Source organism: Bacteroides sp., assembly GCF_028690125.1.
Classification (GTDB): Bacteria; Bacteroidota; Bacteroidia; order Bacteroidales; family Bacteroidaceae; genus Bacteroides.
On sequence record NZ_JAQVBV010000014.1, the window covers coordinates 1 to 57,671 of the forward strand.

Below are 57,671 nucleotides of genomic sequence, written 5' to 3' on the forward strand. Positions count from 1 at the left end.
CTAAGATAACCAAAGAAGCCGCTCTGCTATATCATTCACAAGGCAAGCCCGGCAAGATTGAGGTAGTTCCTACCAAACCTTATAGTACACAGACAGACTTATCACTCGCTTATTCTCCCGGTGTGGCGGAACCATGCCTCGAAATAGAGAAAAATCCACAAGATGCTTATAAATATACAGCCAAAGGAAATCTAGTAGCTGTTATTTCTAACGGTACGGCAGTGCTTGGTTTAGGTGATATAGGTGCTCTTAGCGGTAAGCCCGTAATGGAAGGTAAAGGTCTGCTTTTCAAAATCTATGCAGGAATCGATGTATTCGATATTGAGGTAGACGAAAAGGATCCGGACAAATTTATCGAAGCAGTAAAGGCTATTGCTCCTACCTTCGGTGGTATCAATCTGGAAGATATCAAAGCGCCGGAATGTTTTGAAATCGAACGTCGTCTGAAAGAAGAACTTGACATTCCTGTTATGCACGATGACCAGCACGGAACTGCTATTATCTCCAGCGCAGGATTGGTAAATGCCCTACAAGTAGCTAACAAAAAGATTGAAGACGTAAAAATCGTTGTGAATGGTGCCGGAGCATCCGCTGTCTCTTGTACTAAATTATATGTATCACTGGGTGCACGTCTCGAAAATATCGTCATGTTGGATAGCAAAGGAGTTATCAGCAAAGCACGTACAGACCTGAACGAACAAAAGAGATACTTTGCAACAGACCGCACTGACATTCATACATTGGAAGAGGCTATCAAAGGCGCTGACGTATTCCTTGGCTTATCAAAAGGAAATGTATTAAATCAGGATATGGTACGTAGCATGGCCTCCATGCCAATCGTATTCGCATTAGCCAATCCAACACCGGAAATCTCCTACGAAGATGCAATGGCTGCTCGTCCTGACGTATTGATGGCAACCGGACGTTCTGACTATCCGAACCAGATAAATAATGTAATCGGTTTCCCATACATTTTCCGCGGTGCATTGGATACACAAGCTAGAGCGATCAACGAAGAAATGAAGATTGCAGCAGTACACGCCATCGCAGATCTGGCTAAACAGCCTGTACCCGATGTAGTAAATGCCGCTTACCACGTCAATAACTTTTCTTTCGGTCCCGAATACTTCATCCCGAAACCGGTAGACCCACGTCTTATTACGGAAGTGTCTTGTGCAGTTGCTAAAGCAGCAATGGCAAGTGGCGTTGCCCGTAAACAAATTGAAGATTGGGATGCTTATTGTGTACATCTGCGAGAATTGATGGGATACGAATCGAAACTAACCCGTCAGCTTTACGATACTGCCCGTCACAACCCACAACGCGTTGTTTTTGCCGAAGGTATTCACCCTAATATGCTTAAAGCAGCTGTTGAAGCCAAATCCGAAGGTATCTGCCACCCTATCTTATTAGGAAACGACGAAGCTATCAATAAGCTGGCACAAGAACTTGACCTTAGCCTGGAAGGAATTGAAATCGTCAATTTACGTCATCCGGACGAATCAGAACGCCGCGAACGTTATTCACACATTCTAGCTGAGAAGCGGGCACGTGAAGGATTCACTTTTGAAGAAGCTAACGATAAGATGTTTGAACGCAACTACTTCGGTATGATGATGGTAGAAACAGGAGATGCCGATGCTTTTATTACAGGTCTTTATACAAGATACAGCAATACTATCAAAGTAGCTAAAGAAGTGATCGGTATACAACCGGAATTCAAACATTTCGGAACCATGCATATACTGAACTCCAAAAAGGGAACTTATTTCTTGGCGGATACATTGATCAATCGTCACCCGGATGCTAATACCCTGATTGATATAGCTAAACTTTCCGCTAAAACAGTCCGTTTCTTCAATCACACACCAGTGATGGCTATGTTGTCTTACTCTAATTTCGGTGCAGACACCTCAGGCAGTCCGGTAAAAGTACATGAAGCAGTGAAGTATATGCAACAGGAATATCCGGAACTGGCTATCGATGGTGAAATGCAGGTAAATTTTGCAATGAACCGGGAGGTACGCGATGCTAAATATCCGTTTAACTGCCTAAAAGGGAAAGACGTCAATACACTGATCTTCCCCAACCTAAGTTCTGCCAACGCGGGATACCAGTTGCTTCAAGCAATGGATCCTGATACAGAATTTATCGGCCCTATCCAAATGGGACTGAATAAACCAATCCATTTCACTGACTTCGAAAGCTCTGTTCGTGACATTGTTAATATTACAGCTGTAGCAGTGATCGATGCCATTGTTGAAAAGAAAAAAAGAGGAGATCAATGAAAAGGCCATTATCAAAATCTCAAATAGTTTGCGTCAGCCTGCTTTGGCTGGCGCTTTGCTATTTAGTGCTAACAAAAGCCGAACGTATTGACGGAATGACTACCATAATGCTTGTCATTTCGGCAGCATTGGTTTTTATTCCTATCTATAAGTCTACTAAAAAGAACAAATAATATCTTTTTTCCTAAATTCGATGCGATAAAATATCAAATTTGATATTTTATCGCATTTTTCTTTATAAAATGTTTGATAGTTTAATTTTTATCTTTACTTTTGCAACCGCATTAGTGAAATAGATAATCGAATTTACAACAACCAATAAAAGAAAAAAAGATTATGAATGCAGCAAAGGTATTAGACGATTTGAAAAGAAGGTTCCCGAATGAACCGGAGTATCATCAAGCAGTAGAAGAAGTTCTTGCTACTATTGAAGAAGAATACAACAAACATCCTGAGTTCGACAAAGCAAATTTGATTGAACGTCTGTGTATTCCTGATAGAGTATATCAGTTCCGTGTAACTTGGGTAGATGATAAAGGCAATGTGCAGACTAACATGGGTTACCGTGTACAGCACAACAACGCAATCGGTCCTTACAAAGGCGGTATCCGTTTCCACTCATCGGTAAATCTTTCAATTCTGAAATTCCTTGCTTTTGAACAGACATTCAAAAACTCACTGACTACATTGCCGATGGGTGGTGGTAAAGGTGGTGCAGACTTCTCTCCACGTGGAAAGTCAAACGCTGAAGTAATGCGTTTTGTACAGTCATTCATGCTGGAGTTGTGGCGTCACATCGGTCCTGAGACTGACGTTCCTGCCGGTGATATCGGTGTTGGTGGTCGTGAAGTAGGTTTCATGTTCGGTATGTACAAGAAATTAGCTCACGAATTTACCGGAACATTTACAGGTAAAGGCCGCGAATTCGGTGGTTCACTGATTCGTCCGGAAGCTACCGGTTACGGTAACATCTATTTCTTAATGGAAATGCTGGCAGCTAAAGGTATGGACCTGAAAGGTAAAACCTGTCTGGTATCCGGTTCAGGTAACGTAGCTCAGTATACAGCAGAAAAAGTAATCGAACTGGGTGGTAAAGTTGTTACTATGTCCGACTCTGACGGTTATATCTACGATCCGGAAGGTATCGACCGCGAAAAGCTGGATTACATCATGGAACTGAAAAACCTGTATCGTGGACGTATCCGCGAATACGCAGACAAATATGGTTGCAAGTATGTAGAAGGAGCTCGTCCTTGGGGAGAAAAAGCAGATATCGCTCTTCCTTCTGCAACCCAAAACGAAATCAATGGTGACGATGCCAAGAAATTAATCGCTAATGGTGTGATGGCAGTTTCTGAAGGTGCTAATATGCCTTCTACTCCAGAAGCTGTACGCGTATTCCAGGAAGCTAAGATTCTGTATGCTCCGGGTAAAGCTGCTAATGCCGGTGGTGTATCTGTTTCCGGTTTGGAAATGACTCAAAACTCTATCAAATTGAGCTGGAGCTCTGAAGAAGTAGACGAAAAACTGAAAAGCATCATGAAGAATATTCACGCAGCTTGCGTTCAGTACGGTACTGAAGCCGACGGATACGTAAACTATGTGAAGGGTGCTAATGTAGCCGGATTCATGAAGGTTGCAAAAGCAATGATGGCACAAGGTATCTTATAATCAGCCAAGATATAAAGTAAGCTATAGTTTAAGATAAAAGCTCCCGCTTTTCCTTTTGGAAGGCGGGAGTTTTTTTGTACGATTTTCTGTAGAGCAATCATACAGAAGTCTGAAACGGAAAGAAGCACTCCCTTTTCTATGAACAATGCCAGAAGATAGTGGCAAGTGAAGTGCTTTAGTTAGATAAAAGATGTACTTAATATAAAAAGAAACGGAGAATCGAAATTATATTCATAATAATTATCTATCTTTAGATAGAAATTTTCTGTTTGACAAGCAAACAAAATAAGTCTACTTTTGTCATATAAATATAACTCCGGGATAGAAACACTTTTATTCCCCAATAAAATCTTTTTTATGGATGAAAAAAAACTAACCGCTGCGAACGGTCGTCCTATTGCAGACAACCAGAATTCGCAAACTGCAGGACCTCGTGGTCCCATCATGTTACAAGATCCGTGGCTCATCGAAAAGCTTGCTCATTTTGACCGTGAAGTTATTCCCGAAAGACGTATGCACGCCAAAGGATCGGGTGCTTACGGTACATTCACTGTTACCCATGACATTACAAAGTACACACGTGCTGCCATCTTTAGCGAAGTCGGAAAACAGACAGAATGTTTTGTCCGTTTCTCTACCGTAGCCGGAGAACGTGGTGCAGCCGATGCGGAACGTGATATCCGAGGGTTTGCAATGAAATTCTACACCGAAGAAGGAAACTGGGACTTAGTGGGCAATAACACTCCTGTATTCTTTTTACGTGATCCACTCAAGTTTCCCGATTTAAATCACGCCATTAAACGTGACCCTAAGACCAATATGCGAAGTGCAAGCAATAACTGGGATTTCTGGACGCTATTACCCGAAGCCTTGCATCAGGTCACTATCACTATGAGTCCGCGCGGTATTCCTTATTCCTATCGCCATATGCATGGTTTCGGTAGCCATACTTATAGTTTTATCAATGCAGAGAATAAACGGATCTGGGTAAAATTCCATTTCCGCACACTGCAAGGTATCAAGAATCTAACAGATCAGGAAGCAGAAGCTATTGTAGCCAAAGACCGCGAATCACACCAACGTGATCTTTTCGAAACTATCGAAAAAGGCGATTTTCCTAAATGGAAACTCCAAATCCAGTTAATGACAGAAGAAGAAGCAGATAATTATCGTATCAATCCATTCGACCTGACAAAGGTATGGTCTCATAAAGACTTCCCACTACAAGATGTCGGAATGTTAGAACTGAACCGTAATCCGGAAAACTACTTTGCCGAAGTAGAACAAGCTGCTTTCAACCCAATGAACATTGTAGACGGAATCGGTTTTTCACCCGACAAGATGTTGCAAGGACGTCTGTTCTCTTACGGCGACGCACAACGTTATCGTCTAGGAGTCAATTCCGAACAAATTCCTGTAAACAAACCCCGCTGTCCTTTCCATGCTTACCACAGGGATGGTGCAATGAGAGTAGACGGAAATTATGGTGCTACGAAAGGTTACGAACCTAATAGTTATGGTGAATGGAAAGACTCGCCTCACATGAAAGAACCTCCTTTAAAAATCACAGGAGAAGTTTACAACTACAATGAACGGGAATACGATGATGATTATTACAGCCAACCAGGTGATTTATTCCGACTAATGCCGGCAGACGAACAGCAGCTATTATTTGAAAATACTGCACGCGCTATGGGTGATGCAGAATTGTTCATCAAACAGCGTCATGTCCGTAACTGTTACAAAGCAGATCCTGCATATGGAACCGGAGTAGCGAAAGCACTTGGCATAGACTTACAAGAGGCTCTGAAAGAATAAAAAAAGAGAAATTATCCAAGAGGCCATCTAAAAATAGAAATTGAAAATTAGTTTACTATCTTGAGAACCTTGAAGATTGAAAACCTCTTTAAAGTAAAGTCCCCTTATTTTATCCACTATTCCATGACTGAAAAGGATAAAGTAAGGGGATTATTATTATTTGAAGCTATAAATTATTAAGTAAAGTCACCTCACTTTTCTATCTTGAAACGGACTATGTTTATAAAACATCTACAATCGACGATCAATAACCAAAGTTTAACATTCAAAATACGTTTTTAAAATTCATGGTTTCTTCATCTAATCTGCCAAGTCCAATCGAATAGAATAATTCCTTGCCACATCAATATCTGTTATTTCTTTTGTTAATGTCATTTGCTCTTCATCGGCATTATAGGCGGTGAACACATACTGCAATTTCCCATTGGCTGGAACCTTAAAATAATAAAAATCAGAAGAGCCTGATAAATCAGAAATCGTAACCGAGCGTCCACTAATCGAAGTAATGGCCACAGATACAGAATGAAAACTGGCCGAAAAGCTCTCGGAAACATCTACATTCACCCCTACATTAATTTGAGGGACTACCAGTGAAATACTAGTAATATCTCCTTCTTTTACTTCAAACGAAGAAGTAAGTGCATAAACAGGAATACCACTTTCGTTATCAATTGCCTCCGTTTGATCAGGGGTAAAAGCTTTCAATGTATAGTCTCCCACTGGAAGTACAATACGTTTAGACAAATCATCACCCGGAGCATAGTCTTTTACAATTATCTCACCTTGAGAGATTTGCAGTTGGAGTGAAGCATTTACCGAACGAGTTAGAGGAAAAACTTCTTCATTGGAACTCAGTGAGAGACCAGATATGGTAAAATAGCCGGTAGTATTGTCAGTCGGAGATTGTTCTTCACTATTACAAGAAGCAAAAAACATAATTACCAATAAAGTCAATATAATAATGTTGGTTTGTTTCATATTTATTTATCGTAATGCAATTCAAAAGAATCGAGCCAGAATTGGCTACCTCTGATATAGTAGTTAGAATAAGCACTTCCACTTCCTTCCTTAGCAAACTTATCTTCCAAATGATCCCTATCTTCTTTCGTTCCTGCTTTAAATATTATTCTCAAATGAGAGATAGGTAAACGTTCCTGAGTCTGATCATAATCAAAAGACAGAGTTTCTGTTTGATAAGAAGAATAAGCAGTGCCGGATTCCAGAAAGGCTTTTCCTATCACTACAACCTTACCATCAGTTATATTCTCCAAATAAGCCTCTATCTGATATTCATCTCCATTATAAGGAGAAGCTTTATACACAAAAGAAAGAGAAGTGGGACGAACATAGGCCGTTTTAGCATGAACAGAATCTTCAGAAGCATTGTAATCGCCTACACAAACAATACCAGCTGAAATATTTTTAATTACACTTCCACTTTTGTTCCCAAAACTACAAGAGTTTCCGGCTCCCCACCCTATTGTCATCATGTGTGCTACCGTACTTCCATTATCAGAAATAGGAAGAGTACTCGATTTTGAGACATAAAAAGCATTCACACCGTTAGTATGACAAGTCAATGGATTTCTGGTTCCAATCCATCCACCCTGAAATGTATAAAGCGGATTTTTATTTTTAGGATAGGTAGTATCATACCCATCATTCAAAGAAGCATTGGGTATAGTAAGAGCCTCATATGTCCTTACCTCTGTAACACCACTAGTTAATTCATCACGATACAAAGCCCGTACATAATATGTTGTTCCGGAAGCAAGTCCCTCTTTACGCAAATCTGAAAGCAAAGGAATCCATGAATTACCATCTGTGCTAAATTGATATTGAACGTCAGTTACAATTTTATCAATATTTCCTGTTTTTATATCGGTTGCCATAAGTGGATTAGCCGTTAATTCTTTAGTCCAGATATTGCCCGGATAGACTGATACTGCAAACTCAGGTTTTAAAGTCCTTATTGTGTACGTTTTTTCTTCACTCCATCTTCCGTTGGCCTTTACCTTTACACCAATTAGGTTATTTACATCGCCTTCATTCTTTGCCAGTAAGTTAGCAGTCATTGCTGATAAATCCAATACACCCTCTACCACATTCAAAGTTGGCAAAATAATATTCACAGCTTCCAATGAAGTACGTTCGTCTATTGTAAGCGTAGACAATAAGTACGTTTTATTCAGTGAAGAAAGCTTCTCATCTTCAAAATTCAAAGTAAACTCAACATCTTCTACCGGACGCACAGCTTTATAGGCAATTTTAGCTGTAGTTGCATCAGCCGTTTCTACATATGTCAATGTATTAGAATCATCAAATCCGATTGCTTCTACTTTAGGCTTTGGTAACCACTCTTGGGGGACAGTTTCATTCACCGTAACCGTTTCAACAGAGGTTTCAATCTGTAAATCAAAAATCACACCTGTCATATTGGATGTATCTATATTGAGTGTATATACATAGTTTTTACCTTTCTGCGCCGGCATGATTACAGCAAAATTTTTGCTATACCCTTTATTATTCTCTATCCACGTTCCTTTCAAATAAAGTTCAACCGTGGAACCTGCCCTGAAATAAGGATTCTCTATATCACCCGGATGCCAAACCACAGATTGGTCACCTACCACTAATTCTATATAATAATCCTTCAAAACCTTCTCAAGTTTATCCTGATTTCCAAATTTGAAAGAAGCCAAAGAATTGCCAACAAAACAAGGAATCGTCAATTCCTTCGTCTTACCGGATTCTATATCAAACGCAATCGTTTTCGACGTATAATAAGGAGCATCCAATGCAAGTTCCGGATTTGTCCCATACGAAGCCACGACTTCATACTGCCCCGCCACAAACAAATGAGGTGCAGAAACGTTAAAAGCAGAAAGAGTATTATCAAAAACAACTTTATCTTTCTCGAGATTTTGCATCTTAAGAATAAATTGCCCTGCCGTCTCAACTGATAAATCCGGTAAAGAACGAACTTTTAGAGCTGCTTCTCCATCCGTTAGAGTAATAGACAGATTTCCGCTTTCAGAAATCAATTCCTCCCTCTGACATGAAATCATGAAAAACAAAATGACTAAACAACTTATATGTAAAGCTTTGATCCTCATTCTTATTCTTCTATTCATATAACAATTCAAATTCATCTACATAAAGAGTACTGCCGTGCCCAACTTGCCCAACGACTTTAGCTCCTTCAAATTCTCCACCGTAACGACTGGATGTAGCTACAATAGTCATGGCAGCAGGACGAGCATTCAAATTCTTATAATCAATATCAATTGTAAATTTAGTATATGATGTTACTTCTACCGAACCAACAAACTCGCCATAAGCAAATTCATTGCCCGCAGTATCCCATAATTTTATATATATATGGCATTGGTCTTTGGTCAAAGTACCCGGAATGCTTCCTCCATTATTTATCGATTCAGGCTTATACTTATAATATCCCGTCATCTTTGTGGGACGCGCACCCGTATAAGGCCGTCCAAAAGTGACACTGGCAGAAGGTTTCATCATATTCGTTTTATACTTCCCAATAAATAAATTACCTGCCGCAGCACCAACTAACGTAACTCCGGTAATACTACGTAAACGGGCCGCTTTTCCTTTGTAAGCGTCACTTCCTTCTACCGGAACAGTAATAGGATCATTGCCACCAGCCAAAGAAGAAGTAACACCCTCATTTCCCGTAGCCCAATAGGCTCCGGCAGCTTCATAATCGTCAGCAATCGAATTTGCAAACCAGTTTTTTCCACTCTGTATCCAAGTATCGAAGTTTAGATTGGGAACCACCATTATCTTCTCTGTAGTAAAAGATGCCACACTGCCGGCAGCACCATCTACTAAAATGCGCCACTGATAAACCGTACCGTCCTCTAAACCTGCAATCGTTGCTTTAAAGGAAGTAGCACTTAACATATTTACAGCAGATGCGTCTAACTGGCTCCAACTGCTATCCAACGCTTTCTTATATTCAATGGTAGGCGTACTCCCAGCTTTCACCCCACCGCTCACAATTGCTTTTTTCGCCCAGATCTCCACCTCTCCAACAGAAGAAGTAGCCTGAGTTTGGACAACATCTACAGTCCACAGACCAAGATATTTTTCTCCGCGATAAACAGCAAACTGTTGCGGACGTCTGAAATCCTTCACACCGCTTGGGTCAGGCACTAATCTCCCATTGCGTCCTCCTAATTCCAATGCGTTAATCTTCACATCTTTCAGCGATTGAGAAGCTGACACATAGATCAAGACAATATGGTTCAGTTCATCTATAACTGGCTGTCCTACCTGATTTTCTACATTTATAGTACGGTTAATCACTTGATTGACCGTAACAGTCCACGGATAATCCTGATAAGTACGTAATAGAATCTTAACCGGATTTGTGAAGTTTATCTTTGTATTGGCATTACCGGGCAAATCACTCAAAGAGGTAAAACTAAAATCAGGAAACTGCTTGGCAGAAGCGCAAACAGCTTCATCCGGAAGAATTTTTGCTTCAGAATTAGCCACCAACTTTGTGACTTTCAATTCTTCCAGTTCCACCAACTCGTCCACAGTAAGTACAACGGTACGTTTGGTTGCATCAATCTTTGTATCCTCGGTCTGCCCTTCTATTTCAAACTCTTGAATTTCACCCGGAATATAGGGATAAGGAATATCATTTTCAATACAAGCTCCCAATAGAAAAGCTAGTAAACCGATGCCCAAAATATGTATTCTCATTTTTTTCCTCATTTGAATTAAAGATAAAAACACATTCCGATATTCAGCGAAAATATATCAATCTTAAAATTCGCAGAACTATTCCTGCGATATCCACTCTCTACCTGATTGGTTTTCTGGTTTATCCATTTAAAATCAAGTCCAACAAGACCGATGGAAACTTCTACTGCTATATTATTTGTTACAAAAGCTGTTAATCCGGGGGCAGAACCCAACTGCAAGCGATGTATATACTGATATGTACCTGTCAGATCATTTTCTACTCCGGAAGTGTTTTTTCCTTGTCCGTAACCATATGACAAACGAAGTTCATTGAAGAAGCCGAAAATTTTGCTATTTCCCAACCCCATATAGGTACGCAGAAATCCGGAAGCATAGACAGTATGTTCCAAATATTTATAATCTTTTATATCAAAGGTAAGATCGTCTCCTAGATCTAAATCGAGATTGCCGATGTCAGTGTAAGAGCGTGAATAATTGAGTCGTGCTCCTGCCGCCATATTATCAGCAAAGAAATAGCCGGCATACGGACTGACTTTGAAATTATATCCGCTTGCTTTGACATTATCCAGAACTAAGAACTTGTAATTGTCATTTGTTTGCTCAGAATAGGAAAAGGAGCAGCCACCCATCCAAGTGCCTTTAGGAACAAAAAGAGAGGATTTTATTTTACGGTCAAATCCCCGTTGTGCGCAGACAGTTGCCACGCACAATAGGGAAATGAAAAAGATGACATATCTTTTCTTCATTCAGTTAATTATTTATAGTATGACAACTCAAACTCATCTATCCAGAGTGTACTACCATTTCCAACCTGCCCTACAACAGCAGAGCCACTAAAATCTCCACCATAATGACTTGACGTTGCAACAATTGTAATCGTCGCCGGTTTTGCCGTCATATCCGTATAGGTAATATCGAAAGAAAATCTCGCATAAGATGTAACTGTCTCTGTTCCGACAAACTCTCCAAAACCAATCTGGTTACCGGAAGCATCCCATAGTTTTACATAAATATTACATTCATCGGTAGTCAATGTACCCGGCTTAGAACCTTCGTTAATAGGCTGCGGACTATACTTATAATATCCTGAAAGTGAAACAGGACGAGCTCCAGTATAAGGACGGCCGAACGTAACACTAGCAGAAGGATTAGACATATTCGTTTTATAACTTCCGATAAATAAATTACCAGCAGCAGATTTTACTAAAGTAACCCCTGTTATCGTTCTCAATTTGGCGGCTTTACCCGAATAAGCATCATCTCCTTCTACAGAAACAGTGATTGGATCTTTAGAACCTGCCAAGAAAGAAGTAACACCGGTATTGCCCGTAGCCCAATATGAGTCACTGGCATCTGCGTTTGCAAAATAGTTCTTTCCACTTTGCGACCAGGTATCAAAGTTCAAATTCGGAATTTCCTGATACACCTCGGTAGTGAACATATCGGTAGCTCCTACCTTTGTACCACAAGCAAGGCGATAAACATAGCTCGTTCCGAATTCCAATTCTTCAGTTTTCGCACTATATACTCCGTTCTCTACTGTTGTACTTACACTTTTCCAAACTCCTTCTGATGATTTTTTATACTGAAAAACAATAGGTTCAGTTTCTCCGGTCAAAGTGGAAGCCCCATACATATAAGCAAACTTACCAAATGCGTTTGAGCCTGTCACTATTAAATTCGGATCGGCATCAGATGTCATAGGAACAGTTATATTTACCTCATACTCATGAGTCGTTTCATCTACTGTAAAATTAAAGCTACCATTACCTTCATTAGTAACATCGTACTTAACCTTATAATAGTAGCGTTTTTCAGCCTTTTCTGTTATTACTTTATTAAAAGTAAAGGACTTTCCATCGGTATTTGTCACTTTCAAAACAGCATTCAAAGATTTCCCAGTACGGCAATAAGCAGGACGTGTTTCCTGAGATGTAAAATCTATGGTTCCATATTCATTGGAAACCACACAGTCATACGAAGAGAAAGCATTTTTAAAGTTTTGTGAATAGCTGACAGCTACCATGCTTTGAACCATAGAACAAACAATTTCCACCGAGCGAGAAATGTCTTTCTCTATCTTCACAAGTGTTTCACCGAGATAATAGGGCGCAACCTCAAATCCTTGCTGCGTGGAATCCTTATCCATTGAATATGCCCGCAAAAAATAATTGCCTACAGGAAGCAACAGACTTTCACTTTGCAATAGCGTCCAGTCATCTACGTGCTTCACTACTGTTCCTCCTTGCAAAATGTCCAGTCCCATCTTCTCTACAGCCCTTGCCTGTGGTATTACATTTTTATCTAATCCCACAGAAGAAACCTGAAGATAACCGTAACCATCACTCGAAGAAGTCTCATCCTGACAAGCTATCATAATAGCTAACAAGCACAAAGTAAATGTGCTAAAAATAAATTGTCTCATTATGATTATAGTTTAGGTTATTCTTGCGCTGTTACATTCACTTTCAAATCACCTTGGATATCCGAATTGATACCATCAGATACAGTAATAGTAAAAGTATTCTCACTTGCACCGTACAATCCCAATAAGGACATAAAAGAAGTAACATCAAAGGAATAACTTGTTTTATCCTTGATAGGGTCATTAGCATCAATTAATCCTATTCCTTCCTGTGTCTCCAAAGACCCTGACAATACTCCCAGTAAATCACCCGGATTGGCCAAATCGAATTCACCACCTAAGCCAAAACCTTCTAAAGTCCCCATAAAGCCCTCGTTATTAGAATTAATCTTTACCAACAGCTTTTTAATTCCATTAGGAACCGAGAAATCAACTTTTACAGTAGGAACATCTCCTGACAAAGCTACAAATGAATAAGTTTTATTTAAGCCGACAACATTCATTTCTCCTTTATTAGTATCTCCTCCTTCTGAACCACCTCCTCCGGGATTGAATACAATATTTTCCGTTGGAATCTCCACAGTCGTTCCGGTCTCAGTCCAAGTTAAATCAACGGTAATCCCCAGATTTATCTTCGTCACAGGATCAATGACCGGATTATCTCCCGGATTGATTGTCACTTTAAACGAGTCCCCGTTTTCTAACTTGCTACTATTTTCAGAGTTCTCCGGTTTAGTAATTGTATAAGACTGTGCAATATCCGTACCATCTGTAGAAGTAGTCGCTTTCACACTCATCAATATGCTAGATGCATTTTCCGGTACATTAAAATAGATTTTCTTACCCACGTTCTCTTTCTTAAAAACGTAGTTGCCCGTACCACCGTTGGTAATGGTGATCGTATAATCATCTTTAAAGTTTTCTCCGAAACTCTTATCCAGACTCAGATTCACCTCCATACAACTTAAACGACAGGTAGTATTAACCGTTGTTGTCTTTCCCGGCAATATCTGGAAATCAGTCTGTCCTTTAAAATACGGACGTTCCGAAGCACCTACATTTTCACCATTATAATTGTAAGCCCTCACACGATACTTCCCGGCAGTCAGCTTCACTGAACCTCCCTCTGCTCTTAAATCGCTATACGAAGTTTCTTTTACCACACCGTCAGTAGATGCATTAACAATTTGAACCGTATAATTTTCTACATTCACTTCCTCGTCAGGAAAAGCTCCACGAGAAGTTACGATATTAGAATAGTCCTGAGCCAATAAATCCAGACTTACTAATCCTTCATTATCATTCAATACATTTTTCCCTTTCAATTCATCGCGCATTTCACAAGCGCTCAATCCAATCACGAGACTAATTCCCGTCAATATATAGGTAATTTGTTTCATGCTGCAATCTTTTAATTATTAACAGTGGTATCCTCTCCCGGCATAAACTCATCCGGTAAAGTAACATCTATATTCTCCTCTTGCACTCCATTATCTATTGTTACAGTGATACCACTAATTTTTCCACCTTCGATATCTATCAATTTAGGTTTTACTGTAATAGTCAGAAAATCACGTGGTTTGATGGTCACAGTCTGAGCACCGAAATTAGTAGGCGTAACGGTAATACCATTTTTATCCTTCAAAGCAAAAGTCAAAGAAAGATTTTCGTTACCGACTGCCTTCAAAAACAAATCTTTATCTACATCAGCCTGCGACATCTCAAAAGCTTCCGTCAGATATTGGGTTTTCAATCCCACCGTACAATCAGAATAGAATGTGTAGAAGTCATCAGAATATTTCAGATTCACTTTAACATTTGCCGGAGTACAAGCAAAAGAAACAGTCTTATTATCTCCTTTCACTACCGTAATGGTTTGTGCACCTTCCATATACAGCTTATCATATCCGGCATTTACGTTTTCACCATAATACGCACGTACTGTATAAGTACCGGGAGTCACTTCCTGAGTCAATTCCATTTCGGAATAAAGTTTTGACTGAAGAACATTTCCCAAAGCGTCTTTCAACTCCACCGTATAATTCGCTACATTTTTATACGGGGTCAGATCCATAGCTCGTGCCTTACTCCCTTTTGAAGCATATGACACGTCAGAATTTAAGTCAATCATCATTTTTCCCTTTGCTACTGAAGCATCGTTCCCCTCACTACTTTCACAAGCGATAAAGAACAAAGATGAGAAAAACGTGAAGCATAAAATAAAACTTTTCTTCATAATAATCTCTCATTATTTAATATAAAGTTATACACTATATAACTTAATCACCAATACTTTATATAAAACTCGGACAAATATAATAGTTTTCAATATTTAATAAATAAGCCTTCACCTTTTATTCCTCAAAATCTGAAAATAAGGCCATAAATAGTTTTTAAGATATTAAAAATAGACCATCCACGATAGTAATAACAAAAAAGTCCTGCCTTTCATATGAAAAACAGAACTTATTTGTTATTACTGGTATTAAAATTAGAATCTACTTATCCTCTCCCGGCATCAATACCATTCCCAATTTTTTCTTGCCATCCATCTTGACGACAATAGGTTTTTCGAAGCGTACATGACGGAGAAACTTCGTCTCTTCCACAGCAGGAAGTCCGTTGAGGAAGTCCTGATTATAGACCCCATCATTCATAAAAGCATTAATTGTGAAATAACCGACTCCAAAAGAAGTAAGATTCTGGAAAAAGTGTGTTCCCTGACTCGGATCTACCCGGTAATTCGTCAATCCTGCCTCCACAATTACACGTGCGGCAGAGATATGAGGCCACTTCACCGGAATACCCAACCATGTATCACTACTTCCCCAGCGTCCCGGGCCGACAAGCACATAATTCCTTCCTTCATTCAGAAATTGCTGGTTGATCTTTTCTATTTCCCAAGCAATGGTTTGATTATTTGAGGCACTATACCCATCCGTCTTCACATAAACAATATCATAAATATCATTCATGATGCCATGTCCTAACGAATTCTCGGAACGCAGAAGTAAATCATCATCCGGTATCAAAGACAAATCCTCATCCAACATCTCTTTACTATCTACTATCGGACGAATCTGCAACAGATAGAAAGTTCCTGTCTTATCCTGATCACGGCTCAATGTAGCCGCAAACTCTATTTCGACCGGACGACGCATTTCCTGTTCACCATATCTTAACACAAGTTGTAGAATACGCGCTAACGGGAAAACATCATGTTGCAGAATATTAGCAAATGTTATCACTTTGCGACCACCCGGATACAACCCGTCACGAATCACCTGATCATACGGATCGTATGTAGAAGCAATATAACGCAAAGCTCCGTCAGCCTCCGCTTCTTTCACATGAAGTTTCAACAAGTTAAAACCGTCGTCTATAGAGAACTCTTGAGCTACATTCTTTAAATCCAATGCATAAAAACGAGTCTGAGTCTCTTTCAATGCAATCTCCATCTCACTGGTTTGAAGCACCTGATTGGGATGATAAGGAGAAAAACGAAGAGTCATACCGCCATCTACAATATATTTGCCTAATCCTAAAGCCAGATTTACAGTACCTTCCTCTGCTTTTTCATCACCCAACGGATAATAATTCAACGAACGTGCCACACCGGACATGGATGGATAATAACGGTCACCATACTGATTTCCCACTACCTCTTGCAAAATGACCGCCATTTTCTCCTGATCAATCACATTCGATGTAGCTTGCATATATGCTTTACTATCCCTGAAATAAACCGAAGCATACACCCCCTTAATAGCGTCGGACAACATACGAAGCATTTCATACTTATCGTCCAGATATGGAATCATATAAGTATTATAAATTCCCGCAAAAGGCTGATAGTGCGAATCTTCCAACAAAGACGAAGAGCGAATAGCAATGGGAGATTTTACCACATCGAAGAAAGTAAAAAAATCTTCTACCAAACCATCCGGCAGTTTTGCCTTTAGAAAATACTTCAAGATCATATCATCGTCCGCATCCGACAAAGCTATCTGATACAGATTATTCGTATCCATAAATTCATCAAATACATCCGTACACAAAACTACCGTTTTGGGAATAGCAACGGAGGCATTCTCAAACTCTTCAAACTCCGGATAACGTTTCACCATATTATCAATGAAAGCCAGTCCACGTCCTTTTCCTCCCAACGAACCGTCACCGATACGGGCAAAGTTTGAATAACGGTCGAAGCGGTCGCGTTTAAACACCGCTACCACTCCTTGGTTCTTCATCTTCCGGTATTTCACAATAGCCTCAAATATAATCTTACGATGTGCATCCACGTCCTGAAGGCTACTCCACGTAATCGGTTTAAGAAACTCCGCAACGGGAAACATGGCACGTGAATAAAGCCAACGAGAAACATGATTACGACTGATATGATATAAAAATGACTCCGCAGGCACAGCAAACAGAATGTTTTGTAGTTCCTTCAGATTCCGTACCCGGGCAATCTCCTCTCCTGTCTCAGGATTACGAAATACAAAATCACCGAAACCGAAGTTATCAGAAACGATACGACGCAGATCGACATCCATCTTTTTAGAATTCTTGTCGATAAAGCTGGCACCATATTTTGCTGCATACGATGAATTTTCCGACTCGGAAGACTGAATTATCAAAGGGACAAACGGATCATTCTTCCGAATCTCAGCACAAAGTTTGATACCTGCCAGCCCGTCCTTTTCTCCACGTTCCACTTTTGGAAAACGAACGTCCGTAATGACTCCCAATATATTATTCTGATATTTCCGGTAAATAGTCATTGCCTCCTGATAAGTACGTGCTAACACAATCTTAGGACGTCCACGCATCCGAAGCGTACGCTGGTGAGCATTCAATGCCTCCGTAGAAAATTCCTGACTCTGCTTCAATACAAACTTATAAAGATTGGGCAGAATAGAAGAATAAAATCGAATACCATCCTCTACCAGAAGAATCAACTGTACACCAACTTCCTGCACATCATGCTCTAAGTTCAATTTATCTTCCATCAGTTTAATGATGGAAACCAGCAAATCGGTATTACCCAACCAACAAAACACATATTCGAAAGCACTCAGATCCTCGTTAATAATCCGTCTCGTAATACCGTGACTGAAAGGGGTAAGAATAACAATAGGAATATTCTCATATTTCTCCTTAATATGTCGTCCGATGTCAAAACTGTCATTATCTCCCGTACTCGGCATACAAATCACCAGGTCGAAAGACATACTTTCCAACTGCGACAATGCTTCCTCTTCGGTAGACACCTGCGAAAAACGAGGTGGATAGCGGAGAGACAAAGAGGTATATTCATTAAAAATCTTCTCGTCGATACGCCCGTCATCTTCCAGCATAAAAGCATCATACGGATTAGCTATTAACAATACATTAAAAATTCGCCGGGTCATCAGGTTGGCAAATTGCGTATCTTTGAAGTAAAGTTGATTTAATTTATATTTGCTAAGCATAAGAGGTCCACTCATTTTGTTCATAAAAACCATTCACAAAAATAGCGAAATTAATTAATAGTGTAGCAGTTATTAATAAGAAATCACATACAAAGTTGTGAAACAAGTACTTCTATCACTCCATTCATGCGTTGATGGTTCAGTCAAGTCAAATACTACTTATTTTGCTTGTATTGTCTTATTTCGTAGATTTGTAACCTAATGTTATATTTCGAACAGACTTTATTCACATGAAAAAATCAATCTTATTAATGAGTGGAATCATGGTAATGTCATGCACCCCCCAACAGAAAAAGTTAGTTTACCCCGAAACGGCTAAGGTAGACACAGTAGATACATATTTTGGTACACAAGTTCCCGACCCTTATCGTTGGCTGGAGAACGACACCAGTACTGCCACTACGGCTTGGGTAGAAGCCCAAAACAAAGTTACCAACGAATACCTAAACGAAATTCCTTTCCGTGAGAACTTACTGAAACGTCTCACAGCACTGGCCGACTACGAAAAGATCAGTGCCCCTATGAAGAAACACGGAAAATATTATTTCAGCAAAAACAACGGTTTGCAGAACCAAAGCGTGTTCTTTGTACAAGATTCGCTAAATAGTGAACCCCGCATATTCCTCGATCCGAACAAGCTTTCGGAAGACGGAACAGTTGCTCTGACAGGTCTGTACTTTTCTCACGATGGGAAATACACAGCCTACAGCATCTCACGCAGTGGTTCAGACTGGTCGGAAATCTACGTGATGAACACAGAAACCGGCAAATCGCTTGATGACCATATCGAATGGGCTAAATTCTCCGGTGCTTCTTGGCAGGGAGACGGTTTTTATTATAGTGCATACGACGCTCCGACCAAAGACAAAGAATTCTCCAACGTTAATGAGAATCACAAAATTTATTATCACAAGATCGGTGAACCACAATCAAAGGATCAACTCATCTATCAAAACCCGACTTATCCCAAACGCTTCTACAGTGCCAGTGTAAGCGAGGATGAACAAGCACTTTTCCTATATGAGTCCGGTGCCGGCAGAGGAAACAACTTATTCATGCGTGATCTAAGGAAACCGAATTCTCCTTTCGTACAATTAACAACAGATTTCGACTATCAATATTCCCCGATCGAAGTAATCGGTGACAAGATGTATATCTTCACCAACTACGGTGCACCCAAAAATAGAATTATGGTAGCCGATATCAATCAACCGAAGTTAGAAAACTGGAAAGAACTTATCCCCGAATCCGAAGCTGTACTATCAGGAGCAGAAGTTATTGGTGGTAAACTGTTTCTTACTTATGATAAAGATGCCTCCAACCATGCTTATGTTTACAATCTTGACGGCAAGCAATTGCAAGAAATGAAATTGCCCTCGCTCGGTTCGGTAGGATTCAGCGGAAATAAAGACGATAAAGAATGCTTTTTCGGCTTTACCTCCTTCACCATCCCCGGAGCTACCTATAAATACGATATGGATACAAATACTTACGAGCTTTACCGTGCCCCCAAAGTACAGTTCAACTCGGAGGACTTCGTAACCGAACAGATCTTCTTCCCCAGCAAAGACGGAGTAAAAATCCCGATGTTTCTTACTTATAAGAAAGGTTTGAAGAAAGATGGCAATAGCCCTGTATTCCTCTACGGATACGGAGGCTTTGGCATCAGCCTCAACCCAAGTTTCAGTGCCATGCGTATCCCATTCCTCGAGAACGGGGGTATCTACGCGCAAGTCAATCTGCGAGGTGGAAGTGAATACGGAGAAGACTGGCATATAGCAGGAACCAAAATGCAGAAACAGAATGTATTCGACGATTTCATTTCTGCTGCCGAATATCTTATTGCTCAAAAGTATACGAACAAAGATAAAATTGCCATCGTGGGAGGTTCCAACGGCGGACTATTGGTAGGAGCCTGTATGACTCAACGTCCTGACCTGTTCCGTGTAGCAATACCGCAAGTAGGCGTTATGGATATGCTTCGCTACCATAAATTCACCATCGGCTGGAACTGGGCAAGCGATTACGGCACGAGTGAAGACGACAAAGAGATGTTCGAATACCTGAAAGGTTACTCTCCGTTGCACAATCTGAAACCGGGAACAAAGTATCCCGCTACCCTGATTACTACTGCCGATCATGATGACCGCGTAGTTCCTGCACATTCCTTTAAATTTGCCGCTACCTTGCAAGCTGATAATGACGGGACGAACCCAACACTTATCCGCATTGACAGCAAGGCGGGTCATGGTGCAGGTAAACCGATGGCAAAAGTGCTGGAAGAACAAGCAGATATCTATGGATTTATAATGTATAATTTAGGTATGACCCCAAAGTTCTAAAGAGAGATACTTTCTATTTGTAAACCATATCAAGCCCCATCACCTGTTTTTGATTCAACAGATGATGGGGCTTAGTATTTCCTCACACAACACACTGTCATTTTATCATTGTTTAATCAAAATACAGGAATTAAATTAATCACAATTGAAAAATTTTCCTATATTTGCATATATGTAGTTTACATCTTATCAGAATAACCTTTTAAAACATACTAATATGAACATCCAGAAAATCATGTCCTCTCTAGAGGCTAAACATCCCGGTGAATCAGAGTACCTTCAAGCAGTAAAAGAAGTACTTCTTTCCATTGAAGATATATACAATCAGCATCCTGAATTTGAAAAAGCCAAGATCATAGAAAGATTGGTAGAACCTGACCGTATTTTCACTTTCCGTGTAACTTGGGTAGACGATAGGGGCGAAGTACAGACTAACCTCGGTTATCGCGTACAATTCAACAATGCAATCGGTCCGTACAAAGGCGGTATTCGTTTCCACGCTTCCGTAAATCTCTCTATCCTGAAATTCCTCGGTTTCGAGCAGACTTTCAAAAATGCACTGACCACGCTTCCTATGGGTGGTGGCAAAGGTGGTTCGGATTTCTCTCCACGGGGAAAGAGCGATGCTGAGGTGATGCGTTTCTGCCAGGCATTTATGTTAGAGTTATGGCGTCATCTGGGTCCGGATATGGATGTGCCTGCCGGTGATATTGGTGTAGGCGGACGCGAAGTCGGTTATATGTTCGGTATGTACAAAAAGCTGACTCGTGAGTTTACAGGTACTTTTACAGGAAAAGGACTGGAATTCGGTGGTTCGCTGATACGTCCCGAAGCTACCGGTTTCGGTGGCTTGTATTTCGTCAATCAGATGCTGCAAGCCAAAGGCGTTGATATAAAAGATAAAACAGTAGCTATTTCCGGATTTGGTAACGTAGCTTGGGGAGCTGCAACAAAAGCAACCGAACTGGGTGCTAAAGTCGTTACAATCTCCGGTCCCGACGGATATATTTATGACCCGGACGGCATCAGTGGCGAAAAGATAGACTATATGCTGGAGTTACGTTCTTCCGGTGATGATATCGTAGCTCCTTATGCAAAGAAATATCCAAATGCAACGTTTGTTGAAGGCAAACGTCCATGGGACGTGAAAGCAGAGATTGCACTACCATGTGCAACTCAAAATGAATTAAATGGAGAAGATGCACTAAACCTGATAAAGAACAACGTACTTTGTGTCGGAGAAATTTCGAACATGGGATGTACACCGGAAGCTATTGACTTGTTCATCGAACATAAAATAATGTATGCTCCGGGCAAGGCAGTAAATGCCGGTGGGGTAGCCACTTCAGGTTTGGAAATGTCTCAAAATGCCATGCACCTGAGCTGGAGTGCAGCCGAAGTGGACGAGAAACTCCACGCCATCATGCACGGTATACATACACAATGCGTGAAGTACGGCACAGAACCCGACGGATATATTAACTACGTGAAAGGTGCAAACATAGCTGGTTTCATGAAAGTTGCTCACGCAATGATGGGACAAGGTGTTATTTAACAAATGGGGACTGATAGTTGATAACTCTTATTCTGTCTTATTGTGCAGCCAACTGTCATCTATGATTATCAGTTATCAACTATAAAATACTTTGTTTTAGTTCTATTTGTATTTGTAATTTGCGCTGCTCGCGTCCTGTGACAGGATGCGGGTAGCGCTATTTCTTTGAAATTAATATTATTTTCAGTTGAAATAATTACCTTTGTACTCTCGCAGGTGTTATATCTAATATCTGCCAAGAACAAAAAAACAACAAATTGAAAATAATTCTATGCTACAACCTGAATTAAAACTTAGACGCGATAAGATTCGTAGTTTAATGGCACAACAAGGTATTGAAGCCGCACTCATCACTTGCAATGCAAACCTGATTTATACTTACGGATGTGTAGTTAGCGGATATCTCTATTTACCACTTCACTCACCGGCATTGCTCTTTTTCAAACGCCCGAACAATATCACAGGAGAACATTCTTTCCCCATCCGTAAACCGGAACAGATTATTGAATTATTGAAAGAACAGGGATTACCTATTCCATCTAAACTAATGTTAGAAGGTGATGAACTCCCTTACACTGAATATGTACGTCTCGCCAGTTTGTTCCCAGACTCGGAAGTAGTTAATGGAACCCCGATAATTCGACAGGCACGTAGCATAAAAACCTCTATTGAAATAGAAATGTTACGCCTTTCAGGAGTCGCACATACTAAAGCATATGAACAGATTCCAAACATATACCGTCCCGGTATGACAGATATCGAATTCTCCATCGAAATAGAACGTTTAATGCGCCTGCAAGGAAATCTTGGATTTTTCCGTGTTTTCGGTCGCAGTATGGAAATCTTCATGGGCAGTGTACTGACAAGTGATAATGCCGGCTACCCCTCTCCTTACGACTTTGCATTAGGTGGTAAAGGTCTTGATCCTGCCCTTCCCGGAGGAGCCAATAAAACTCCACTGAAAGAAGGACAGAGTGTTATGGTAGACTTAGGAGGTAACTTCAACGGTTATATGGGTGACATGAGTCGGGTGTTCTCCATCGGCAAACTGTCTGAAGAAGCCTATACAGCGCATCAGGTTTGTTTAGAAATTCAAGAAAAAATCAGCTCCATTGCACGTCCTGGGGTTGTTTGCGAGCACCTCTACAATACTGCTGTTGAAATCGCAACCAAAGCCGGATTCGCTGATAAATTCATGGGGACCGACCAACAAGCTAAATTTATTGGTCATGGTATCGGATTAGAAATCAATGAAGCACCTGTACTAGCTCCACGCATGAAGCAAGAATTGGAAACAGGTATGGTCTTTGCACTGGAACCCAAAATAGTAATTCCGGGTGTAGGTCCTGTCGGAATAGAAAATACATGGGTAGTAGCCAATGATGGAATAGAAAAGCTGACAAACTGCAACGAAGACATTATTGATTTGGAAGCTTTTTACAAGGAAAAAGAGACGCTTTAAGATAGACAATAACAAGATAAAAGCCAGATCCAGATAGAAAAGATACCATCTGAAATACCTATATAATAAAACAAGCGAATACAAACTTCAAACTTATATGTCGGACGGCGCAAGAAAGAAAAATCATCTTCTCTTACGTCGTCTGTTCTTATTTCATGTATAAAAGTTTAGGATCAACCGTAAATCTTTGTTAGTACTTATCTAAGTTTTTTTAGTTCATTATGGATACACAAGCTGTGTCGTCCTGATTTCAGGTAAGTTTTACTTTAACTAAGGATACTTTTATTGCTAACTCTTTATGTTCTTTCTATTAATTTCCTTTGTTTATTGACAGCTCACAGTTGTGAGCTGATTAGTTCACGTCAGTAAACAAAAAGGCTTACTGCTGTAAACAAATAAGCTAACAGTAGTAGATATTTGTATATAATTAATCGTTATCACTTTAATCACCTATAGTCTTACTAATAGGAAATTAGCTTTGACGTCATATATACCAATCGTTTCCGAAATTTGTCTTGAGTGAGAGCAAACGGTTGCTCTCACTCTGCTGTAATAGTTGCTATCACTGCTGAAACACCGATAAATAGGCGTATGTAGATATAAAGTGAGAGCGTGGTAGCAAAACTGACACAAATCTTTTATTGTGCAGTATGCTCCGGTTTATTCTAAACGATGTGGTTTTGAAATAAAGTAAATTACCAACAAAGATTTCTACTCAATCTGAAGTTACATATATCAAAGATTATAAAGAGAGGCTAAAAAACTACTTGGAAGAATCTTGCGAAGGAACTAGTCCCATCTTCTTTGCCCGTTCCAGCATAAATGCATATGCCGCCTCATATTCGTTGGGAATAACGCCGTCTAAGATAGCATCTTTAATGACACTTTTCAGAACTCCTACCTCACGGCAAGGCTGCAAATTGAAAATCTCCATAATTTCCTCTCCGCTGACTGGTGGTTGGAAATTACGGACACGGTCTTTTTCCTCCAGATCTTTCAGTTTCTGCCGTACTAACTGAAAATTATTCAAGAAACGTTGCTTACGTTCCATATTCTTGGAAGTAATATCCGCTTCGCAAAGCATCATCAGATCATCAATATCATCTCCTGCTTCAAAAAGCAGACGACGAACGGCAGAATCCGTCACGACGTCATCCGCAATCACAATAGGACGCATATGTAAACTTACTATCTTTTGAACGTACTTCATCTTTTCGTTCATCGGCAACTTCATCTTACGGAAGATATTCGGGATCATCTTCTCACCAATAAAATTGTGATTGTGGAAAGTCCAACCCGCTTTAGGCTCCCAACGCTTTGTCACCGGTTTGGCAATGTCGTGGAGCAAAGCTGCCCAGCGTAACCACAGATTGTCCGTCTTCTTGCTAATATTATCAAGAACCTCCAATGTATGGTAAAAGTTATCCTTATGTGCCCGTCCGTTCCGCGTTTCTACCCCTTGCAAAGCAGCCATTTCAGGAAAAATCAACGCCAACAGTCCGCTACGCTCCAAATCGATAAACCCTTTCGACGGAATGGGCGAGAGAATAATCTTATTCAATTCGTCCGCAATCCGTTCACGGGAGATAATCTCAATCCGTTCTTTATTACGGCAAAGTGAATCAAAAGTAGCATCGTCAATATAGAAATTCAGCTGAGTAGCGAAACGTATGCAACGCATCATTCGCAAAGGGTCGTCACTGAACGTAATATCAGGATCAAGTGGCGTACGGATAGTCTTTTCTTTCATGTCCGCCATGCCACCAAAAGGATCTACCAACTCACCAAAACGGGATTTATTAAGGCAGACAGCCAGAGCATTAATTGTAAAATCACGCCGATTTTGGTCATCTTCCAACGTACCATCCTCAACAATTGGTTTACGTGAATCACGTTGGTAAGATTCTTTACGTGCACCTACAAACTCCACCTCTGTACCTTTATATTTCACTTGTGCCGTACCGAAATTTTTAAAAACAGATACGTGAGCACCACGTCCCAGCCGTTTACCCAACGCTTCTGCCATAGTGATACCACTGCCAACCACCACTACATCTATATCTTTAGAGGGACGTTGCAGAAAAATATCACGGACATAACCGCCAACCACGTAACATTCCAATCCAAGCGCATCAGCAGTTTCAGCAACCTGATTGAAAATCGGTTCGCTAAAATACTGTTTCAATTCCTCCTGAGTCAATTCAATCATTCTTTCAATTATCAGTTATCAGCTATCAGCTAAATAAGTTTTAAAGGTACAAAAGTACAAAAATAAGGGATAATATTTGTATTTTTGCCACCAGAATCGTCTAGATTCACCTTTATCCAGATAAAAACAATACAGTTTTATAAAACGAATAAGAGGATGAAAAAACTGATTACCCTTTGTTGCGGCACATTACTATTAGCTGCTTGCGGAAACAGCATTGAAAAGAAAGCCAACGAGAAACTAACAGTAGCTCGCACAGCTTACGAACAGGGCGACTACAAAGAAGCCAAGTTACAAATTGACAGTATCAAAATACTGTATCCTAAAGCATTTGAAACTCGCAAAGCCGGTCAGGCTTTGATGTTGGATGTAGAACTTAAAGTACAACAGCAGAAGTCAGACAGTCTAAACGCTGCACTTCAAGCACAGCAACAAGCGTTGGACGCTATCAAAGACAAGTATATCCTCGAAAAAGATGCTGAATATCAGCAAATGGGTAATTATCTTTGGCCCACTCAGACTGTCGAGAAGAATCTCCACCGCTCTTTCCTTCGCTTTCAAGTAAATGAACAAGGCGTCATGAGCATGACATCTATTTATTGTGGAGGTAACAACATTCACCATAGGGCAGTAAAAGCGACAGCCCCCGACGGAACATTTGCCGAGACACCCACATCAAAAGACAGCTACGAGACTACCGATTTAGGTGAGAAAATAGAAAAAGCTGATTATAAGTTGGGAGATGACGGAGGCATTATCAACTTCGTGAATCTTAACAAAGACAAGAACATTCGTTTAGAATATATAGGTGATCGTAAGTATACAACTACCATGACTCCATCAGATCGACAAGCAGCAGTTGGTATTTATAAATTGGCACAAATTCTTTCCAGCATGACTCAGATTAAAAAAGAGCAGGAAGAAGCTAATTTAAAAATTGGATTTATCAATAAGAAAAAGGAAATAAACGCAAAGAAAGCTGCTACAGAGGAATAATCAAATGTAGCTATCTCTACAAAGAGAAACGACACGAACCTATTTATAATACGTTTTTATAATACGTTTGTTTAGATATAAAATATAAAGCCGACTCAATACAGTGAATGAAGAGTCGGCTTTATTTATGCTTAACACAATAGTTCCTTTTTCAACTGAAGTTAGTTAATAATAAAATTGTTGAATCTCTCATATTGCGTCTTTTTACAGAAATCAATCTACTATAAAAGCTTATCTAAAAAACTGGGACAAGAGATGAAACAGACGGAGCTAAATCCTTGACATACGGCAACCGTCTTCTGTCCAATATAAACGGTCAAGCAGTACAACCCGACCATTATTAGCTTCTGCTTTCTTATAACCATGATAAATGAGCCATTCAACCCCATTATCATCTACCTGTATAATCGAATTATGACCGGGACCTGCCCACATGGAATTGCCCTTCAGTACAACTTCATAATTATCATAAAGCATATCACTACCACCCTTATTCAAATAAGGGCCTAATATGTTCTTAGAGCGACCCACTACTGTAGTATATGAACTGTTTGCACCTTCACAGCAAGTTCCTATAGAAGCAAAAAGATAGTAATAATCCCCCTTCTTATAGATATTAGTAGCCTCGAAACGATTTCCACAAATACGTTCTTTTAATACCGGAGTACCATCTGCTTTCGTCTTTACACGCAAGCCGTCATCGGTGAGTTCTGTTACATAAATACCCCGGAAACTTCCCCAGAACATATATTTCTTTCCACCATCCTCGTAGAAGAATTGATCTATGGAGTTCTGCACACCCATCTTCTGAGCATCAATCACACAACCTTTATCAATGAATGGACCCGTAGGTGAGTCAGATACTGCTACTCCTACATTACTATTCCACTCATCCCCCCATTTGGCCCAAGAATAATAGAGCACATATTGTCCGTTGAAGTAACGGATTTCCGGTGCCCACAAACTATGGTCACCTTCCCAGGTAGGACGGGTTTCGTTGGTAAACGCCGTTCCCTTATATTCCCAGTTCACCATGTCTTTTGAGCAATATATAGGCATATTACGTGTATCCTCTGTCCCATACAGGTAAAAACAACCATCCTGCGCATGAATCACAGTAGGGTCTGGAGCACTCAAGGCTATGATCGGATTATTATACGAACGGCTTATCAAACAGTAAAGAACATTGTTATCACGCATCACGAACTTTGAAGAAGGTGCTGATAATTGCAATGGCAAAATGTAGTATTTCACTTCTATTTTGTTTCTGTCGATAACAATAGTCGCTTCTGCTTTAGTATCATTAATATTATAATGAACTTTATCCGTAAGGTCATACGCTTCATCGGGTAATAACTCATAATTAGCTTTATGAGATTGATTATAAGCTGTAATTAGTTCCAATGCATTTTCCGGAACGACTAGTTCACTTGTGAAATCCCATTGACTACCCGAAACCTTCCCGTCTATTTTATAATTCAACACTGTACTTACATTAAAGCTTGTACTTTCTTCTTGTACAGATACTGTTTTTTCAGTGGAAGCAAACTTCAATATTGGAGCATCTAAAGAAATATATATAAGTAAATCCCGACGGTTTGCCTTTACTTCGACATCTTCACTTTCCAATCGCAAAGGAATCACATATTCCGCCTTATTATTTTCCTCCACAACCTTCAACAACTTTTCAGGAACAAGTTTTACATCAACTGTCAGAGACTTTTGGTCCTTTGTGAAAGAAATCTTTTCTGGAGTTATTGAGTACAAGTCAGGAGCTATAGACACATAAGACGTTCCTTTACTCTTATTGTATGCTACCAATTCCTCCTCTGTCCATGCAGTTATTTTCGCATCTGCTTCAAATGACATATTATCACCTCCTTTAAGAATAGATAAAGAGTAGGCATATTCCTCCTTCTGAATAGAGACTTTAATTATCTCCAAACCATATTTCTGTAAGTATACGCAAGAAGCTTTCTGTTCCCCATTACCACCGTCATCGGTCTGAGAAGTATTATCTTCTTTACCACAAGCTGTAACTAATAAAATCACAGCTAACATACAAAGTCCTTTCCTTAATACTTTTTTCATTGTTCTACATTTCATGTTTTTCATTTTAATTAATTTAGCATAAGTTATATATCTAATTTGGCATACTAAAATATTGCATATTAGAAAGATAGCTACAGGTACCATACATTTATAGTATCAAAATATAACAATTACAACTCATTACATTATACTAACTAAATTCAAAGTTACAGAAATATTTTATCATTTGGATGTGATTTTTCAAGTATTTAATATCACCATAAAAGAAAAAACCTATGTGCGATGATAAAGTTCGTCACAATAAATCTTGTAAGATGCCTGAAAATGAAATGTAGAGTAATTCCTCAAAAAGGTGTAAGCTTGGAATCGCTCCACTGATGTTACTATTTTATTTACTTTACTCTTCTGTTCAGCTGGTTATTTGCCTTTTTCGGTTTAGATTTACCTACCCGTTTTCCCGAAGCATTCTTTTTTCCAGTTCCGGGCTTTGGCTTTCCTGCAAAAGGATTATTACTATTTTTTAATGGCATACCAATTACTCTCCTTCATAATATTCACCCAAGAACCACCTGGCAACAAAATCCCAATTTTCATGAAGCAACTTTTTTCCATTTTCGAAAGGAAACTGAGCGTCAGGCAATAGATCATGTTCCATACCATATTTCAATAAATCGAACGGACAAAGTCCCTGTTCACAAAAGATCTCGTAGGCTTCCTCTTCTGCTACTTCCGCATCATACAACCCATTCCGTTTATCTGCAAAATACTTCGCTACATCGGGACCTATCAATAATCCTTTCAGATTGGCATATAACACAAAATTCTCAAACTCCTGCAAATCCGGTAACAAAGAGCCTTCCTCATCCTCCCATTGCAAAACCTGTATGAAGAAAAACTTCAAAGCAGTATATGAGTCAAAGAACATCAACGCTTCTCCCCCACTCGCTTTCAAGAAACGCTCCACATTGACAGGCAATTTCTCATTCATCGAAGCGGCGGGTAAAATAGTACGTGGCTTTTCCATCAATTCCGTTTCCATCAACCAGTCACCGGCAAGCCCTTCGCTAATAGGGGCCTCTTCAAAAACTTCATCCAGCAATTTATAAAGCACACCGGCAAAATCCAACAGATCTTCATCCAACGGATTCTCTATGCAATCCATATCTTCGCCAACCGGAGAATTAACTGCCCAAAGCAAAAAGGCAACATCTTCTTTATTAATCTCATCCGAGAAATAACTATCAGATATGGTATAAAAAGGAAGATACCGACCATAATCCTTCAGATGCCAACGGATAAACTGACGCCAATTTCCACTATCAGCCACACAATCTTCCAGATAAAGAGCCATCGTAATAGCAACTTGTTGTTGGGTCTCTTCTGTTTCTCCGCGATACATATCCGATTCGCCAATCACCGGTAACAAATTATTGGCTAATTCAAGATACCATTCATCCGTATTCACTAATTTCAGACGGCTGTGGGAATCCAGCCATGTTTTCATGTAAATTTTCTGTTGCTTCATATTCATTTTACTATCTGCTTAGTATCCGTTCTGTTACTTCCGATTTTTAAAGCCTCTTCAAAGCCAATTTAATAACCTTTTCCACAGGAGCATCCGGTTCTTCTTTTAATATAACGAATACTACTTTTTGCGAAGGAGCAGCAGCAAAACCAAGCATAGTCAATGCAGCCACAGCCTCTTCCTGCACCTCTGCACTGCCAACAGACAGCGACATTCCGGCAGAACCACCTCCACTTGCAGCAGTTGCTCCCATCGTTTTTATCTTATCCTTCAGATCAACAATGACACGCTGGGCAGTTTTCAACCCGATGCCTTTCACCGTTTTCAATAAATTGGCATTCTCCGTACTGATCACATTCACCAGTTCTGCCGGAGAAAGTGCGGACAAAATCATACGTGCAGTATTCCCACCGATACCCGATACAGAAATCAGCAACAAAAAAAGCTCCCGCTCCTGCTTTTCAGCAAACCCGTACAACACATAAGCATCTTCGCGAATAGCTTCGTAAATATATAACTTGCAGCTTTTCTTTCCTTGAATAGCAGAATAAGTATTCAACGATATATTAGCAGCATATCCCACCCCATTACAATCAATCACTGCAGTCGCCGGACTTAGTTCGGCAAGCTCGCCTCTAAGATATTCTATCATAATGGGACAAATGTATACCTTTTTTTTTAGCCTCGCAAATGATGTTTATTCAAGTTTTAACAACTTCCGGGTTTTAATGAGATACTAGTGAAATTAGACAATAAATCTGGCTATAGTTCTAAAAGTAATAAAAAAAATATCAGCCACAAAACAATAGTTTATAGTAAAATGTTTATTTTTGCAGCAATTAGAAAGAAATATGATCATTAAAACCAATTAAAAGGATGAAAAAAGTAAGAGCCGCCATCGTTGGTTATGGCAACATCGGACACTATGTACTTGAAGCTTTACAGGCAGCACCGGATTTCGAAATAGCAGGTGTAGTTCGTCGTGCAGGTGCCGAAAACAAGCCGAAAGAACTGGCAGATTACACAGTAGTAAAAGACATCAAAGCGTTGGAAGGTGTAGAAGTCGCTATACTTTGTACTCCTACGCGCAGTGTAGAGAAATATGCTAAAGAATACCTGGCAATGGGTATAAATACAGTCGATAGCTTCGACATTCATACAGGCATTGTAGATTTACGCCGTTCACTGGACGCAGCTGCCAAGAAGCACAGAGCCGTATCTATTATCTCCGCAGGTTGGGATCCGGGAAGCGACTCTATCGTACGTACCATGCTTGAAGCAATTGCTCCGAAAGGAATCACATACACCAACTTCGGTCCTGGTATGAGTATGGGACACACAGTTGCCGTGAAAGCTATCGATGGTGTGAAAGCCGCTCTTTCTATGACTATCCCGACAGGAACAGGCATTCATCGCCGTATGGTATATATCGAACTAAAAGACGGATATAAATTTGACGAGGTAGCAACTGCCATCAAAGCAGACCCTTATTTCGTGAATGACGAAACACACGTGAAACTCGTTCCGAGTGTAGACGCTTTGCTCGATATGGGACATGGCGTAAACCTGACTCGCAAAGGAGTATCCGGAAAAACTCAGAATCAGTTGTTCGAATTCAATATGCGCATCAATAATCCGGCACTTACCGCACAAGTTTTAGTATGCGTAGCACGTGCTTCTATGAGACAGCAACCAGGTTGCTATACCATGATAGAAATTCCGGTTATCGACCTGCTTCCGGGCGATCGGGAAGAGTGGATCGGACATCTAGTATAAATCTTTACTGAAAAGATGAAAAAAAAAGAGAAAGACTTGGTTCTTTCTCTTTTTTTTCTCTAAATTTGTAATAGTATGAAACAACACACAAGAATATGAAGCAACTATTCACTCTCTGCACATATTTATTTTTGTGCATATCGAATGCTCTAGCACAACAAAGTGACCCCGTAATCAAACCAAATTTGAAATACGGCAAACCAACCAAAGAGGAATTATCCCTCACTAATTATGCTCCTGACACCACAGCTTCAGCAGTATGCCTTCTTCAACAAGGGAAAACCTACTTCACTTACAACGACTCATTCAAACTAATCACCGAACAAGTGGTCCGCCTGAAAATATTGAATCCGCAAGGGTCCTCTTACGCAGATATCCAGATCCCCTACTATTCTCCCGAAGACAACAACAAAACACCGGACAGGATAGAAAAACTTGACGCTGCCAGTTATAACCTGGAAAACGGAAAGATTGTAAAAACTCCTCTTACCAATGATCTGATTTCCGATGAACGAGTAGACCAAAACGTCAAAGTTATGAAATTCTCTCTGCCGGCAGTGAAAGCGGGGACAGTGATTGAATACCGCTTTACAAAGTCGTCCAGTTATATTGAAATAGAAAACTGGTTTATGCAGAAAGAACTCCCTGTAGTTTACAATCAGTATGAAATCACCATTCCACTAGTATATATCTTCAATATCGAAAGCCGTGGAAATGACCTGATAAAAACAGAAAAAAAGCAGACTACCATGCGTGCATCCAATTATGGACCCGGTGGAGCCGGTTCGGCAGATGTATTTTCCGTCACCTGCGATCAATTTACATTCACCAGTCAGAACCTTCCAGCGATCAAGCAGAAAGAAGACTATTGTTGGTGTCCGGAAGATTACAAGGTACAGATTAGTTTCGATATGCAAGGGACCAACTTCCCGGGAGAGGAATATCGCCCTATCAGCAAAAATTGGTCGGACATAGAGAAACGTTTGATGAACATCGAATATGAACCATTCGGTCAGCTTCTCTCAATGACCAATCCTTTCAGAGAAGAAGCCAAACGCGATTTTTCCAGTGAAATGACCATTAATCAGAAAATCATCACTGCTTTTAATGTACTGAGAAAGAATCTGGCATGGGACGGTACTTACAGGTTATATGGCAAAACCCCTTCCAAAGTACTGAAAGAGAAAAAAGGCAGTAATGCCGATTTGAACTTTGTTCTTATCAGCATTCTCAAGGATTTCGGTTTCTCTGCCTACCCTGTCGTTATGAGCCACCGTTCAGCGGGAATGCTTCCCTTCAATTATCCCTCTATCCAAAAACTGAATACTTTTGTAGTTGCCGTTTACGACCCGGAAAACAAGAAATATATCTATCTGGACAGTTCGATGAAAATTCCTACGCTCAATGTATTGCCACTTGAGCTAACCGTAAGCCAAGCATATATGCTTGGATCACCGGAGCCGGAGGAAAAGAAATGGCTGGATCTGACCAAACTTTCAACAAATGGTGTCTTCGTTACTATTGAAGCCACTATGGAAGGAACGGAAATAAAAGGAAAGCGAAAGACTTCCTTTACGGGACATCAAGCATTGGAATTCCAACAACGGAAACTACATGAAAAGGAACCGACTGATTCTCAAGAAAGTGACAAGTGTTTCTTTAGCAATACGAAAATCCAAAACGTTTCGGATGATCTTGCCCAATTAGAAGAAACGACAGATTTCACCATAAAAACGGGGACATCCGGAGACCGGCTATATGTCAATCCGATGATTTTCACCCATATAGATAAAAATCCGTTCTTCCAGACCGAAAGAGTACTTCCTGTAGAATTTCCATATTCGTATAGTTATGTTATAACATCTATACTGACTATTCCGGAAGGATATACAGTGGAAGAAATGCCACAATCGCAACTTATTAAAAATGACAACAATGAGCTGCAATGCAGATATATGATAGAGAAAAAAGATAACCAAATTCGCCTGAATTACCTATTCAATCTGAAATCCTATCTGTTCCCTGTCGATAAGTATAAACAGATACAAGATATATGGACAAAAATGATCGATAAGAATAAAGCCACAATTGTACTAAAAAAAATATAAGATAACATTATCTTAATCTTAAAACGATTAATACAATGAAACTAACACTAATTTTATCCTTTTTACTATTCTGTTGGCAAAGTTTAGCTGCAGATGTTATTACTCCGAGTGCTAAATTTGGAAACCCTTCGAAAGAAGAGCTTATGATGACTGTGTATGAACCCGATAGTGCAGCATCAGCAGTAGTGCTCCATTCCAAAACGAACGTAGAATATGAGTTTACCGGACGCAGACTTCGCGTTGTCTATAAATATCATGTCAAAATCAAAGTACTCAAACCAAGTGGGACTTCCTATGCCGATATTACCATTCCTTATTTTGCACCCGAAAGCAACTCTTCAATTCCGACAGATATAGTTAGCCATATTGACGCATTCTCTTACAATCTGGATGGAAAAGAAACGGTATCTACTAAGATGAAAAATGATATGATTTTCCGGGAACGACTCAATAAGCAGTTTATGCAAGCTAAATTTTCTATCCCCGCAGTAAAAGAAGGTACTCTGTTCGAATACAAATACGAACTTTCATCCGATTACTTTTACACCATCAATCCATGGATCGCACAACAAGATATCCCGGTTCTTTTTACCCAATACGACATCACAATTCCCGATGTGCTGAAATTCAGCACAGATATGCGAGGAGGTGAACGACTGGAAACGAAAAGGGAAGATGTCAATCTTTCTTTTTCCTTTGGAGGAGAGAACGTTGTCGAAAACTCCAACGGGCATTACTTTCAATTCATAGGCAGACAATTGCCGGCAGTGCGCCCTGACAATAATGTGTGGTGTACAGATGATTATCTGACAGGTGTAAGTTTTGAATTGAAAGGACTGGAATTGCCCGGCGAACCTTATAAGTCGTTCACACAAGCCTGGGATAATATAGACAAAATGTTATTGGAGGACGATGATTTCGGTAAACTACTAAAAACACGTAACCCTTACCAGGAAGAGATAAAAACATTAGGGCTAGACCAACTTCCCGATATACACAATAAAGTAGCAGCCATTTACACTTTTCTTAAAAACAAAATTTCATGGAACGGACAATATAAGCTTTATGGCAACGACGTGAAAAAGGCGATCAAGGATGGAACAGGTAGTAATGCCGACATCAATTTTGTATTAATGAGTATGCTACAAGAAGCCAATATCCCTTGTTTTCCAGTAGTGATGAGTCGCAGAGATACAGGAGTGCTACCTTACATACATCCTACCATTAAAAAGTTAAATACATTTGTAGTAGGTATTGCCAATACAGACACCACACTAGTTTATTTGGATGGATCAGTGCAACACGGTTTTATCAATGTACTCCCTCCGGTATTGATGGTGAAACGCGCACGCCTAATCAATCCCAATGGACCGTGTAGCTGGATAGACCTTAGTGAGATAGGTAAAAACCAGATCCGCTCAATGGTAAACGTACAAATAAATACAGACGGAAAGATTGCCGGAACCCGTGTAACAACATACAAGGGGCAATTTGCTTCTTCGTTCCGCAAACGCTATCAGGAAGCAAAAGACAGTACGGAATTCATTAATAAACTGGAAGCGAATGAATCTATAAAAATCAGTGAGTTACAGACAAAAAAAGTGACTACTTTCGCTCCCGATATCACGGAGTTCATTAAGTTTGAAAAACAGGCAGCCGTGAATGGTAATCTTATTTATATCAATCCACTTATATTTCTACATATCAGTAAATGCCCATTCACACAAGTAGAGCGACAACTCCCGTTGGAGATGCCCTATCCGGAAGAACTCAATTTTAGGATATCTTTGCAAATACCGGAAGGCTACACCGTAGAGGAATTACCCGAATCTATACAAATCCAAACCTCAGATGGGAAATGTGTTTGTCTATACAAGATAGGCTCTACGAATGGAAAAATCGAGGTAGCATATGTATTTAAGTCCGACAAGTTACTTCATCTCCCTGCTGAATATCAAGAAGTGAAATCCTTCTGGGAGCACGTGGCAGAAAAAAACAACCAAATGCTGGTACTAAAAAAAATATAGTAAGTAATCACCAATCTATTTGAGTTCACATGACGAATCGTTCAAGAAACAAGATAACCAGACTCCTATTCTTTGCTTGCGTGAGCCTCTCTAAATTCTCAGCACAAGCACAGGATGAAACATCCAACACCATCTCCATTGTGCAGGATATGCACACGGAAATCATTTGCAAGTCGATGACACAATCGGTAGAAAAGCAAAGCATCACCATCACCATTCTCAATCGCAAAGGGATGGACAATGCTCAGTTTATTTGCCGCTGTGATATGTTCAACTCTTTACAAAAGTTCTCCGGAGAAATATTTAATGCCGCCGGGCAAAGCGTACGGAAGATAAAAAAATCAGATCTTCAGAAGAGTGAATATTCCAGTTCACTCGCTTCGGACGATTACTTCTATGTATACGACTGCAATTATCCTTCCTCTCCCTTTACCGTAAAATACGAATGGGAGGTGAAATGTACGAACGGTCTCATCGGTTATCCGCCTTTCCTACCACAGTTCAGTTTCGACCAGAAAGTGGAAAAAGCTTCTTACCGAATTGAACTCCCTGCCGGACAAACCTGTCGGTATTATGAACAATATACCAAAGGAAAAAACATTCAGGTGAAAGAGTCTACCGGTCCGGATGGACGACAGATCATCGAAGCCACTGCTTCTAAACTGTCTCCTATTGAGAAAGAGCCGTTTGGACCCTCTTTTGCGCAACTATTTCCACGCGTATACTTTTCTCCTTCCGCATTTCAGTACGACAAGACCGTAGGAGACATGAGTACCTGGCAAAAGTTTGGAGAATGGCAAAACAGGTTGCTCGAAGGACGCGATCTGCTGACGGAACCTTTCCGAAAATCACTGCATGAACTGACAGCCAACTGTTCCACCGACCGGGAGAAGGTGAAAGCTGTATACGACTATCTGGCAAAAAACACACGTTACGTCAGCATTCAGCTAGGAATCGGAGGTTTACAACCTATTGCTGCCACTGATGTCTGCCGAACGGGATTTGGTGATTGTAAAGGACTCTCCAACTATATGCGTGCCATGCTCAAGGAATTGGGTATTCCTTCTACCTATACCGCCATTAGTACCGAAAACGAACGACTTATTCCCGATTTTTCGAGTCCTAACCAGATGAATCATGTCATCCTTCATGTTCCGCTTCCGCAAGATACACTTTGGTTGGAATGCACCAATCCACAGCTTCCCTTCGGATATGTACATCAAGGCATTGCAGGTCACGATGCATTGCTCATCGAGCCTAACGGAGGACGAGTATATCGCTTGCCCACTTATCCGGATTCACTAAACACTCAATGTATTACGGCCAAAGTAATACTTTCTCCCACAGACGAAACTCGTATCGAAGTAAATGAAACTTCTCGGTTATTTCAATACGAAGACGAAGCAGGTATCACTTATCTGGAACCAAATCAAAAGAAAGATCGTATCCGTTCGAATATCAATCTGCCGCAAGCCGATATTCTCAATCTGCAAATTGATGAACAGAAAGAATCCAACCCGTCTATCACTTTTGACTATACAATCAGCAGTAACCAGTATGGAAATAAAACAGGTAATCGGCTGTTCATGCCCGTCAATGTTTTCCGTAAAGGGTTTAGTGTCCCCCGTGTCATGAAACGTACACACCCTATTCATATCAACTATGGATATGCAGATACAGACAGCATCCGTATTTTATTGCCCGAAGGATATGCTATTGAAGGACTTCCCCGTCCGGTCAGTCTGCAAAGTAAATTCGGCAGCTTCCTGTCCTCCGTTCAGGTGAAAGACAAAGAGATATTTGTTATCCATCGCCTGATGATGAACAAAGGCGTTTATGATCCCGAAGAATACTCTGCTTTTGTAGATTTCCGTAAACAAGTGGCAGAACAGCATAACGGAACAATTGTTCTAAGAAAAGAATAAATCACAAGTTCGATATAACTCGAAACAACAATAAGCCACAAACTTGATATAACAAAGTATCATAGTTCTTTCTCCTTTTAGAAAAAGCACTACCTTTGTAGTCAATTTTAATCATGTCACTAATCCGGGTCACTATGACCGGCAACTATATAGTAAACATTAGGACAATTTGAAAATCAGGAGGATAAACTTTGAAGAATAAACGATATAGCAATGGAGAAGAACGGGCAAATACACTAAGTCACGGGTCAGGTATCCTGCTTGGACTTTTTGTGAGCTATTTACTATTGAGAAGAGCTGCCGGAAGTGCAGAACCGGATTGGGCCATAGCCAGTGTCTCAATCTACTTGATAGGAATGTTATCCTCCTATATCAGTTCTACGTGGTATCATGGCAGCCGTCCGGGACGGAGAAAAGAGTTATTACGCAAATTCGACCATGGAGCTATCTATTTACACATTGCTGGTACATATACTCCGTTCACATTACTTGTGATACGCCATGCAGGTGGTTGGGGATGGGGAGTATTTTCTTTCGTATGGCTATCAGCCATCGTTGGGCTGATTCTGAGTTTTACAAAACTGAAAGAACACAGCAATCTGGAAACAATCTGTTACGTGGGAATGGGTAGTGCTATCCTTGTTGCACTGCAACCATTAATGACCTGCCTGACAGCAATGGATGCTGCCCCTGCCTTCTGGTGGTTGTTGGGAGGAGGAGCTTCCTATATTGCCGGTGCAGTATTCTATTCACTTCGCAAACCATATATGCACGCAGTCTTTCACTTATTCTGTTTAGGAGGAAGCGTTGGACACATCATTGCTATCTGGCTGATACTATAGTCCGATAGCAATAATCGTGTTTAAATCAAGAACAACACTTCCCACTATTCCGAATCATTCAGTACAAAGATCTCTTCTACGGGAACTCCGAAGTATCGTGCAATTTTCAATGCAAGCACAGTGGATGGAATAAACTTTCCGGTTTCCACCGTATTAATTGTTTTACGGGTCACCCCGATAGCAACAGCAAGTTCTTCCTGACTAATATTCTTCATAGCCCTGTAAACCTTGATTTTATTAATCAAGTCTTTATTTTCCATCATCCGGTTACGGTTTATATAAAATCAATCTTCGAATTTCAGCAGAGAAAAGAGTGATAGTGATCAACATCAGACATCCGACACGAATCGAAAAATTAAGCAATCCACCAAAGACAAATAGAAACAATCCACTAATGAGAGCAGCGTAAAAGCCTGTAGACAAAGATTTATAGTTATAAACGGAATATATTTCACTGTTTAAAGCGCCCATAAGTCTCCTGTCCTTTCTTATTTTTCCGAGGACTGACGAAGCCCTCCACGTAACAACTAAAAACAATATATTCAAAGTATTAAACCATATACTTTCATATCTGTTGGATATACCATTATCCATACAATACACCCCCCATATTGTACTTGTCATAAGGAACATACCTACAATAGTCCGCACCAAAAGAGCATAAAAACGTTTAGTCTCCATCTTTTCAATAATGTCATTTTCCATAATACCCAAATTTTAAATATTTATTTTCGAGTAGCAAATATCACTTATAAGTTCCATAAAGGAACCTATAGGTTACAAATATAAGTAGAATTTATATATCTGCAAATTATATCATAAGTAATGCATCTAAATTAATTGATAATCTGCTAGAGTCCCTGTCATCAAAAACATTGTTCTTCCCCAATAGCGAGAGAACCAAAGGGGAGGGTGAAGGATCTCTTTTTTGTTATTAAAACAAAGAAGAGATCCTTCGCTACGCTCTGGATGAAACAAACCACCTCTCCCACTCGTTATATACACAAAAGTGTATAAACGATGAAGTGGGAAGATCAACTGATAAAGCATCTGCAATGGTCGGATACGATTATCAACAGAAAGGAGAAAGAGGGTGTAGCCCGTAAAATAGCAGCGATGGCAAAAGATGGTGATGTGATAGGAGCCGGTTCCGGTTCCACCGTCTACCTCACCTTGTTCAAACTTTCCAAGCGGATTCATGAAGAAAACTTTCACATCGAAGTCATCCCTGCTTCACAGGAAATCTCGATGACTTGCATACAGCTCGACATTCCGCAGACCACTCTTTGGGAAAAACGCCCCGACTGGACATTCGATGGAGCAGATGAAGTAGATCCGGATCATAACCTGATAAAAGGACGTGGTGGAGCTATGTTCAAAGAAAAGCTGCTGATAAAAAGCAGTGGAAAAACATTTATTCTCATCGACCGAAGCAAACTTACCAATTCGTTAGGTAGCAAGTTTCCAATACCTGTTGAAGTATTTCCTCCGGCTCTGAGCTATGTAGAACATGAGTTGCGAAAGTTGGGAGCCTCAACAATTACCTTACGTCCGGCACACGGAAAAGACGGAGCAATCTTGACAGAGAGCGGGAACTTCATTCTCGACACCTATTTCAGCTACATCAACTCTTCACTGGAGCAACAGTTAAAATCAATAACCGGCGTTATCGAAAGCGGACTTTTCATAGGATATGACGTAAACGTAGTACTATCTGATTGAAAATTTTGATATTATACATTCAGAAAAGAAGTACGGAATGCAGAAAAGTTACTATCTTTGGAACCATTATTTTTTGAAACAAAATAGAGACATGACAATTCTTCCCATTATCAGCACTGTTACTATTTCACGCTTTTGAAAAAACACATTAATAGATCAGCGCTATTTTGAGGAATGAAGTTTTTTATTATTAGTGACCGGAGCCGGTTCCTACCAAAATACGTTTTGTACAATGAAGAAATTATGTGTATTGCTGACCTTATGCCTGGTGTCCGCCATGATGTGGGCAGCATCGGCTGATCCTCAGATTAAAGGTCGTTTGATTGATGCGACAACGAAACAGGTTATCGATTTCGCCGATATCCTATTGTTCAAGAGTGGAGATACGAATCCGCAAATGAATACTACGCCTGATACAAAAGGGCTTTTCAGCCTCCGGAAAGTAAAGCCCGGAACCTATACATTGATGATTCGTCTCATAGGCTACGATATCGTAACCCGCGAGAATCTGGTTATTACGGGAAATACAGTCCTCAATCTGGGAGATATAGAACTGAAACCGTTGGAAAACGGTCTGGCAGAAGTAGAAGTGGTAGCAGAAAAACGGCAACTGGTCTATAAGCTGGATAAGAAAATAGTGGCAGCCTCTACCAATATAGTAGGCAGTGTCGGTTCTGCCGCAGATATCCTCGAAAATACACCTTCTATCCGTGTAGATGCTGACGGAGACATTACCTTTCGCGGAAGTACAGGTTTCAAGGTATACATTGACGGTAAACCAAGTGTTTTTTCAGGTACACAGGCTTTGGAGCAGATCCCGGCAGGACATATCGAGAACATTGAAATTATCACTACCCCTTCTGCCAAACATGATACAGACGGTGATGTAGGTATTATCAATATTATAACCAAGAAGCATTCGTTAAAGGGACTGAGTGGGATGGCAAACTTGTCAGGAAGCACCTGGCTTGCCCGTAATATCGACTTTTTACTGACACAGCAAAATACCCGTTCGCGTTGGTATGTAGGCGGACAATGGACGGACAGATTGCGTAAAAGTGATTTCGACCAGAAGAAGACTACGATTGTAGGAGATCAGACCACCGTTTCCCATTCCGTAGGTCCACGTACGGGTGATTCTTATTACTATACCTTAAAAGGCGGATGGAATCTAGAATTGGCTAAGACTTCCATCAACGTAGACCTTGAAGGCGGCTATGGTGGTAACAAACGAAAAGGAGATATGTCGTACCAGGAAACCCGTACGATCAAAGGCAGCGAACCGGTGACCGAATTCTATAACAGTATTGACGATTACGATAATGATGAGAATATCGGCTTGGGAAGTTTCTCCGTAGAACACCGTTTTAATGAAAAAGGTCATCAGATTGCTGCTTCCGGATATTATAAATACGGTGGTCATGCACTGGAATATTTCTTCAACGACTTGAACGATCTGGAAGGTAACCGCCAACAGGGACACCGTGCCTACGAAGCGGAACATCGGGAGACACTGAGAGCTAATTTGGATTATAACCTGCCTTTTAAAAAAGTCGGCAAACTGGAAGCCGGATACCAATATTATTCCTACCTGGAAGATGGAAATTACAATATGGAATGGTGGAATCCGGAAACGCAGAGCTTTTATTGGCGTGATGATATTTACAACACCTTCTATTTTCAGGAAGGAGTAAACTCTGTTTATGCCATCTTATCCGGCAATTGGAAAGGTTTTGAAGCGCAAGCGGGTGTCCGCGGAGAACATACGCATACTGTGTTAAAAAGTTCCGTTCCCGGAGCAGACCGGACGAAAAACCGATTTGAATTTTTCCCGTCGGTACATCTGGGATATACATTTGCAAACGAACATCGTCTGCTGTTCTCTTTTTCACGACGCACCACCCGCCCGCAATTGTTCTACATGGAACCATATATTACTTACCGTGATTTCTATACTGCCGAAATAGGCAATCCGGATATCCGGCCGGAGTACATCAATTCTTTTGAGATGAACTACCGCAAAACATTCGGTGAGAACTCAGTTTCGGCTACTTTGTTCCATCGTTCGCGCAAAGATAAAATCGAGCGTTTGCGTGTTCCCTATATAGCAGGTGTCACGCTTGATTCAATGGCTAATGTAGGACACGACTATTCAACTGGTATCGAGTTAAGCACATCACTTCATCCCGTTAGCTGGTGGAATACCACCGTAAACGGTAATGTATATCATTATAAGGTGAAAAATGAATTGGCTGCCGGAGGAAAAAACGAATCCAGCACCAATTACGATATCTTATGGAACAACCTTTTCACATTAGGGAAATATACACGCCTACAACTGGATGGCAGTTTCGTCGGACCGTCTGTTACCACTCAAGGACGAACCGATGCCTATTGGTATGCTAATCTGGCTATCCGCCAACAGTTGCTCAAACGGAAACTCACGGCAACGCTAGCTTTTAAAGACATCTTTCGGTCTGCTTGTTATATCAGCGACATTCAGACAGCCAATTTGCGCTCGTACACGAAAATCAAACCTAAGTATCCGCAAATCATGCTGACATTGAGTTATACATTCAACAGCTTTAAAGGCAAATCCTCGCAAACCAAAGAAGACAGAAATGAGATGTTTGAGGGAATCAAGCATTAAACTTATTCACATTAATCCAATCATAAAAGGCGCGGATTACACCGAATTCCAAGACCTCGCAAATATTTAGGTCTAAAATATAGTCAATAAAATTAAACGAGTTATAGTCCCTTCATCTATAGCTCGTTTAATTTTTATATGTATCCAATTTAACGAAAGGTGTTCGTATTCTGACTGCAGCAAACATTCTGCATACGAGTTCAAATTTTGTGGCATTCAAAATCACTCCAAATACTTTGTTCTTCTAAAAAGAAGTTGATTTAAACTAACTATAAGTTCAAGTTTTTCCCTAACATCGAGCTATAGCCTCCAATGTTAATGGGAAGTCTTAATAAATAAACCTCTTCACCGCTTCCGCTTGAATATGTTATATTCAGATCTGCCTACGAACTGATGGACAAGAATCCTTTTAACCCGAGAAAGAATTTTCCTTTAACGAACAAAACAGGGAAGGGACTGACACACCCAAAAGCATCTCAACTTAATATAGCGAGTTCATGGAGACAAATTGTACGGGCAGTTATACTAAACATGATCCAGGCAAGCAGCTTTCTTTACTGATCAGAATAAGGTTCGTTCACCTGCCGGACAAGAGGAATATAAAAATCACTTAATACATTTTCTAGAATTAATAAACATCGTACTCGCATATGTGAGCTAATCGGTTGTTTTTTAAGTGGACAACCCACTGCCATTCTTTTTTTTCATAACTTTAATCTTTAAATAAGCGGCCATTTCGATTCAAAAATAGAAAACGCTTTTAAAAAAACCTTTATACAGAAAAAAATCAGAAAGAAAGTTCCCCCTTGGAAAATGCACGTGGATAAGTTTTGTCAATAGTACGTCCTCAAGATATGTCGGAACCAATGTATCTTGATACACAAGCTATTCAAATAAATATCAGTATGTGTTAAATTTCCCATAGAGTGGTTCTTCGGTTTTAAGCTCCGGCTGATTTGCAATGAGAAAGGAGAATTGTAGAGCTTCATGTTCACTCCGGAAAAAGCCGATGACAGGAACCCGTTAGGAAACAAAGGCTTTATTACTCAAATCCTTAAAAACTTGTCTGGAATAAAGGCCATGACGGCAGAAAAACGATTGAAAAACTCTTTGTAGACGGAATGTTATTGATTGCCAAACTGAAAAGTAACATGAAAGGGATGCTAATGAATGTCTCTGAATCAGCCTACTTTATTCCATGTTTTTTCGTCGAGTTGAAGTTATTTTAAAGGAAGCGTGAATTTTTGTTCATATTTTCTTTGTTTTTCTGTTGTTTGATTATATATTTGCGCCATGATTAGCCTATAAATAATAGAAAAAATGCAAAATAAATTAAACACAGCGCACGATTATGAGACCTACAGACCTAACACCAAGAATAACTTACACAAGAGTTATACTACATCAATGCTTACATTCCCTTATCATCTGAAGGATTAGAAGCCGGAAAAAAGAGATAGAAAAATCATTCATTTCACTCAAAAGATTTATTTGTTTTCAAAACCAAGTATTTTTCATTAGAAATTATATAAAATAAAATAAAATTGGAATATTAGTTTTTTAATATATTCTGATTCTTTATTCAATATGATATATTTTTATCATTTAACTAATTATATTTATGAAAAAACATTTAATCACAGCACTTATTTGCTGTTTATCATTCATCGGTTGCAAGGATGATAAGGTCGATTCCACTCATTACGACCCCTCCCAGCCGATAGTGTTTACAGATTTCAGTCCCAAAGAGGGAGGTATGCGAACCCGCCTGTACATTGAAGGCAGTAATTTTGGAAGTGACCCTTCTAAAATTCATATCACGATTGGTGGGCAAAAAACGAAAACCATCGGAGCTGATGGAAAAAACATTTATTGTATGGTTCCATCCAAGGCTTTTGATGGAACAATCAATATCCGCGTAGATGGACCGGATGGTAAAACAGTTGCAGAACATACATTCGAGGAGGAATTCAAATACGATCCTGCAACAATTGTAGGTACCCTGCTACGTAAGGTCGATCAGGATAATAATTCTGCATTTCAAGAGGGTTCATTTGATGAAGGAGCTTCTATTCCTTCCAATGACTGTATGGTGTTCGACCCCAAATACACGGAAGGAGACGATCGGTTACTTTTTTCTTCAAACCATTCGGACGGTCTCCATCTGGTAAACTTGACGCAACGGACTGTAAAACGTCTCTTCCCAAGAACGGGATACAACACAATGTATTCTTTCACGTTCAGTGCTGACGGAGATACATTACTGTTTACCGATGACCACGGTCAGGATAACACTAGCCGGGCAAACATCTATTATTCTCTCCGTCGTGAGAATTTCCGCCGAATCCGTCCTTATAACTATGGTAGAACGTCATACAGTTTAATATATATGGATGACGGAACTGTCTTTTACACCACTTGGTGGGAAGGTAAAGTCTACAAAATGAAGCGTAATGGAGCTATTCCGAATATCGATGATAACGCGGAAGTTGCCTTTAGTTTGAGCCAGATATCGGCGGTAGGCGGTTCACATACTATATTATTCAGACACCCATCCAATAAATTTATGTATATGCTTTCTGACGGATTTGGTGCAGTGTTCAGAGCCGATTATGATCCGGTCAAAAAAACATTTGGTAATCCCACCATCATTGCCGGAAACATGAACGATAAAGGCTTCAAGGAAGGAACTGGAGGTGGTGCCCGATTTAACAAGCCACAATTCGGTGTGTTCGTTAAAAATGAGTCTTATGGAGAAGGAATTGGTATAGATCAAGACCAATACGACTTCTATTTTTGCGACAGAGAAAATCACTGCGTTTGGAAACTCGATCCGCGCGGAGTAGCCTCTCTTGTAGCCGGACGAAGTAATGAAAACGCTGATGGTAAAATTTGGGGATATGTAGACGGTAGTCCGTTGCACGAAGCACGTTTCAACCAGCCGGCAGGTCTTGCTTACGATCCTGATGGAGACATGTTCTATATTGGAGATATCGATAATAAAGGGATTCGTTATATGACAACGGAATAATACAATTTAAGCACGAATGAATATGAGAAATATAATTTTATTATTTTTATTGATAGTAGGCTGGACAACGACAGTCTGCGCTCAAAACGAACAACAGACGCTTGAAGTGACGGGAATCGTCACAGACGCAAAGAACGAGCCTTTAGTGGGTGTAAACGTTACAGCGAAGAACATACCGGGTTTCGGTGGTATAACAGACATAGACGGACGTTATAAAATTAAAGTCCCCAACTATTCTTATCTGGTTTTTTCCTATGTGGGCTTTGAAAAGCAGGAAGTCTTTGTCAAAGATAAAAAGAATATCAACGTTGTGTTGGTAGAAACCAAAGCAACGTCACTTGATGAAGTCGTTATCACAGGAACGGGTGCCCAAAAGAAGATCACCATGACAGGTGCCGTTACTACAGTAGATGTTTCCCAGCTACGTACCCCTACTGCAAGTATCACAAATGCCCTTGCAGGTAACGTTGCCGGTATTATGGCACGCCAAACTTCGGGACAGCCGGGTAGCAATTTTTCTGAATTCTGGATCCGCGGTATCTCCACTTTCGGTGCCGGAAACGGTGCATTGGTGCTAGTCGATGGTTTCGAACGTGAACTGAATGAAATCAATGCGGAAGATATTCAGGACTTCTCTGTATTGAAAGATGCGTCTGCAACAGCTATTTACGGTTCGCGCGGTGCGAATGGTGTTCTCTTGATTACTACTAAACGCGGTAAAGAAGGAAAGACTCGCGTCAATGCCAAGGTAGAAACCTCCTATAATACACGTACCAGAACTCCCGAGTTTGTGGACGGTCCCACATATGCTGGCATGATGAATGAAGCTTTGGTTAATCGTAATCAAACTCCAGCTTATACCGACAGTGATTTGGCAATGTTTGCAAACGGTCTGGATAAGGATCTTTTCCCGAATGTGGACTGGATGAACTTAATACTGAAAGATGGTGCTCCTACTTATCGTGCAAACATAGACTTAACCGGAGGTGGTACGGTAGCCCGTTATTTCATTTCTGCCAGTTATGTAAATGAAGGCGGTATGTACGAAACAGATCGTGCTATGACAGATTATAACACCAATGCGAACTACCATCGCTGGAACTACCGTATGAATGTAGATATAGACCTGACAACAACTACGTTATTAAAAGTAGGCGTAGCGGGTTCTTTGGACAAACAGAACTTACCAGGAAGTCAATACCATGAAATTTGGAACTCACTGATGGGATATAGCCCCATCGCTTCTCCGGTACAGTACAGTGACGGGAAATGGGCAGCAATCGGTAATGCAGGAAAAAGAAATCCTTGGGTACTGACTACCCAGCAAGGATATCAGGAAACATGGAAGAATAAAATACAGACTACGGTAAATCTTGAACAAGATTTTAAATTTATCACACCGGGATTAAAATTCTATGGTCGCTTCGGATTCGATACTTATACAGACAACGGTGACAACCGTTTCAAATGGCCGGAAAGCTGGTTAGCGGAACGTCAGCGTACCTCTGACGGAGAACTTCAGTTCAGAAGAATAGAAACGGAACAACTGATGAGCGGAACAATGTATTCAAGCGGACAACGAAAGGAATATTTAGAGACTGAGCTACACTACAACCGCCAGTTTGGTGACCACATAGTAGGAGGTGTATTAAAGTACTCTCAGGATAAGACTACCAATACGTCTCACAATGATAAATCCAATAGCTACGATAAGATTGTGCAGAGCATTCAGAACCGTCATCAGGGATTTGCCGGACGTTTTACTTATGGATGGAAGTACCGCTACTTCTTTGACTTCAATTTCGGTTACAACGGTTCCGAGAACTTCGCGACAGGTCAGCAGTTCGGATTCTTCCCTGCCTTTTCAGGAGCATGGAACATCGCTGAGGAGCCAATTGTCAAGAAACACCTCAAATGGATGAATATGTTCAAGTTACGTTATTCTTATGGAGAGGTAGGTAATGACAGATTAATGGATGGAAATGATCAAATACGCTTTCCTTACGTACCCAAATTCACAGAATGGAATGGAAAGTTAGATGATAAAGAGAACATAGGTAACCTGAATGGATACTATTACGGAGATATAGGTACCAGTAACTATTATTATCCCGGATTAACCTATTCGAGAATAACATCAGACATCATCACTTGGGAGGTTGCCAAGAAACATGACCTCGGACTTGACTTCTCCTTGTTCGACGATAAGTTCAGCGGTAGCATTGACTACTTCCACGAACAACGTGACGGTATTTATATGAAACGTAATTTCCTTCCCAATGTCATCGGTCTGAATCATATCGGAACAAAACCTTACGCTAACGTGGGTTCTGTCTTATCTGAAGGTTTTGACGGTAACATCGCTTATAAGCATAAGGTGGGTGAAGTAGGTCTTACGGTACGTGGCAACATGACTTACAGCAAGAATAAAATCAAGGAGTATGACGAAGAGAACAGCCGTTATCCGTATAAGATGATGTACGGATTCCGTGTAGACCAAGCACGCGGTCTGATAGCCGAAGGACTGTTTAAAGATTATGAAGAAATCCGTAACAGACCTTCACAGGGTGCAGGTATCATGCCGGGAGATATCAAGTACAAGGACGTAAACGGTGATGGAGTAATTGACAACAATGACGAAGTGGCTATCGGTGCAACTACTCGTCCTAACTTGATTTATGGTTTCGGTATATCTGCAGAATGGAAAGGATTTGACGCCAATGTTCACTTCCAGGGAGCCGGTAAGTCATCCTTCTTTATCGACGGATTTACGGTATATCCATTCAAAGAAAAGTCTTGGGGTAATATTCTGACAGATGTAGTTGGTAACTACTGGTCGTTGGGAACCAACGAAGACCCGAATGCCAAATACCCACGTCTGAGCTATGGAGAGAATCCTAACAACTATCGTAATTCTACTTATTGGTTGAGAAACGGTTCATACATCCGTTTGAAGAACGTGGAACTCGGTTACACCATCCCCAAAAAAATCGTCAATAGACTCCATCTGGACCGTGTACGTTTCTACCTGATGGGAACGAACTTGCTGACTTTCTCCAGCTTTAAGCTTTGGGATCCGGAACTGGGCAGTTCTAACGGACAACAATATCCGTTATCTAAAACTGTTACTATCGGACTGACTGTAGGAATCTAAAACAATCATTAAAAGAAAAGTTATGAAAATAAATAAATACATTATATTGGGAGCGGTGGTGCTCGGTCTGGGACTTACTTCCTGCTCCGATTACCTGAATGTAGATCGCTATTTCAGAGACCAGCAGTCTACAGACCGCATCTTCTCGGACAAAGATTATACACTCCAATGGCTGTCATTCTGCTACAGCCGCCTGCAAGGAGACAATCTGGAGGTGGGACACAGTGACGTAGTTCCTTTCAACTTCTCAGATGACCAAGTATTCAACGAACGCGGAGACCGTTTTGCTAAATTCAAACGTGGCGAATATTTAAATTCCATTGGTGGTCAAAATGCATGGAATTGGTCATATGAAGGAATCTATCAAGCGTCCATTCTGCTGAATGAGTTGCATACGAATAATGACCTCACTCCGGAAGAAGTGACAGATGTAAGAGGTCAGGCTCGCTTCCTACGTGCCTATTTCTACTGGATGCTGCTGAGAAAATTCGGTCCGGTACCTATTCTGCCGGCAGAAGGAGCCGACTATACAAAATCATATGACGAGTTGGCGTATCCACGCAACACCTATGATGAGTGTGTGGAATTCATCACCTCCGAACTGGAAACTGCAGCTACCGAACTGTTCGAGAAACGCGATAACCTGAACATTGCCCGACCAACCAAAGGAGCGGCATTGGCTGTACGTGCCAAAGTTTTCCTCTATGCTGCCAGCCCGCTGGCAAACGGCAACACGGAAATGGCAGACTTTGTCAATATGGATGGCAAACAGTTGATTCCACAAGAATACGATGAAGAGAAATGGGCTAAAGCTGCTGCTGCCGCCAGAGACATGATTGAATACTCGGAAGCGAGCGGACGCTACAAACTTTATACTTTTGAAAGACGTCCGGTTAGTACAGACGAGGCTTATCCAACCACTATTGAACCACCCTATCATGATGAATACAGCAACAAGCCTTTCCCGGAAGGATGGGCCAATATAGATCCATTTGAATCATACCGTTCTATTTTTAATGGTGACGTCTATGCAGCCGAAAATCCGGAACTGATTTTTACCCGCGGAACCAATGGTGACAGCAATAACTTAAAAGATGATAACTCTATGGCAGATCTTGTAAAACATCAGCTGCCGGGAACTTTTGGAGGATATAATGTACACGGAATGACCCTTAAGCAGAGTGAGGCTTATGATATGGCGGACGGTGAGCCGTTTGACAAAGACAGTTACACATTGCATAAAGGTAAATTTACAAACGACGGAAACAAAGATGATCACAAGTTCGACCGTGTAAAAAATGATGTATGGTGGGGATACACCAACCGTGAACCTCGTTTCTATGCTTCTGTAGCTTTCAACGGAGCTCTATGGAATGCACTAAGTATTACCGAAGAAGGAGGAAAAGACTCACGAAATAGACAAATCTGGTATTATCGTGGAGCAACCGACGGACGTATCAACGGATCTGATAACTGGTGTATTACCGGTATCGGCATTATGAAATATGTAAATCCGAACGATTGTGCCAAATGGGGAGGCTCTATCTATAAGAAAGTGGAACCTACACTTCGTTATGCCGACATATTGCTGATGTATGCAGAAGCACTGAATAATATAACCGAAGGAATGCATTATCCTATAGCTTCATGGGACGGAACCAAAACTTACGACATCTTCCGTGACCAAGAAGAGATGCGCCGGGGAGTGAAACCAGTACGTATGCGTGCCGGAGTACCTGATTATAGTGATGAAGTATATGAGAATCCGAAAAAATTCTTTGAAAAAATAGTTCATGAACGGCAGATCGAATTCTTTGGAGAAACTCAGCGTTTCTATGACTTGCGTCGTTGGAAAATTGTAGAAGAGAATGAAGGTGAACAGATCTATGGCTGCAACACGCTGATGAACAAAGATTATAAAGATATGTATTATCTGCCAGTCAGAGTAGCCGAATTGCAGACTTCTTTCTCTCGCAAACAGTACTTCTGGCCCATTAGCTTCGATGAACTGAAACGGAACAAGAATTTGTCACAAGCTCCAGGATGGCAGTCTTATGATTAATGTTAACATTATAAAGGAAAAGAACAATATGAGAAAATTATATATTTTAGGAATGATGCTGGGAGTCTGCGCAATGTTCAGTGCATGCAATGACGAATGGAAAGAAGAACTTTACAAGCAGACGATTTCTTTCAAAGCACCCTTAGGAGGCAACGGTCTGAGTGAAATTTATGTACGTTATCAGCCGGATGGGACGGGAATATTCCAGTTGCCGGTTATTGTCAGTGGTTCGAAAACCAATGATCGGAATATCGACGTAAAAATAGGCGTAGATCAAGATACACTCCAGATACTTAACCAAGAGAGGTTCCCCATAGGTCGTCAAGATCTTTGGTATCTGCCCCTTGCGGAACAACATTATTCTTTCGAATCAAACGTTTGTCATATTCCTGCAGGACAGAGCATACAGCTCTATCCCATCAATTTCAACTTTGAAGGGTTGGAATTGGATGAGAAATATGTGCTTCCGCTGACAGTCGAGGAGGATCCTTCTTATATGCCAAACAAATATAAGGGACGTTATAAAGCACTACTGGGAATCAATCTGTTTAATGACTATTCCGGAACTTACAACACCACACTGATGAACATTTACATCGAAGGAACTTCATCAGACCCAGCTAAGGTAGATACGCGTATAGCCCGCGTGGTGGACGAAAATACCATTTTCTTCTATGCCGGTTCAACTTGGGTAGAAGATGAGAACCGTTCCAGATATAAAGTATTTGTTGAGTTCGAGGAAGGGACAGTGGACGCGGAAGGTGCTATTAAAGGAAAGTTGAAGCTGTATGGTGAAGAAGGTTCAGAGGGAACCAATATTCAACCGATAGGAGAATGTACGTATGAGAAACGAATCGTTCAGCACGAAACTATCAAGTATATGGAACGCCATCTTACTACACTACAACTGAATTATAAGTATACGGATGTTACTAATAATCCACATTATCCGATGACTTATGAAGTAAAAGGCTCCATGACTATGGAACGACAGATCAACCCATTGATTCCGGACGAGGATCAAGCTATTCAATGGTAAGAAAAAGTATCTGTTTATTAATGTAAAAAAAGACCGGATTTCACACAAGGAATCCGGTCTTTTTATTTCCTGATTAAATGATACTCTGTAGTAACTATATATATGCAAACAAAACAAGATCCTTACAGAAAAAAGATACTGGCTTTTATTTAAGAAAAGACACTCAGTATCACAGTTCTATATTCAAAACCACTATATTGAGCCTTTGTAGGCTCAAAAATACGATAGTTTCTTCCAAATCATTTCTTAAAAGTTTTCCAAAACGGAAAACTTTCTGTATCAGCATGAAAGAAAAGTTTCCCAAAATTTAATGTTAAAAGTCATCCGGGCTATCACATAATCCTTTATCTTTGTAACCGGTTTCAGCACTAAAAAGAGGTTTAGTCACGAGGGAACGCTGTGCAAATCGGCGACAGTACCCGCTGCTGTAATTCTCTGAGAATCCGCACACTAATGTCACTGTATCCGTCACGGATATGGGAAGGCGTTGCGGAGGAGAGATAAGTCAGAAGACCTGCCGGAACCCAATCAAACCATAATTATTAATTAAAAACTTTCGGGAGTTAAAGTTATGAACTACGCGGAAATTTGTATCATCAAACGTGATGGTAAGAGAGAAGATTTCTCTATTAGTAAGATCAAGAATGCAATTAGTAAGGCATTCAGTGCAACAGGTGTTCAGAATGAGCAACAACTAATTGCTGATGTCACGATGAGTGTTATCAGTCAGTTTGCAGCTCCTACTATTACTGTGGAAGAAATCCAAGATTTGGTAGAGAAGGAACTGATGAAAGTACGCCCCGAAGTTGCCAAGAAGTACATTATTTATCGTGAATGGCGGAATACGGAACGAGATAAAAAAACTCAGATGAAGCACGTGATGGATGGCATCGTGGCTATTGACAAGAACGATGTGAACCTGAGCAACGCCAATATGAGCAGCCACACTCCTGCCGGACAGATGATGACATTTGCTTCGGAAGTAACTAAAGACTATACTTATAAGTATCTACTCCCAAAACGTTTTGCTGAGGCACATCAGTTAGGAGATATTCATATTCATGACCTCGATTACTATCCTACTAAGACAACAACTTGCATCCAATATGATATGGATGATCTCTTCGAGCGTGGTTTCCGCACTAAAAATGGCAGTATTCGTACTCCGCAAAGTATTCAGAGCTATGCTACGCTGGCTACCATTATCTTCCAAACGAATCAGAATGAGCAACACGGTGGTCAGGCTATTCCGGCTTTTGACTTCTTCATGGCAAAAGGGGTAGCTAAATCATTCCGTAAACACCTGGCTTCACTGATCAATTTCTATATTGCTATGGAAAATGGAAGTCAGGCTAACGAAAAATCAATCCGAACACTAATTAAAGAATATTTCCCTTCTATCAAATCGAGTGAGCTGGAACGCGAAACGTTACGTATCGCTCTGGTTTCCTTGCAAATCAATATTGATAAGGAGCATCTCGTAAGGATTATAGAGAAAGCATATCAGCAGACGCAAAAAGATACGCATCAGGCAATGGAAGGCTTTATCCATAACCTCAACACAATGCACTCCCGCGGTGGCAATCAGGTTGTATTTAGTTCCATCAACTATGGTACAGATACTTCTGCCGAAGGTCGCATGGTTGTTGAAGAATTACTGAAAGCAACTATCGAAGGACTTGGAACACGCGGGGAAGTTCCTGTATTTCCAATTCAGATTTTTAAAGTAAAAGATGGTGTTTCTTATTCGGAAAAGGATTTTGAAAAGGCAATGCAAATGGAAAACATCGAAGAAGCAATGAAGGAACGTTATGAAGCTCCAAACTTCGATTTGTTACTGAAGGCTTGTCAAACTACAGCAAAAGCTCTTTTCCCGAACTTCATGTTCCTGGATACGCCATTCAACAAGAATGAAAAGTGGAAAGCAGACGATCCGAAACGTTATATATATGAGTTGGCAACAATGGGATGCCGTACCCGGGTATTTGAAAATGTAGCTGGAGAAAAGTCTTCTCTGGGACGTGGCAACCTTTCATTTACTACATTGAATATGCCTCGTCTAGCTATCGAAGCCCGTATCAAAGCCGAGAATCTGGTAGATGATGAACGCAACAAAGATGCCATCGGACAGAAAGCAAAAGAAATTTTTATAGAATCCGTACGCAATATGGCTACATTAGTAGCTGATCAGCTTTATGAACGTTACCAATACCAGCGTACTGCTTTAGCACGACAGTTTCCTTTCATGATAGGTAACGATGTTTGGAAAGGAGGCGGTGCATTAAATCCGAACGAACAAGTTGGCGACGTTCTCCGCAGCGGTACACTTGGCATCGGTTTCATTGGCGGACATAATGCGATGGTGGCTCTTTATGGAGAGGGTCACGGGCACTGTCAGAAGTCATGGGATACACTGTACGAGGCAATCATGGAATTGAACAAAGTAGCGGACGAATATAAAGCTAAATACAGCCTCAACTACTCTGTACTTGCTACCCCTGCCGAAGGACTTTCCGGACGTTTCACCAAAATGGACCGACGCAAATATGGTAAGATTGAAGGTGTGACGGATCGTGACTATTATATCAACTCTTTCCATGTAGACGTAAAAGAGCCGATCAGTATTGTGGAAAAAGTAAAACGTGAAGCTCCATTCCATGCCATCACTCGTGGCGGACACATCACCTATGTAGAACTGGATGGAGAGGCTCAGAAGAATATACGTGCTATCGTCAAGATTGTGAAAGTGATGCACGACGCAGGGATCGGATACGGATCGATCAACCATCCGGTAGACACTTGTAATAACTGTGGATACAAGGGGATGATCTTCGACAAATGCCCGGTATGCCAAAGTGAAAACATTCTTCGTATGCGTCGTATCACCGGTTACCTGACGGGTGATCTCAGTTCATGGAACTCAGCCAAACGGGCGGAAGAAACAGATCGCGTGAAACACAATTAATAAAAAGGATGAAAAAGAAAGCATTCTTAATTTTTTCTTAGTATGTATTTATTAGGAACTTATCCCGAGACGATTGTGGATGGTGAAGGAATCCGGTATTCTATATATCTTGCCGGATGTTCTCATCATTGTCTTGGTTGCCACAATCCGGAAAGTTGGAGTCCAACAGCGGGAGAACTGCTGACAGAGGAACACATCAGGAAGATTATTCGTGAAATTAAAGCGAATCCTCTGTTAGATGGAGTGACTTTCTCCGGGGGAGATCCTTTCTATTATCCCGAAACATTTCTCTTACTTGCAAAAAGAGTGAAAGAAGAAACGAGAATGAATATTTGGTGTTACACAGGATATACTTATGAAGAGATTAAGAAAGAACCTAGATTGAATGTAATTCTTCCTTATATAGATGTGCTGGTGGACGGACGTTTCGATCAGGATCTCTTCTCTCCTTATCTGAAATTTCGGGGAAGTAGTAATCAACGGATACTTCGATTGAAATAGAAGAATGTAAATTTTGACTGTATTTTATCAATCGGGGAAACAAACTCTACGCTAAAAAAACTTATTTTTCAAAGAAAGCAGAAACACGTACATCGTTGTTTTGTTTATTTTTACGGTAGTAATTATTAGTATTTGAAAAATAAGTTTTTATGGTACAAACAATCAACCCAACTCAAATAGACGAAGCCGACGGATTACCAATGCCAAGACGAATCTGGGCAGTGGTTTCCGTCGGTTTTGCTCTCTGTATGTCGGTGCTCGATATCAACATTATCAATGTAGTGCTTCCTACACTTTCGCACGACTTCGGTACTTCTCCTTCCGTTACAACATGGATCATCAACGGCTATCAGCTAGCTATCGTTATATCTCTGTTGTCTTTCTCATCACTTGGAGAAATCCTTGGTTACCGTAAAGTGTTTCTTACAGGTATCGGGATGTTTTGTATTACCTCATTGATCTGTGCTTTGTCCGATTCTTTTTGGACGCTGACAATCGCCCGTATCTTTCAAGGGTTCAGTGCGTCGGCTATAACGAGTGTAAATACAGCACAGTTACGATCTATTTATCCGAAAAGTAAAATCGGACAAGGGATGGGAATAAATGCAATGGTAATTGCCATATCAGCTGCTGCGGGTCCTTCAGTGGCAAGTGGCATTCTATCGATTGCTAGTTGGCACTGGTTGTTTGCCATTAATGTACCTTTGGGGATTACGGCATTGGTGATAGGTATCAAGTATCTTCCCCGTCAGGAAGAACGGAGCAAACGGAAATTTGATACCATTAGCGCAGTGGCAAATGCAATAACTTTCGGTTTACTTATTTATACATTAGATGGTTTCGCCCATCACGAGAAGATTGATTTTCTTATTTTCCTATTGATTATAGTAGCCGTGGTAGGGACGTACTATGTACGTCGTCAGTTATCTCAGACAACTCCATTGCTTCCATTGGATTTATTGAAGATACCTATTTTCCGTTTATCTATTATGACATCTATCTGTTCGTTTATTGCTCAGATGTCGGCAATGGTGTCACTCCCATTTTTCTTGCAAAACACATTGGGGCATAGTGAAGTAATGACGGGACTTTTACTTACTCCCTGGCCTTTGGCCACTTTGATCACGGCTCCGCTAGCTGGATATCTGGTAGAGCGCATTCACCCGGGAATACTCGGAAGTATTGGTATGGGATTATTTGCCATCGGGTTGTTCTCACTTTCAAGTTTAACTGCCGAATCATCGGATATCAGTATCATCCTGCGTTTAGTGGTTTGCGGGGCCGGATTTGGTCTATTTCAGACTCCGAATAATAGTACGATCATCTCTTCTGCCCCCACAAATCGGTCAGGAGGAGCAAGTGGTATGTT

The 57,671-nt window shown here is 40.5% G+C and carries 37 protein-coding genes and 1 riboswitch (1 of these 38 running past the window's edge); of the genes, 22 read left to right on the forward strand and 15 right to left on the reverse strand.

Annotation, left to right across the window (positions count from 1 at the left end):
- The 4 genes from PHO71_RS10780 to PHO71_RS10795 all read left to right on the forward strand — a co-directional run.
- Nucleotides 1-2,288: NADP-dependent malic enzyme (locus tag PHO71_RS10780; RefSeq protein WP_300202934.1), on the forward strand; the 2,288-nt coding region annotated here is incomplete at its 5' end.
- Nucleotides 2,285-2,461 (forward strand): hypothetical protein, encoded by a 177-nt coding sequence (locus tag PHO71_RS10785; RefSeq protein WP_300202937.1) that lies wholly within the window; start codon nt 2,285-2,287, stop codon nt 2,459-2,461. The genes PHO71_RS10780 and PHO71_RS10785, both read left to right, overlap by 4 nt.
- Nucleotides 2,462-2,624: 163 nt before the next feature.
- Complete coding sequence (locus tag PHO71_RS10790) at nt 2,625-3,959, forward strand: NADP-specific glutamate dehydrogenase (RefSeq protein WP_300202940.1); 1,335 nt, start codon at nt 2,625-2,627, stop codon at nt 3,957-3,959.
- 357 nt (nt 3,960-4,316) lie between these two features.
- Nucleotides 4,317-5,777: a catalase gene (locus PHO71_RS10795; protein ID WP_300202943.1), complete on the forward strand. Its 1,461-nt coding sequence runs from the start codon at nt 4,317-4,319 to the stop codon at nt 5,775-5,777.
- Nucleotides 5,778-6,077: 300 nt separating this feature from the next.
- Here the strand turns inward: PHO71_RS10795 and PHO71_RS10800 are convergent, their stop codons facing one another.
- From PHO71_RS10800 to PHO71_RS10835, 8 genes are all read right to left on the reverse strand, one after another.
- On the reverse strand, nt 6,078-6,755 hold the full coding sequence (locus tag PHO71_RS10800) for a DUF4493 domain-containing protein (RefSeq protein WP_300202946.1): 678 nt from the start codon (nt 6,753-6,755) through the stop codon (nt 6,078-6,080).
- 2 nt (nt 6,756-6,757) lie between these two features.
- Nucleotides 6,758-8,845: a DUF4493 domain-containing protein gene (locus tag PHO71_RS10805; protein ID WP_300202949.1), complete on the reverse strand. Its 2,088-nt coding sequence runs from the start codon at nt 8,843-8,845 to the stop codon at nt 6,758-6,760.
- A 58-nt stretch (nt 8,846-8,903) separates the two neighbouring features.
- The gene (locus PHO71_RS10810) at nt 8,904-10,517 is read right to left on the reverse strand and encodes a PCMD domain-containing protein (protein ID WP_300202952.1); all 1,614 of its coding nucleotides are present in this window, start codon (nt 10,515-10,517) and stop codon (nt 8,904-8,906) included.
- 17 nt (nt 10,518-10,534) lie between these two features.
- Nucleotides 10,535-11,266, reverse strand: coding sequence for a hypothetical protein (locus PHO71_RS10815; RefSeq protein WP_300202955.1), 732 nt, complete (start codon nt 11,264-11,266; stop codon nt 10,535-10,537).
- An 8-nt stretch (nt 11,267-11,274) separates the two neighbouring features.
- Complete coding sequence (locus PHO71_RS10820; protein WP_300202957.1) at nt 11,275-12,945, reverse strand: DUF4493 domain-containing protein; 1,671 nt, start codon at nt 12,943-12,945, stop codon at nt 11,275-11,277.
- Nucleotides 12,946-12,962: 17 nt separating this feature from the next.
- On the reverse strand, nt 12,963-14,285 hold the full coding sequence (locus PHO71_RS10825; RefSeq protein ID WP_300202959.1) for a DUF4493 domain-containing protein: 1,323 nt from the start codon (nt 14,283-14,285) through the stop codon (nt 12,963-12,965).
- Nucleotides 14,286-14,296: 11 nt separating this feature from the next.
- Nucleotides 14,297-15,121, reverse strand: a complete 825-nt coding sequence (locus tag PHO71_RS10830; RefSeq protein ID WP_300202962.1) for a DUF4493 domain-containing protein — start codon at nt 15,119-15,121, stop codon at nt 14,297-14,299.
- A gap of 262 nt (nt 15,122-15,383) precedes the next feature.
- On the reverse strand, nt 15,384-18,359 hold the full coding sequence (locus PHO71_RS10835) for a PEP/pyruvate-binding domain-containing protein (protein WP_300203225.1): 2,976 nt from the start codon (nt 18,357-18,359) through the stop codon (nt 15,384-15,386).
- Between the two features lie 230 nt (nt 18,360-18,589).
- Between PHO71_RS10835 and PHO71_RS10840 the strand changes: the two genes are divergently transcribed.
- The 3 genes from PHO71_RS10840 to PHO71_RS10850 all read left to right on the forward strand — a co-directional run bounded on the left by PHO71_RS10840 (nt 18,590) and on the right by PHO71_RS10850 (nt 23,718).
- Complete coding sequence (locus tag PHO71_RS10840) at nt 18,590-20,701, forward strand: prolyl oligopeptidase family serine peptidase (protein ID WP_300202965.1); 2,112 nt, start codon at nt 18,590-18,592, stop codon at nt 20,699-20,701.
- A 217-nt stretch (nt 20,702-20,918) separates the two neighbouring features.
- Nucleotides 20,919-22,256: an NADP-specific glutamate dehydrogenase gene (gdhA, locus tag PHO71_RS10845; RefSeq protein ID WP_300202968.1), complete on the forward strand. Its 1,338-nt coding sequence runs from the start codon at nt 20,919-20,921 to the stop codon at nt 22,254-22,256.
- 271 nt (nt 22,257-22,527) lie between these two features.
- Nucleotides 22,528-23,718 (forward strand): Xaa-Pro peptidase family protein, encoded by a 1,191-nt coding sequence (locus tag PHO71_RS10850; RefSeq protein WP_300202971.1) that lies wholly within the window; start codon nt 22,528-22,530, stop codon nt 23,716-23,718.
- A gap of 763 nt (nt 23,719-24,481) precedes the next feature.
- On the opposite strand, the gene PHO71_RS10855 is transcribed toward PHO71_RS10850, so the two are convergent.
- Nucleotides 24,482-25,927, reverse strand: coding sequence for an HD domain-containing protein (locus tag PHO71_RS10855; RefSeq protein WP_300202974.1), 1,446 nt, complete (start codon nt 25,925-25,927; stop codon nt 24,482-24,484).
- Nucleotides 25,928-26,083: 156 nt separating this feature from the next.
- On the opposite strand from PHO71_RS10855, the gene PHO71_RS10860 reads away from it, so the two are divergent.
- Complete coding sequence (locus PHO71_RS10860; RefSeq protein ID WP_300202976.1) at nt 26,084-26,923, forward strand: hypothetical protein; 840 nt, start codon at nt 26,084-26,086, stop codon at nt 26,921-26,923.
- Between the two features lie 270 nt (nt 26,924-27,193).
- Here PHO71_RS10860 and PHO71_RS10865 read toward each other — a convergent pair whose 3' ends face one another.
- From PHO71_RS10865 to ruvA, 4 genes are all read right to left on the reverse strand, one after another.
- The gene (locus PHO71_RS10865; protein ID WP_300202979.1) at nt 27,194-29,014 is read right to left on the reverse strand and encodes a family 43 glycosylhydrolase; all 1,821 of its coding nucleotides are present in this window, start codon (nt 29,012-29,014) and stop codon (nt 27,194-27,196) included.
- A 353-nt stretch (nt 29,015-29,367) separates the two neighbouring features.
- A complete protein-coding gene (locus PHO71_RS10870; protein WP_300202981.1) occupies nt 29,368-29,505 on the reverse strand; it encodes a hypothetical protein in 138 nt (45 codons plus the stop codon).
- A 5-nt stretch (nt 29,506-29,510) separates the two neighbouring features.
- Nucleotides 29,511-30,500: a DUF3843 family protein gene (locus PHO71_RS10875; RefSeq protein ID WP_300202984.1), complete on the reverse strand. Its 990-nt coding sequence runs from the start codon at nt 30,498-30,500 to the stop codon at nt 29,511-29,513.
- Between the two features lie 46 nt (nt 30,501-30,546).
- A complete protein-coding gene (ruvA, locus tag PHO71_RS10880) occupies nt 30,547-31,152 on the reverse strand; it encodes a Holliday junction branch migration protein RuvA (RefSeq protein WP_300202987.1) in 606 nt (201 codons plus the stop codon).
- 224 nt (nt 31,153-31,376) lie between these two features.
- Between ruvA and PHO71_RS10885 the strand changes: the two genes are divergently transcribed.
- From PHO71_RS10885 to PHO71_RS10905, 5 genes are all read left to right on the forward strand, one after another.
- Entirely contained in the window at nt 31,377-32,276 is a 900-nt protein-coding gene (locus tag PHO71_RS10885; RefSeq protein WP_300202990.1) for a diaminopimelate dehydrogenase, read from the forward strand.
- Between the two features lie 95 nt (nt 32,277-32,371).
- Entirely contained in the window at nt 32,372-34,384 is a 2,013-nt protein-coding gene (locus PHO71_RS10890; RefSeq protein WP_300202993.1) for a DUF3857 domain-containing protein, read from the forward strand.
- A 35-nt stretch (nt 34,385-34,419) separates the two neighbouring features.
- Nucleotides 34,420-36,411 carry a DUF3858 domain-containing protein gene (locus tag PHO71_RS10895; protein ID WP_300202995.1) on the forward strand — a complete coding sequence of 664 codons (1,992 nt, stop codon included), beginning with the start codon at nt 34,420-34,422 and terminating at the stop codon, nt 36,409-36,411.
- A 29-nt stretch (nt 36,412-36,440) separates the two neighbouring features.
- Nucleotides 36,441-38,336, forward strand: a complete 1,896-nt coding sequence (locus tag PHO71_RS10900) for a transglutaminase domain-containing protein (protein WP_300202998.1) — start codon at nt 36,441-36,443, stop codon at nt 38,334-38,336.
- A 191-nt stretch (nt 38,337-38,527) separates the two neighbouring features.
- Nucleotides 38,528-39,178, forward strand: a complete 651-nt coding sequence (locus tag PHO71_RS10905; RefSeq protein ID WP_300203001.1) for a hemolysin III family protein — start codon at nt 38,528-38,530, stop codon at nt 39,176-39,178.
- A gap of 44 nt (nt 39,179-39,222) precedes the next feature.
- On the opposite strand, the gene PHO71_RS10910 is transcribed toward PHO71_RS10905, so the two are convergent.
- Both PHO71_RS10910 and PHO71_RS10915 read right to left on the reverse strand, forming a co-directional pair.
- Nucleotides 39,223-39,441, reverse strand: coding sequence for a helix-turn-helix transcriptional regulator (locus tag PHO71_RS10910; RefSeq protein ID WP_300203004.1), 219 nt, complete (start codon nt 39,439-39,441; stop codon nt 39,223-39,225).
- A 4-nt stretch (nt 39,442-39,445) separates the two neighbouring features.
- Complete coding sequence (locus tag PHO71_RS10915; protein WP_300203006.1) at nt 39,446-39,883, reverse strand: hypothetical protein; 438 nt, start codon at nt 39,881-39,883, stop codon at nt 39,446-39,448.
- Nucleotides 39,884-40,198: 315 nt separating this feature from the next.
- On the opposite strand from PHO71_RS10915, the gene rpiA reads away from it, so the two are divergent.
- The 9 genes from rpiA to PHO71_RS10960 all read left to right on the forward strand — a co-directional run.
- Nucleotides 40,199-40,900, forward strand: coding sequence for a ribose 5-phosphate isomerase A (rpiA, locus tag PHO71_RS10920; RefSeq protein ID WP_300203008.1), 702 nt, complete (start codon nt 40,199-40,201; stop codon nt 40,898-40,900).
- Between the two features lie 232 nt (nt 40,901-41,132).
- The gene (locus PHO71_RS10925) at nt 41,133-43,550 is read left to right on the forward strand and encodes a TonB-dependent receptor (protein ID WP_300203011.1); all 2,418 of its coding nucleotides are present in this window, start codon (nt 41,133-41,135) and stop codon (nt 43,548-43,550) included.
- 1,621 nt (nt 43,551-45,171) lie between these two features.
- On the forward strand, nt 45,172-46,581 hold the full coding sequence (locus tag PHO71_RS10930; protein ID WP_300203014.1) for an IPT/TIG domain-containing protein: 1,410 nt from the start codon (nt 45,172-45,174) through the stop codon (nt 46,579-46,581).
- Between the two features lie 22 nt (nt 46,582-46,603).
- Entirely contained in the window at nt 46,604-49,735 is a 3,132-nt protein-coding gene (locus tag PHO71_RS10935; RefSeq protein ID WP_300203017.1) for a TonB-dependent receptor, read from the forward strand.
- 22 nt (nt 49,736-49,757) lie between these two features.
- Nucleotides 49,758-51,797 carry a RagB/SusD family nutrient uptake outer membrane protein gene (locus PHO71_RS10940; RefSeq protein WP_300203020.1) on the forward strand — a complete coding sequence of 680 codons (2,040 nt, stop codon included), beginning with the start codon at nt 49,758-49,760 and terminating at the stop codon, nt 51,795-51,797.
- Nucleotides 51,798-51,825: 28 nt separating this feature from the next.
- Nucleotides 51,826-52,836, forward strand: coding sequence for a DUF4973 domain-containing protein (locus PHO71_RS10945; protein ID WP_300203023.1), 1,011 nt, complete (start codon nt 51,826-51,828; stop codon nt 52,834-52,836).
- Nucleotides 52,837-53,182: 346 nt separating this feature from the next.
- Nucleotides 53,183-53,373, forward strand: a riboswitch (cobalamin riboswitch).
- A gap of 34 nt (nt 53,374-53,407) precedes the next feature.
- A complete protein-coding gene (locus tag PHO71_RS10950; RefSeq protein WP_300203026.1) occupies nt 53,408-55,801 on the forward strand; it encodes an anaerobic ribonucleoside triphosphate reductase in 2,394 nt (797 codons plus the stop codon).
- A 42-nt stretch (nt 55,802-55,843) separates the two neighbouring features.
- Nucleotides 55,844-56,302: an anaerobic ribonucleoside-triphosphate reductase activating protein gene (nrdG, locus tag PHO71_RS10955; protein WP_300203029.1), complete on the forward strand. Its 459-nt coding sequence runs from the start codon at nt 55,844-55,846 to the stop codon at nt 56,300-56,302.
- 149 nt (nt 56,303-56,451) lie between these two features.
- Nucleotides 56,452-57,671, forward strand: the 5' portion of a protein-coding gene (locus tag PHO71_RS10960) for an MFS transporter (RefSeq protein WP_300203031.1). It continues 184 nt past the right edge of the window; the window shows 1,220 of its 1,404 coding nt (coding positions 1-1,220); the start codon lies at nt 56,452-56,454; the stop codon falls past the right edge of the window.

Coding starts and splice junctions, on each gene's coding strand:
- PHO71_RS10860 (WP_300202976.1), top strand. CDS start 26,084: ATGAAAAAACTGATTACCCTTTGTTGCGGCACATTACTATTAGCTGCT.
- PHO71_RS10870 (WP_300202981.1), bottom strand. CDS start 29,505: ATGCCATTAAAAAATAGTAATAATCCTTTTGCAGGAAAGCCAAAGCCC.
- PHO71_RS10895 (WP_300202995.1), top strand. CDS start 34,420: ATGAAACTAACACTAATTTTATCCTTTTTACTATTCTGTTGGCAAAGT.
- PHO71_RS10785 (WP_300202937.1), top strand. CDS start 2,285: ATGAAAAGGCCATTATCAAAATCTCAAATAGTTTGCGTCAGCCTGCTT.
- PHO71_RS10885 (WP_300202990.1), top strand. CDS start 31,377: ATGAAAAAAGTAAGAGCCGCCATCGTTGGTTATGGCAACATCGGACAC.
- PHO71_RS10795 (WP_300202943.1), top strand. CDS start 4,317: ATGGATGAAAAAAAACTAACCGCTGCGAACGGTCGTCCTATTGCAGAC.
- rpiA (WP_300203008.1), top strand. CDS start 40,199: ATGAAGTGGGAAGATCAACTGATAAAGCATCTGCAATGGTCGGATACG.
- PHO71_RS10790 (WP_300202940.1), top strand. CDS start 2,625: ATGAATGCAGCAAAGGTATTAGACGATTTGAAAAGAAGGTTCCCGAAT.
- PHO71_RS10935 (WP_300203017.1), top strand. CDS start 46,604: ATGAGAAATATAATTTTATTATTTTTATTGATAGTAGGCTGGACAACG.
- PHO71_RS10825 (WP_300202959.1), bottom strand. CDS start 14,285: ATGAAACAAATTACCTATATATTGACGGGAATTAGTCTCGTGATTGGA.
- PHO71_RS10840 (WP_300202965.1), top strand. CDS start 18,590: ATGAAAAAATCAATCTTATTAATGAGTGGAATCATGGTAATGTCATGC.
- gdhA (WP_300202968.1), top strand. CDS start 20,919: ATGAACATCCAGAAAATCATGTCCTCTCTAGAGGCTAAACATCCCGGT.
- PHO71_RS10925 (WP_300203011.1), top strand. CDS start 41,133: ATGAAGAAATTATGTGTATTGCTGACCTTATGCCTGGTGTCCGCCATG.
- PHO71_RS10855 (WP_300202974.1), bottom strand. CDS start 25,927: ATGATTGAATTGACTCAGGAGGAATTGAAACAGTATTTTAGCGAACCG.
- PHO71_RS10910 (WP_300203004.1), bottom strand. CDS start 39,441: ATGATGGAAAATAAAGACTTGATTAATAAAATCAAGGTTTACAGGGCT.
- PHO71_RS10835 (WP_300203225.1), bottom strand. CDS start 18,359: ATGCTTAGCAAATATAAATTAAATCAACTTTACTTCAAAGATACGCAA.
- PHO71_RS10950 (WP_300203026.1), top strand. CDS start 53,408: ATGAACTACGCGGAAATTTGTATCATCAAACGTGATGGTAAGAGAGAA.
- PHO71_RS10830 (WP_300202962.1), bottom strand. CDS start 15,121: ATGAAGAAAAGTTTTATTTTATGCTTCACGTTTTTCTCATCTTTGTTC.
- PHO71_RS10815 (WP_300202955.1), bottom strand. CDS start 11,266: ATGAAGAAAAGATATGTCATCTTTTTCATTTCCCTATTGTGCGTGGCA.
- PHO71_RS10915 (WP_300203006.1), bottom strand. CDS start 39,883: ATGGAAAATGACATTATTGAAAAGATGGAGACTAAACGTTTTTATGCT.
- PHO71_RS10940 (WP_300203020.1), top strand. CDS start 49,758: ATGAAAATAAATAAATACATTATATTGGGAGCGGTGGTGCTCGGTCTG.
- PHO71_RS10850 (WP_300202971.1), top strand. CDS start 22,528: ATGCTACAACCTGAATTAAAACTTAGACGCGATAAGATTCGTAGTTTA.
- PHO71_RS10865 (WP_300202979.1), bottom strand. CDS start 29,014: ATGAAAAAAGTATTAAGGAAAGGACTTTGTATGTTAGCTGTGATTTTA.
- PHO71_RS10945 (WP_300203023.1), top strand. CDS start 51,826: ATGAGAAAATTATATATTTTAGGAATGATGCTGGGAGTCTGCGCAATG.
- PHO71_RS10810 (WP_300202952.1), bottom strand. CDS start 10,517: ATGAGAATACATATTTTGGGCATCGGTTTACTAGCTTTTCTATTGGGA.
- PHO71_RS10900 (WP_300202998.1), top strand. CDS start 36,441: ATGACGAATCGTTCAAGAAACAAGATAACCAGACTCCTATTCTTTGCT.
- PHO71_RS10800 (WP_300202946.1), bottom strand. CDS start 6,755: ATGAAACAAACCAACATTATTATATTGACTTTATTGGTAATTATGTTT.
- PHO71_RS10805 (WP_300202949.1), bottom strand. CDS start 8,845: ATGATTTCATGTCAGAGGGAGGAATTGATTTCTGAAAGCGGAAATCTG.
- PHO71_RS10890 (WP_300202993.1), top strand. CDS start 32,372: ATGAAGCAACTATTCACTCTCTGCACATATTTATTTTTGTGCATATCG.
- PHO71_RS10930 (WP_300203014.1), top strand. CDS start 45,172: ATGAAAAAACATTTAATCACAGCACTTATTTGCTGTTTATCATTCATC.
- PHO71_RS10875 (WP_300202984.1), bottom strand. CDS start 30,500: ATGAAGCAACAGAAAATTTACATGAAAACATGGCTGGATTCCCACAGC.
- nrdG (WP_300203029.1), top strand. CDS start 55,844: ATGTATTTATTAGGAACTTATCCCGAGACGATTGTGGATGGTGAAGGA.
- ruvA (WP_300202987.1), bottom strand. CDS start 31,152: ATGATAGAATATCTTAGAGGCGAGCTTGCCGAACTAAGTCCGGCGACT.
- PHO71_RS10820 (WP_300202957.1), bottom strand. CDS start 12,945: ATGAGACAATTTATTTTTAGCACATTTACTTTGTGCTTGTTAGCTATT.